This window comes from Pedobacter insulae, assembly GCF_900113525.1.
Lineage (GTDB): Bacteria > Bacteroidota > Bacteroidia > Sphingobacteriales > Sphingobacteriaceae > Pedobacter > Pedobacter insulae.
In genome coordinates this window covers 1-57,671 of record NZ_FOPP01000015.1, presented here as the reverse complement: position 1 = coordinate 57,671, position 57,671 = coordinate 1, and the positions used below count along the sequence as shown (strand labels likewise).

The following is a 57,671-nucleotide window of genomic DNA, read 5'->3' as shown; positions in this document are numbered from 1 at the left end:
TTGATTTTGTTCGTAATATAAAAGCGTGACCTGCTCAAAATAATTCAAATTTGCTTTAATAATGTCTACCATAGCCTCTTTCAATTTCTCATGCTCCCAGTTTGGGAATAGAGAATAACTAGCCATTAGTGCGATACCTGAGCCAATTAAGGTGTCGTAAATCCGCTCTCGGGCAATAGATAGCCCCCCCATACCTAGAAAGTCGAATAACACTAAAATATACGGGGTCATAAATAATACGCTTACGACATAATTTTTACGTTGGAAACTGTAACTGCCGATCATACATATTAACAAAATTACAAATAGCGCATTTTTATCTTTAACATACACCAAAATCCCCATTCCGATAAAGGCACCAATTATGGTTCCAATCAATCTTTGATAATTTCGCTGTTTTGTTAACGTATATCCGGGCTTCGAAATCACCAATATGGTAAGCAATATCCAATAGCTATGCGCGAAATCTAGACTCTTGGCTACCAGGAAGCCAATTAACATTACAATTGCAACGCGTAATGAATGCCTGAAGGTAGAAGAACCGAAACTTAAATTTTCACGAAATAACTTAACATCGAAGCTCTGTTTGGTTACAAATTTATTGACATCTATATCGTTCTTTTTAAGATTCTTCTTTTCTTTCTCATTAAAATAGCGCTGAATTGTTTTAACCCTACCTAATATATTCTCAATATTAACTTCAATGTTTTTTAGCGCAATTAATCCTTGAGTATTGTAATCGTTGTGTTGTTTATTATTTTCTAAGGCTAAGATCTCTTCTTTTAATTTCTCTATATCTTCAGCTAAACCGCTCGACAAATTGGGTTTACCCCCAGTTTTTAAAGCAAAAGCAATGTCTTCAAGGGAGTCGGCGATCTTATTAATTACTTCTTCATAATGGAACAAAATCCCAACTTCATCAAATTGCTGATGAAGTTTCTGGTAATTATAATAAGTCGACATGATTTGCTCAAACAGATCTACCATATCCACAAAAACCAAAAGTAAAAATCGTCCCTGAGGTGTAGAATCACGGACTATTTCTCTGGTCTTGAATAAAACTTCTCTAACCTCATCTTGCTTTTCATGAACCACGACCTGCAATTGGAGCAATGCGGCATAGTTTTTCTCGTAATCAATGCCTTCTTGATAAAACTTTGCCTTTGCTCTTAGAAAATTACTTACTTCATGAATAGAATCACTTAATATCTGCTGTACCAATCGGTAAGGTCTTATCCTATAAATAAAATAGCTAAGTAAAGTATACCACACGCTTCCACACAATATTAAGATGGCGTACCAAATCACTTCTTTCCATGGCCTAACATCATCGATACTAAGCACCATAATGAGTAACACCGAGGTACCGATAGCTGCAGCTCTTGCTCCATATAAAAAAAGCATAGAAAAAATAAAACTACAAACTACCAATAATAAGCCTGTTACGTAAACATTTTTGTTGGTAATGCCTACTAATACAGAAATGATTACGATGAGTACGGTCGTGATTAACATGGCATTTCGCCGATGAACTATCGGGCCAGGGGAATCTACAATACTAATACATAATGCACCAAGAGACAAAGTCATGCCAAACTGTAACATACCAAATTGCGCCATAATTAATGATGGACACAATACACCAAACGTAATTCTTAAGCCATCGGCAAAATATGTGCTTAATAAAAAATCCTGGATATTTCTAATTGGCCTGTTCAGCATATACAAATCTACAATATTGCAGCTCAATTTTTTAGGTAGATTGACAATTGTAACAACCCTAAAGTTAAAATCTAGATGAATTCAATTCTATTTAGTTAGAAAATAAACTGTTTTATGTGTATAAACTACTAAGTGTACAATGTTAACAATAATGATGAATACTGTGTTTTTACTTTGTCTGATTAAGATAAAGAGTAAATTTTATGTGGATAACAATAGTTTTATAGTTTATAACTTGTTAATAAATTAAAGTGAATTTTCTTGCAAAGAATTTATTTTAATGCTATATTAGCTTATATCAATTACGAAGTACTTTGACAGTTTGATAGAGCAATCCAAAACAGAAATGAAGCTGCAAGGCTACAAATTTTTGGGATCGTTCAAGAGTTGTTCAAATCCAAATGTATTGTAAGATGCATAATGGTATTACATTAAGAAGCCGCAAGGCGGATAGGATGTAATAAAAACAAGTAATATAAACTAGATCACTCGCAAGAGCAGAAAGGTTTATAAAGACTATAGGTTGTAAAACCAAAATTTTATTTGTTCACTCAATTAAACATGATTACTAATTGTGGAATTTTACGGAGTAAAGCAAAATAGTAATGATAAGTAAACGAATGTAGCAATCGAAAGAATACTACATGACGAACGGGTCAGGTAAATAGTATTGATGCCTTATTTTAACTACGGTTAAACAAAGGTTAAACGGAGAACCAAATCGAAAGAGGCGGCTCTCCGTTTTTGTTTTATGGCTTTTTTTATTCTCAATTAAACTATAATCTTTAGTTCGTAAATGGTAATTTTATCTTATCATGGTAAAAAAAGATTTTCCAAGTAAAATATTCGTTTTAGATACTTCAGTTGTTCTGTACGATCATGAGGCCATTCATAGTTTTCAGGAACATTATGTTGCCATTCCGGTATTAGTTTTAGAGGAACTTGACAATTTTAAAAGTGGTAATGATACCCGAAATTTTGAAGCACGAAGTTTCATAAGGTTGATTGATATCGCTGCAAAAGACAAATCGATCAATGATTGGTTTTCAATACATAAAAAGAGTTTAGGAAAGATTAAGCTTATATTGAGTGAAGATCCAAAGGGCCTCAATGCTGAGGAGCTTTTTGGAAAAGGAAAGTTTGATCATCGAATTTTGAATTCTGCACTGGTTTTAAAAGAGGAAAATCCTAAAAGCAAGGTTATATTGGTTTCTAAAGATATTTGCTTGCGTTTAAAAGCCAAATCACTAAATCTTCAGGCAGAAGATTACGAAACTGGAAAAATTAAAAATGTAGACGAATTATATACCGGAAATACAAATTTAATATGCAACAGTGAGCTTATTGATAGGTTAAGAAAGGAACTTTCAGTAGATTCTAATGAACTGACTTTAACATATACAGATCGGAACCATTTTTATAAATTTAAACAAAAGAACAAAAGTGAAATAGCCTTTTTTGATATCACTAATAAAAGGCTTAGAAAAGTAAATCAAGAATCAGTATTTAATATCAAGCCCAAAAATGCAGAACAAGCATTTGCGATCGATGCCTTGCTTAATCCTGCAATTAAACTAGTTACCATACAGGGAAATGCAGGCACGGGAAAAACATTACTTGCACTTGCAAGTGCGCTGGAACAACGCAAATATTTTAGACAGATTTATATTACCCGTCCGATAGTTCCATTGAGCAATAAAGATATTGGCTTTTTACCAGGAGATGTAAAGGCAAAAGTAGATCCATACATGGCGCCAATTTGGGATAATCTGAAGTTCATCAAAGAGCAGTTTGCGCATGATGAAAAAATGTTATTCAAGATTGATGAACTAATTAGAACTGAAAAAATAGCCATTGCACCATTAGCATTTATTAGAGGAAGAACAATTACAAAAATATTTTTTATTGTAGATGAGGCCCAGAATTTGACTCCACACGAGATAAAAACGATCATTTCAAGAGCAGGAGAACATACTAAAATTGTTTTTACAGGCGATATTTATCAGATAGATACGCCATATCTGGACTCAGAGAGCAACGGTTTATCTTATTTAATTGAAAATGCTAAGCATCATCCATTGTATGCCCATATTACACTTAAGAAAGGGGAGAGGAGTGAATTGGCTAATCTGGCGACAGAATTACTATAATTAAGAATGATATTTTCTTAATGAACGATTGCAGATCAAGATCGCAAAAAACGTTAGCACTGCAGCCATCATAAAAGGAGCTCCTGCAAAATGGATGGGAGCATCCTTTGCCGTAAAATAAAAGAATAAGTTGGTCATCAGTAATGGTCCGAAAATACTAGCTAAACTCATTAATCCAGTCATAATTCCCTGTATTTCTCCTTGTTCATTAGCAGGAATTTGTTTGGAAATAATCCCCTGTATAGCTGGACCAGTAACTCCTGCCAATGCATATGGAACCATAAAGGCAAACATCATCCAACCTTCTGTGGCAAGTGAAAAAGCTGCAAAACCAATCATATAAAGAACTAAACCAAGTTGAATTGCTCGTTTATTTCCGAGTTTTGGTATAATAATCCGAATTAATCCACCTTGGACAATGGCAACGGTAACTCCAACAAAACCTAATGAATAGCCCACCCAGGCTGCATTCCAGTTAAATTTTTCTATCGTATAATAGGACCAAATAGACTGTGTAGCCTGGGCAGCAAGATAAAGAATTAATAAAGAGCCCAGCAAACCCAATAACGCTGGATACTTTCTAATTTGCTTAAGCGCACCAACGGGATTTGCTCGTCTCCAATCAAAACTACGTCTGTTCTCCTGTTTTAAAGATTCAGGGAGAATAAAGTAACCGTATAACCAATTTACAAGAGATAATCCAGCAGCAATCATAAAAGGTACATGTATGCCATATTGGGCAAATATACCTCCAATTACAGGTCCAACTATAAAACCTAGACCAAATGCAGCACCTATCAACCCGAAATTCTGGGCGCGTTTGTCTGGCTCGCTCACGTCGGCTATATACGCTGAGGCTGTTGTAATACTCGCTCCACAGATCCCTGCGAAAATTCTTCCAACAAAAAGCCAAATTATTGTGGGCGCAAAGGCAAGAAAAAGATAATCGACACCTAATCCAAATAAAGAAATTAACAAGATTGGGCGCCGGCCAAACTTATCGCTTAAAGAACCCAGAATTGGAGAAGACACAAATTGCATGATTGAATAAGCAACCAATAGTAAGCCACCATATCTGGAGGCTTCACTTATATCACCGCCAGTTAACTCTTTAATCAAATCCGGCATAATTGGAATTATTATTCCGAAACCAATGCAGTCTATCAAAATAGTAACAAGAATAAAAAGTACACCAGATTTCTTTTGGTTCGACATAATTGATTAAAGTTTTAAGCGCTGCAAAGCTAAATTAATTTTGGCTATATTAATAAGAATACTTAAATGTTACAACGGCACATAATTAATATTATGTTAAGTTTATACCATTAGAATACTCCTCTCTCTAATTTGGCTTTAAAATTCGTTAAGTTTTCTTTTTAGCTCTTGCACTTTGTCTAGTCTACTTTTTCTTGTGTAGATTTCGGTTAAAAGTTGAATGGTATTAAGATCGTTGATATTAATTTCATGCGCACGCAGTAACGTGAATTCTGCTCTATTAATAAAACTGGTGTATTTTTGTTTATTTTTTTGTTTTATTGCATCATTGGCATTGTTTATATAAACTAAGGCTAACTGATATAATGCGTCGAAATAGTTTTGATCTAATGTTAACGCTCGTTTATATGATTCCTCTGCAATACTGTAGTTCTTTACTTTAGACTGTTGTAGATACCCAAATAAAAAATAAAGTAATTTACTATTGCGACTTTCTGTGCCCAGTAAATTTTCAATAGCTTTATTTGCCTTATCGTATTTTTCGTTATCTAACAATATGTTAATATAATCATTCGTTAAAAACAAATGATAAGGATTGAGTTTCAAACCATCTTCTAATGATTTGATAGCAAGTTCTTGTTCAAACCTCGATGCATACAAACTTGCAATGGTTTGATGAACTACGGCATCTTTAACCCCATTCTCTTTAGCTCGCAAAAAATAAGTTAAAGCTTCATCATATGCCTGAATTTTTTGGGCGCAAAGTGCAACGTTTACAGCTAACGTTGTATCTTTTGGAAAATAATCACTTACGTCTTTTAAGATACTAAAGGCAGCTAAAAAATCACTTTGATTAAATGCTTTATTTCCCTCTGTTAGCTTCTTAACGTTGATATTATAGGTAGCGGCGTTAATTAACTCTGAATTAGCCTGAAATTTATCCAAAATTTTCGCAGTATCTAAAGATCTAATGGCAAAATCTAAGTATTTATTACTGTTTCCCTCGTTTTCATCAATAACTGCAACGTACGAGCTTAAATAAGATTTAATTGCCCATGTCTCTGGCCAATTTTTTGTTTTTTTATCCTTAAGCGCAGCATCTATTGCTTTAACACCCTCTCCTATAATACTCAGCTGTTTCTTAGTGTCTTCTTTCTTTGAAATACTTTCCTGAAGTTTACCAACGCTATTTTGGGCTAATACAACCTGAGTTTTTTGCGCATTAACATGTGCAGCAAATATGAAAAAAAGAATGAGTGTGGACAAAAATCGGTTCATTATTTCTATTAAAGTATAAGGGGAAAATAATAAAAAGAAAAACACTTTGATAATCTCGGTGGATTGTCAAAGTGTTCTTTCTTTCACGCTAATACATGAAGTAATAATTATTAGTTCTGCGGAAGTGCGTCTAATTTTTTCTTTACATCATTAAAATTCTCTGTATCATTTTTAAACCCATAAATTTGTTTTAAAGTTTCCAAAGCTGGAACGAATTTCGGATCAAGTTCGATTGACTTTTTATAATAAGGTAAAGCCTGATCAATTAAAGCAACCATTTTGGCGGTAATTGCATCGAATTCTTTGACTTTTTTCGAATCAATCTTATTTCGTTGCTCTTGCATCTGAAGAGCTTGTTTATAATACGTTTCACCCATTAAGTATTGATAAACTGGCTTACTTGAGTCTTTAGCGATCAATTTAGTTAACGAGGCTTGAGATTTAACCACATCTCCAGTAGCAATATAAAGATCAGTTTGTGTACCAATTAAATCTGAATCATCAGGGAATTTAGCAATTGCTTCATCTAATAAGGCTATAGCTGTAGTAGTATCTTTAAGTTTTTCTATCGTGATATTAATGATTTGACTATAAAGGTTCTTTGCGTCTGGACTATTTAAGCTGATCACTTTCTTGAAATTCTGAATCGCTTCAGGATACTTTCCAAGAAGATTAGCTGCTACTCCAGCATTTAAAAACCAAGAAGGATCAGTTGGGTTTTTAGCAGCGATTTGACTAAAATAATCTAATGCTGTTGCATAATCTTTTTTATTGTATGCCATAATTCCTCTTGCAGATAATGCAACTTGGATATTGGATTCAGCCTGCGCAACAAAGTCTTTTTGATCATTCTTTGTGTCAAGAGATTTAGTTTTAGCAATTGCTTCCTCGGCAGCCTTTTGATTTTTTATCGAATTTTCAATATTAAGAGTATCAACTGCTGCAAGGGTAGAATGAAATAATGCTTTATACACCCATGTTTCAGGTAAATCCTTTGTCTTGTCATGAGCAGTTGCTTTATCAATATGAGAAAGTCCCTCATTTAACTTTGCAATTTGTCTATCAACGAAAGTTCCAGCTTTAGCATCAGCCGCCGGAGCTTTTGCTCCCTCCTTTTTAGCAGGATCTACTGACATCGTTAATTCAAATATTCCCCATATTTTCTTTGCCTCAGCTAGTTCAGCCTTCTGTGCATTAGCGTAGGATGAGATTCCTACAAATAACATGCTAAAAAATATCTTTTTCATCTGTTTTACAATTCTTTTGTTCTAAATTAATTTATATATCTTCTTTTTTTTGCTCAGTATCGGTATTGGTATCTTCCTCAGATGCCTCAGGAACCTCTCCTTCTGTTGCCTCTTCTATTTCCTCATCTTCATGTTCAATTTTTGCAACTGAAGCAATCTCATCATTGCCTTTCAAAGTAATTAAACGAACACCTTGGGTTGCTCTACCCATTACCCTTAATTCACTAACCACAATCCTAATTACAATACCCGATTTATTGATAATCATCAAATCATCTGCATCCGTTACATTTTTTATAGCAACTAACGCGCCAGTTTTGTCGGTTACATTAATCGTCTTAACACCTTTTCCACCTCTATTTGTAACGCGATAATCATCAATATCAGTACGTTTGCCATAACCTTTTTCAGATACAACCAATACAGTCGCTGATGGATCATCAATTGCAATCATACCTACAACCTCGTCTTTATCATGGGCTAAAGTAACACCTCTAACGCCTGTTGCAGTTCTGCCCATAGGTCGAACTGTACTTTCATTGAAACGAATCGCCCTGCCAGAACGTAAGGCCATCACAATTTCACTGCTTCCGGTTGTTAAGCTTGCTTCCAACAGTTGATCGCCATCATTGATATTAATTGCATTAATACCATTCACACGCGGACGGGAATATGCCTCTAACGATGTCTTTTTAATGGTACCTTTTTTAGTACACATGATGATGAAGTTGTTCTCTAAGTAATCTTGATCTTTAAGATTTTTCACCTTAATATAAGCTTTTACTTTCTCCTCTTTTGGTATATTGATGATATTTTGTAAAGCTCTTCCTTTACTTAATCTACTGCCTTCAGGAATTTCATAAACCCTTAACCAGAAGCAACGTCCCGCTTCCGTAAAGAATAACATATAATTATGATTGGAAGCGATTAGCAAATGTTCAATAAAGTCCTCATTTCTAGAATCACTTCCTTTCGAGCCTTTTCCACCCCTTCCCTGTGTACGATATTCTGAAGCAGGAGTACGTTTGATATAACCTTCATGCGAAATAGTAATCACAACCTCTTCATCTTCGATAAAATCTTCCATGCTCATATCTTCTGCTGAATGGACAATGGTCGTTCTACGTTCATCACCATATTTATCAATCATTTCTGCTAGTTCGTCCTTGATAATTTGCATACGCAAAGATTCATCTGCTAAAATAGATTTTAAATATTCAATGGTTTTCATGAGTTCGGCATACTCATCTTTAATCTTATCACGTTCTAAACCTGTTAACCTGCGTAGTGTCATATCCAAGATAGCCCGAGCCTGGATATCACTTAACCCAAATGATTCCATTAAGCCAATTCTTGCTTCTTCAGGTGTATTTGAAGCGCGAATTAGCTTGATTACTTCTTCAATATGATCTAAGGCAATTAATAAACCTTCTAAGATATGCGCTCTCTTTTCAGCTTCAGCAAGTTCAAATTTAGTTCTGCGGACTATTACATCATGCCTATGATCAACAAAATGACGAATTAAGTCCTTTAAGTTTAACATTTCCGGGCGACCATGTACCAAAGCAATGTTATTAACACTGAAGGACGTTTGCAATGCCGTTTGCTTAAATAGATTATTCAGAACAATACTGGCATTCGCATCTCGTTTAATTTCATAAACAATGCGGATTCCATCCTTGTTTGATTCGTCTTTGATATTCGAAATACCTTCCAATTTCTTCTCACCAACCAATTCAGCCGTTCGTTCAATCATTTGGGCTTTATTAACTTGGTAAGGGATTTCCGTTACAATAATGACCTCACGATCCTTAGCAGTCTCAATTTCAGCTTTCGCACGCATCACAATACGCCCTCTACCAGTCTCAAAAGCATCCTGAACCCCTGCATAACCATATATAATAGCTCCTGTTGGAAAATCAGGACCCTTCACATATTTCATTAATTCAGGAATAGTAATCTCGTTATTTTCAATATAAGCAACAGTTGCATTAATAACCTCTGTGATGTTATGTGGCGCCATATTGGTTGCCATACCTACGGCAATACCCGATGATCCATTAATTAGGAGGTTAGGTACTTTAGCTGGCAATACAGTTGGCTCTTGCAATGAGTCATCAAAGTTTAATTGGAAATCTACCGTGTCTTTGTTGATATCAGCCAACATATCTTCGGCTATTTTCTGAAAACGAGCCTCAGTATAACGCATTGCTGCTGGTGAATCACCGTCAATAGAGCCGTAGTTACCTTGCCCCTCAACCATTAAATAACGTAAGCTCCATTCTTGCGCCATACGTACCATAGTCATATACACAGAAGAATCTCCGTGCGGGTGGTACTTTCCCAGCACCTCTCCCACAATACGGGCAGACTTTTTATAGGGTTTTCCGGCACCTAAACCTAAATCTAACATACCGTACAACACACGGCGATGAACTGGTTTTAAACCGTCTCTAACATCGGGTAAAGCTCTACTTACAATAACCGACATCGAATAGTCGATATAAGCAGATTTCATCTGCTCATCTATGTTTATTGAAATAATTTTGTCGTTCTCTTGATTTTCTAAATCTTCTGCCATAAATAATTTGTTCGTTAAAAAACGAATTTACAATTGGTTTACTATAACCTTGCGAATTTAATAAAATAACGGTCAATATGCACCTTTATGTGGAAAAGTTTTACCCTTAAGAAATCCGTAATAGTGAATAGGAAATGGATTCGACCCTTAGCGATATCTTTATTACCATTCCTCCTTTTTTATTTTGTTATTAACACAGGATTATCTATAATCGGTAATTTGGCAAACTTCATCACCTCAATGCTAGGTACCCCAAAATCTAGCACAACTGTACCTAAAATTAAATAACAGCCCTTGCCTCTAAACGGGTAAGCGGGACTTGAAGTTGGAAAGTGTGTGGTGTCAAAAAAATTGCCCTGACTATCGATAAACGTTCCAAACCACATCTTGGTATTTTTTACCGTATTTACAGTTTTATCACAAACAAAATTCCCAAGCATCTTTACAACTTTGCCTTGATATTGTTCTAAATCCTTAGCAAATACATCGCCCCGGTAACTTGTTTTAAGCAGATCGAACATCGTTAAAGTAATGGGAAACCCTAGTAATTCCAATTCTTGGTAAGCATCCTCAATCATGTTGTTTTCCAAATCTGGAAGTACATACTCTTTAGGAGGAAAATGGAATAACATTTTGTCGCTCACTACTTTTGTCTTATTACCCAAGTAATTATGAATCTCCCAAAGCAATTCCTTTTTATCCTTTCCAGTGAACCTTAATGCGCCTACGCGAATAAGAATAACAGCTTGTTCTAAAGCAAGTTGGGTGCGCCTAATTAAATCTTCCAAATCGCGATAGTTACCATTTTCTTTGCGTTCATTTGGAATGATTTCAATTAGGCTATTTTCCAAACCCTGAATACCGATCAGACCCAAATAGACTTCCGTTTTTTTAATATTTACCACACTATCGCTGCGATTTACACAAGGCAAGTGCACCTTCGCTCCAGTTTGCTGCAAAGCATGCACGTACACCCAACGTTGATAGAATCCCCCATAGTTATTCAAAACAGCAACCATAAATTCCATCGGGTAATACGTTTTTAGATATAAGCTCTGATAGCTTTCTACTGCAAAACTAGCCGAATGCGCTTTTGAAAAGCTATAACCTGCGAAACTGGATACTTGTCGCCACACTTCCTTGGTAATCTTTTCATCTCTGCCTTTCTCTTTGGCTTTATCAAAGAATCGAGCTACGAGTTTATCGAACTCAATCTTAGCTCGATATTTACCGCTCATACCCCTACGTAAAATATCGGCATCTGCCATGTCAAGCCCCGCATAATGGTGACAAATCTTAATCACATCTTCCTGATACACCATTACACCAAAAGTTTCTGCTAGCTGTTCCTTCATAACTGGGTGAAGATATTGCACCTTATCCGGGCTATGATAACTCTGGATATACATTTTCATCATCCCTGAACTGGCTACTCCAGGCCTGATGATAGAACTCGCCGCAACAAGGGTTAGGTAATCTTCACAAAGCAATTTCTTAAGTAGCTGACGCATCGCAGGTGATTCAATATAAAAGCATCCAATTGGCGTACCTGCCCTTAATTGAGAATTGAGTTTAGGGTCGGTCTTAAATGACTTAAAATCATGGATATCTACTTTCTCTTTCTTGTTTTTCAACACGAGTTGCACGGCCTCTTTAATATGTCCAATTCCTCGCTGACTAAGAATATCAAATTTATCCAAACCAATTAATTCTGCTTCATACATATCCCATTGTACAGTAGGCATTCCTTTTGGAGGTAAATCCAATGCGGTATAATAGCTTAAGGGCTCTTCACTTATCAATATTCCACCGGCGTGGATGGAACGCTGATTAGGCATTCCTTTCATCCTACTATTAATCTGCAGTAGTTTATTAAAAACATCATTATTCGCATGCAATTGATTTTTAGTAGGATCTGTAAAGCTATCAATCTCACTTTTTGGCAATCCCATTACCTTGCCAATTTCTCTAATAATGGCATTGTCTTTAAATGTACTCATTGTACCTAAAAGCGCAGTATTTGCTCCTTGATAACGTTTAAATATATAGTCCTGGACATCTTCTCGCTCGTCCCAACTAAAATCGAGATCAAAATCTGGAGGAGAGCTTCGCTTGTGATTTAAAAAACGTTCAAAATACAAGTCTAAGTCAATCGGGTCTACATCCGTTATTTTGAGACAGTATGCGACGATGCTATTGGCGCCAGAGCCCCTGCCAACATGATAATAACCTTTGCTCATGGCATAATTTACGATATCCCAGGTAATCAAAAAGTAGGCGCAGAAATTGAGTTCGGCAATTACTTTAAGTTCTTTTTTTATTCTTACAATGGCTTCCTTATTATTTATCCCATAACGATAAGTACTCCCCTCCATTGCTAATTTGGTTAAAAGCGATAAGTCGTCATGTGTACTGCCAGTGAAGGTCTTTTTATTCTTATGGCCAAATGTATAATCATCCATACAGCAGCAACTTAAAAGCCTTTTCGTATTTGCGATCATAAAATTGTATCGTTCAAACCGCTCCTGAATATTGCGCTCAGTAACGAAAACCTCATCGGGCTCGCAATAATCACCTGGCTCCAGCTTTCCTAAAACCGTACTTAAACCAATAGCTCTTAGATATTTATGTAACCTATGCTCAACTCTATTCTTAACTGTTATTGGTTGAAGGATCACCAACTTATCTTCCATCCCCATCAAAGATAAACCAGTGATCTTGTTAACCTCATTAGGCCTAATTCCCAGGTATTCATTGTCTTTTAAACCTGTTCTTTTGGAATAGGGATAAACTATAAAGGCATCGACAAATGGAGGTGCCTCATCAGGCAAAGACATTTGATTAAGATTATGAAAGGTCAAAAACTCATTTAACGCTCTCATGCCCTCTTTATTTTTTGCAATGCCGATGTACAAGAGCTGGTTATTTCTCCTAAACTCTATTCCGATAATTGGCTTAAGGTAATACGCAGGCTTGATGATGTTCCCTGCATCGTCTTGCTCATCCATGCCTTCCTTCCTGCAAAGCCGAATAAACTCCATACATCCTGTGGAATTATTGATATCTGTCAACACCATTTCGTGAATACCCTTCTCCCTTGCCTCTGCTATCAAAGTTTTGATATCCATAGTGCCATAACGCAAGCTGTATTGGGAGTGAATATTGAGAAACATGATTTGCTAGTGACGTAGTTTTGACGGTAGAACGGTGGCTAGTTTAATCGCATCAACGCCATATCTTGAACGCATTTTATCCATACTTTGATAAAGGTTATAAATCTTCTCAGACGGTCCATATAAGCCAACTTGCTCATATCCACAAACCAAATGAGAAAGCTTTACACCCACTAACCGTAAAAGCATCCTCTTTGAATACAATTTATCAAAGAGTTCTTTTGCCTTTAGAATTAAAACGGTATCGAGGGAGGTATATGGAATTTTTGCTTGCTGTGTCACGGTTTCAAAATTGGCATATCTAATAGTTACTGTAATGCAAGCAGTAAGCCTTTGTTTCTGGCGAAGTTCAAAAGCAAGTTTTGTAATCATGTCGGTCAAAATAATTTTCATGCCCGAAATATCCATGCTATCGCTATCGAATGTGGTTTGTTTGCCAATAGACTTTTGTTCGCGGTAAGGAATGACCGGCGAATTGTCTATCCCATTCGCTTTCTGCCAAAGACTTAAACCATTTTGACCTAGTATCTTAAACATTAAATCATGTGGAATTTGAGTTAAAGTATGGATTTTTCTAACACCCATTTCACTTAGCTTAATAAATGTGGCATTCCCTAATCCGGGTATTTTTTTAATAGATAATGGATTTAGAAAAGGCTGGACATTCAATTTAGCCACCTCCTTCTCTCCATTAGGCTTACACTCATTCGTAACCATTTTAGACACCGTTTTATTGATCGACAAACCAAATGAAATCGGTAATCCAATCTCGTTTAAAACGGACTTTCGTAGTTCTTGAGCGAATTTCATGCAGCCAAAAAACTTATCCATCCCGGTCATATCAATATAATGTTCGTCGATGCTCGCCTTTTCAATAACCGGTACCTTCTCTTGGAGTAGCTGTGTGATTTCGTTAGATTTCTTGCTGTAATCTTCCATACTACCCTTTACAAAAACAGCATGCGGACAAAGCTGCCGGGCCATTCTACTTGGCATGGCGGAGTGAATTCCAAATTTACGTGCTTCATAGCTACATGATGCTACCACTCCCCGATCAGACATCCCTCCAATAATTACGGGTTTACCCGCTAACGAAGAATCTTTTAGAATTTCAACGGATACAAAAAATGCATCCTGATCCATATGAATGATATGTTTGTCGACAAGCTCCATTATAAAAACAAATATAATACTAATATTATTAGTATTCTAATTTTCATTAAACTAATTTAATTAGTGAAGCTACTGAAGCGGGGTCTGAAAATACCTAAGCGCTACTTATCGTTCTTGAGCAAAGATCTCACTCAAACGCTCATATAGATCGGGATGTTTATCTTTTAATATCCCTGGTTGTTCGAAAAAATATTCAGAAACAACTGCAAAAAACTCTGCTTCATTGGTAATTGCGTAGGGATTAATATCAGATTTATCTTTTGCAATCATTTCCATCTCTTTATGCATCATCTTTACCCACGGAATTATATATTCATGGGTCAATAAATTCTCGGGAATACCATCTGTGGCGCCGTCAGATAAATCCAATAGGTGAACAAATTCATGAATACCGGTATTTTCTTTTCCTGCACTTTTTGAAAATCCATGCCTCAAAGCAGCTTGGGATAAGATCATTTGTCCGTTCATATATCCTGTGCCCACCATACCCATTATATTTCTTTTACCGCCTTCAAACTGAAAATCCTTATTAAAAGTGTTGGGATATAATAATACGCTGGTTAAATTTTTGTACTCCCAGCTATCAAAACCGAAAATAGGGATAACGGCGCTTGAGGCAATGAGCAATTTATCTAAGGCGGTAATTTCCAGTCCAATGCCTTCAATTTTAACTGCACCGAGAAATGCTATCACTTTTTCTTCAAAAAGCTTTCTTTTATCAGCATCCAGCCGGATGTAGAAATCAACCTGCGTGCCTAATAGTTGTAGCTCTAGCTTGCTTAGAGGACGCTTAACCAATTTCTTTTTCTTGAAAATGAAATATAAAGCGATAGCGAGCGTAGTTGCAAGGATAAGATAGGGCGAAAAATTCATAAACAGAAATCATAAAAAAGTCTCAATACAAACGCATTGAGACTCTTAATAACAATAAGCATGCTTATAAATTCTTCACAATTTCACTGGAAAGGGGCTTAGTTGCCGATCGATAGCGATGTACCAATTCACCTTTCTCGTTGATTAAAAATTTCTCAAAATTCCATTTTATATCTCCTTTAAAATCTGGATTCTCCTCATTTGTTAAATAAGCAAATAAGGGATTGATATCCTGCCCTTTAACACTAACTTTTTCGCTTAAAAGGAAGGTTACTCCAAAATTTTTCTTACAGAAATCCTGAATTTCTGTGTTCGTAGCAAGTTCCTGTCCACCGAAATTCCCAGCAGGAAAACCAATCAGCACTACGTCCTTTCCATATTGTTTGTGTAATTTTTCCAAGTCCTCATATTGCGGGGTGTAACCGCATTTTGAAGCCGTATTTACAATTAGTATCTTCTTGCCTTTAAATTTCGAAAGCTTTACTTCTTTGCCATCAATTGTTTTAATTGTGAAATCGTAAACAGACTTAGGAGGATTCGGAGTAATCCATAAGCTAAGTATTAATAATAGGTTGTTGATCATGTCTTTTGAATTAGTTGTTTTTCAATATACGAAGTTACTTACAAAATGGTTGCCTAAAATAATTATATCGTAAAGAAATTGATATTTTTTAAAAATATCTTAAACAGGTCATATTGAGTGTTTAAGTTATGTATTTGAGCTAATTACGCTGAATAAAGCCAGCTTTTTTAAAAAATAATTACCATATCTATTTTGATTTTAGCGTTATTTATAGTTTTATTTGCAGAAAAACGTTCTGAATGGCTAAAAATTTACTAATTGTCGAATCACCAGCAAAAGCTAAAACCATAGAAGGGTATTTAGGAAAAGATTTTTTGGTTAAATCTAGTTATGGTCACATTCGCGACTTGGTGAAGGGTGACATGGGAATTGACACATCTAATAACTTTAGCCAAACTTATGAAGTACCTGCAGATAAAAAGCAGGTCGTAGCAGAACTTAAGAAACTTGCTAAGGAAGCTGAAATGGTATGGTTAGCATCCGATGAAGACCGCGAAGGAGAAGCTATATCATGGCATTTATATGAAACATTAGGTCTGAAGGAACATAATACGAAAAGGATTGTTTTCCATGAAATAACTAAGCCAGCTATTCTAAAAGCTATTGAAGCCCCCCGAACAATAGATTACAATTTGGTGTATGCCCAACAAGCTCGCAGGGTTTTAGATCGTTTAGTAGGTTTTGAATTATCGCCGGTACTGTGGAAGAAAATTAAACCATCACTATCAGCAGGCCGGGTTCAATCGGTAGCTGTTAGGTTAATTGTAGACCGTGAACGAGAGGTTAATAGATTTAATGCTACTGCTGCATTTAAAGTCACGGCTCAATTTACAACTGATAAAGCAAGAGAAATTGTAAGAGCGGAATTGCCTCAGCGATTTGAAAAGGCAATTGATGCGGAGCAATTCTTACAAGATTGTATCAATGCAAATTTTGCAGTTAGCAGTTTAGAGGTTAAACCCGCAAAGCGGAATCCTGCTGCTCCGTTCACCACTTCTACCTTGCAACAAGAAGCTTCTCGAAAACTGGGGTTTTCAGTAGCAAGAACCATGCAAATTGCCCAGCGTTTATATGAAAGTGGTAAGATAACCTATATGCGTACCGATTCTGTAAATTTATCGGAAACTGCAGTTAGTGCTGCTGCTGCTGAGATTAAATCTGCATGGGGAGATCAATATCACCAACCGAGAGTTTATAAAACCAAGTCTGCAGGCGCTCAAGAAGCTCACGAGGCGATTAGACCTACTTATTTTAGTCAGCACAGCGTAGACGGCGACAATTCAGAAAAGCGTCTTTATGATTTGATCTGGAAACGTGCTATTGCTTCACAAATGAGCGAAGCAGTATTCGAAAAAACGACTGTAGGAATAAATATCAGTACCCGAAATGAAGAATTAATTGCAGAGGGAGAAGTACTTAAATTTGACGGCTTTTTAAAGGTATATCTGGAATCAACAGATGAGGAAGACGACGACAATGAAAACAATAATTTACTGCCGCCACTCACCAAGGGACAGGCATTGTATATAAAGGAATTGGCTGCAACAGAGCGCTTTTCCCGTCCTCCTGCCAGATATACCGAGGCTAGTTTAGTGAAAAAATTAGAGGAACTGGGCATTGGCCGACCTTCTACTTATGCACCCACTATCTCTACGGTTCAAAATCGTGGTTATGTGGTTAAGGAAGATAGAGATGGAAGAAAACGGGATTTTGTGTATATGGTATTAACGAATGGAAATATCGATAAAGTAACCAAATCTGAAATTACAGGCGCTGAGAAGGCAAAGCTATTCCCTACGGATATTGGTGAGGTTGTAAACGACTTTTTAGTTGAACATTTTAAAGGTATTGTTGATTTCAATTTCACAGCTAATGTTGAAAAACAATTTGATGAAATAGCCCAGGGATTAAAAGAGTGGACAAAAATGCTACATTCGTTTTATACACCTTTTCATGGTGAAGTTGAAAATACCCTTGAAAATGCAGACAGAGCAAATGGAGAACGTTTATTGGGTGTAGATCCAACAACCGGCAAAAACGTGTATGCAAAAGTGGGACGTTATGGGCCGCTAGTTCAGATTGGAGAGATAAGCGAAGACGAAACAGCTGAAAAACCTCGTTATGCTAGTTTATCTAAAACTCAATCTGTTGCAACAGTAACTCTTGAGGAGGCCTTAGATCAATTTAAACTTCCATTCCAGTTAGAAGATTATGAGGGCAAGGAAGTTTCTGTTGGTGTTGGCCGTTTTGGCCCTTATGTAAAATGGGGAGATGCGTTTATCTCTATTCCAAAAAATGAAGATCCCCTCACGGTAGATATTCAACGTGCGATCGAGATCATTAGTGAGAAGGTTAGCGCAGACGCTCCTGTAGCCTCTTATGATGGTTTACCAGTTACCAAGGGAACGGGTCGTTTTGGTCCTTTTATTAAATGGAATAACCTGTTTATCAATGTTCCAAAAGCCTTTAACTTCGAGCAGTTAACACACAAAGATATCAACGAGTTAATTGAGAAGAAAATTGAGAAAGAAAACAATCGGTTTATCCAACAGTGGGCTGATGAAAAAATAGCCATAGAAAATGGAAGATGGGGTCCATTTATCCGTTTTGGAAAGGAAATGTTAAAGTTAGGCACTAATGCAAAAACTAAGCAAAAATTTACTGCCGAAGAACTAACTTCCATGTCGCTGGAAGACGTTAAAAAGTTAATTGTGGCTCAAGTGCCTAATGCTTTCGAACCTAAAAAGAAAAAAGCACCCGCCAAGAAAAAAGTCATAGCAAAGAAAAAGTAATTACTTAGGATTATTGAAAGCGGATTTACCAAATAACGTAGTAGAAGATGTAGCTATTGCTATTGTCTTAATGAGTGAAACTCCAGAAGTTAAAAACTGGAGTGTTTACGTTGTTAATTTGAAGACTATCCCCATTAGCAATGTGATGATCACCTCTAAAGGTTATGGCGAAAAAGATGGAGCACAGGTTAAAACTTCTTTATTGCGACATTTTATAGGCGATTTGGCTGCAAGTTCTTTTGCAGGCGTTGAAGCTATTGACACACAGGTGTTTGGCTTAACAAATGAATATTGGCTGAGTTATTATATAGGAAAGGAAATTTTTGATAAGAAATTCATTTTTCTACCTGAAAGTATTGTGGAAGGAAATATGATTAAAATCCCCTTGCTCAATAAACCAGGTGTTATGATTAAATAGAAAACTAGGTTTCCTCTATCTTATTTTTTATCCTTCGTTCCATTGTTCCAAAGGTAATCAAATATTGAGCCGCCATATAGGTAGCCATGATTATCCAACCAGACAGCTTAAAACTGTAAGCAAATCTGTTGATAGCTAAAAATGCATCAGAAAGCACAAATAATATTGCTCCAACAGCTATAAGTTTGTAGCTCAAGGAATTTACCCTTCCAAATCTTTTGAACGCCATTATACCCATTGCCGATATGGCTATAGCATAAATGATCACCGGAATTTTCATTTCCCCTAAATAAGGCCACAATCCACCACAAAACAGAATTATAAAAAATCCAAAACCCAAGACAGCATTTTTTGCATGGTCTTTATTGATACTGGTGTTTATTTTATAATCTAGAAAAAATGCTGAAATATACATGATATGGCCAAGTAAAAAAGACAAAAGACCATACATAAAGCAATCTTCAAACATTAGGAAAATATCTCCAGCTAAGCCAAAAAGTAAACCAGCGGCAATACGCTTCGAAAACCGACCTTTTAAATTTGTATGGTAAACTAACAAAGCAAATAAAGAAAATGCTATGAGCGGTTTTGTAAAGTAATGTATCTGAGGAAATAAGAATAAATCTGTTAAAGTATCGGACTCTGTAAATAATTGGACAATAAATAATAGGGCAAAGTAAAAGTTAAACCCGAGGTGGTTTTTGAGCATATAGAGCGTTTTGTAAATAATAGAACCAAAATACAGAGATCAGTTGAATAAACATAAAACCAATTACTAATAAATCATTATTAATTCTCTCTCTAAATAAAAAAACAAATACAATGCTGCCAATTAAACGAATAAGTTCGAAAGATCTTAACCATTTTTTCTGCTCAAGTAATGCGCCACAGGTAAGTAAGGTAAATATGGTAAAGATCGATGCATGGGTTAAATCACTTAAGTTCATTTTAGCATTTAAAAATAATAAAGCCGAACCACTCGCCAAAGCCACAAGAAATTGGAATAACACATATAGTATTATGTGAGAATGATAGTTGTCATCATATTTTCTATAATTGGCTACATCAATATCAGGTGCACTTTTGAAGCCTCCAAGGCTCTCTGGATACCATCCTGGCGGCTTAATAAATACACTTATTTTATCAATCAGCCGGGTGGATTTTCTTGCAGTATGCCAAAGTTCTACCCAATAGTGAAAATTTGCCCATACTGGATTCCAACTTGCCAATGGGGTTGTAATGCCATAATAAACTTCTTCCTCTTCCTTTTGAAAAGTACCAAACAGTTTATCCCAGATAATTAAGGAACCTGCATGGTTTTTATCTATATATTTTGGATTAGAACCATGATGCACGCGGTGATGAGAAGGTGTATTCAAGATGTACTCTAAAAAACCCATACTTTTAATGGTCCGGGTATGGATCCAGAACTGATACAAGGTGTTAAAGGCACTTAATGTAACAAACATAATTGGATCGAAGCCAATAAGGGCTAAAGGTAAATAGAACACCCATGCAAACCAGCTTTGAAACCATGATTGTCGCAAGGCAACTGTTAAATTATACTCTTCGGATTGATGGTGCACAATATGTGCCGCCCATAAGGCATTTACCTGGTGGCTCATTCTATGAAACCAATAATAGAAAAAATCTACGCCAATAAACAGTATTATCCATACCCATATCGTTGTGGGTAAATCGAACAGCCGCCAATTTTCAAAAATGTATTTATAACCAAAAAACAGAGCTGTTTTCATAAACAGGCCTGTAATCTGCGACCCTATTCCCTGGCTTAAATTGGAGATTGAATCATTAAAGCGATAGTATTTTAACTTTTTCCAAAATGCATAAGCCAGTTCTATTCCGATTAGTATAAAAAATACCGGTACAGATAAAGCAATATAGTCAACTTTCATTGCACTAATCTAGCAAAAAAAAAGCGGACCTAAATCCGCAATATTTTATAAATAAGCAATCTTGTTCCACACTAAATTGCCTTTAAGAAATATTATTTGTTCTAAAATCGCCCGCCTTAATAGCTACGCTCTCTGCTGTTGTTACGTTTAAAACCGCCACCAGCATTTCCACCTGTGTTTGGTTTTTCCTGCGCCTCAGCAACTTTAATTCGATTGCCATTGTAGTCTCCGCCATTCATTCTTTTGATGGCTTCTTTAGCTTCATCATCATTTGGCATCTCTACAAACCCAAAGCCACGGCTTTGATTGGTTTCACGATCTTTAATAATTCTTAGGGATTTTACTTGACCGAAATCACCAAATACGGCTGTTAATTCATCTTCCCCTACTTCTAAAGGAAGGCCTGTAATAAATATCTTCATTAATGTTTAAAAATTTGCACAAAGATACACAAAATAATGGTCTTTTTGCTATCTGAATGTCAGTTAATGTTAATTATAAGTTATTGTTTCTCATTATATTTAAGTTATTCTGGGTATATTCATTGCCTTTACCCATTTAGTCCGTTCACATATCTTACATGTATGTTCTGCAACAGCAGGAATAAGCTGTGTGTAACCACAAAAGGCACATGAAAAATGATCTTTTCTCTTAATCTCAGTAAATTGTTGCTTAAATAACTCCGGTAAAATAGGTAACCCATATTTTACTTCCTCTTTCGGGTAATAGAACAAACTAATGCTACCAGATGTTTCGATAATTGCCAAATGAATTTGTCCGAGATGAGAAACACTATTTAAGCGGAGCTCGGAGAAGAACTCGTCTCGTGCTAATGATTCCTTTTTGAAGTTCTCTATTGAGAATTTACCGTTTTCAATTAAACAGGTGCAGCTCCCTTCTAGCAGCTCTTCGACTTTACTGCTTTTGTTGACCAAAAAAGCGGTAATCTTGTAGGCAATTATGACAATGATAAACACCGAGATGGCTGAAATTAGTCCGACTTCTTTATAAAACATTGGATCGCCTGCCGCGGAACCTAAGCCTATGATCACCACCAATTCGAAGACTGAGAGTTGCTTCACTCCTCTCTTCCCTAAAATCCTCAAGCTAAACAGTACAATCAGGTACATAATTAGCGTACGGAACATAATCTCGGGAATAAACACCCATTCCTGATCGCCAATCAACAATTTTTCTAAATCTTGAAATATTTTAACTGCTAACAATATCGTCATAACTTATCCGCTATTAGGCATAACAGTCAAACGAACTATTTGTGTTAGAATTTTTATTTTAACCTCGACTGGCCATTTTTATCATTCTTTGAGCCAAATCTCTTCCTAGGTAACTATCGATTATCGAATGAACTAAATATAAAATGGGTGTCATTAAGATGGCAATGACAAATTTATAAGTATAACCAACAATACCGATTGCTGCCACCATCTCCCAGCTCCAATTATAAGCTGGATTAAGATAAAAAGCGATAAAAATAACAACAAAACTATCTACAAATTGAGATATAACAGTTGAACCGGTTGCCCTTAACCATAAGCCCTTTTCTCCCGTAAACTTTTTAATTCTATGAAAAATTAACACATCGACCATTTGACCGATTAAGAAGGCGATGATAGATCCGACAATAATCCACATGCCTTGACCAAAAATTGCATCGAACGCTATCGGCATGCTAATATTTTGTCCTTGAACGCTTTGTATTACCCAAAAATCAGCAGGCTGAAGTTTCATTGCCAAACCCACAACCAGAAAGGCAAATCCAATTAATATACATGTTAAAATAGATAGAAAACGAACCTGTCTTACGCCAAAGTACTCGTTAATTATATCTGTCATGATAAATATTATCGGCCAAGTTAGCACGCCAGCCGACATATTAAAAGAAAGATTTGGCACTCCAAACAAATTCACATCGAACTTTCTGATTCCCAAGGTACCTTCTACCGTAAAGATTTTCACCCCTATAAATTCAGATAAAATGGCGTTGGCAACAAAAAAAGCACCTAAGATGAGGAGCAGTCTACTTTCTTTCGTTTTAAAAGTCATGTAGCTAAAATATCAAATATTTAACAGAAAAGAAAATTACCTAAATAAAGAATTAAAGTCACAATGATCGGAGACTTTCCACTGATTACCTTCTTTACCATATTATTACTATTTTCGTGCTTTATGATTATCTTAAATTCTAAACTACCCACGGTTGGCACTACTATTTTTACAGTAATGTCTAAACTAGCGCAAGAATATAAAGCTATTAATCTATCCCAGGGATTTCCTGATTACGATGTGTCGCCAAAACTGACAGAATATGTAACAGAAGCTATGAAAAATGGACATAATCAATATGCGCCCATGCATGGTTTAGCCGCCCTAAGAGAACTGGTGTCTGAAAAAATCAAGCTTCTTTATCAGGCCGATTATGATACAGAAACGGAAATTACCATCACAGCCGGTGGAACTCAAGCAATATTCACAGCCTTGGCTGCCACAATCAATGCAGGTGATGAGGTTATTATTTTTGAACCTGCGTACGATTGTTATGCGCCTGTGGTAAAGCTATTTGGTGGCTTGGTTAAACCTTTTGAATTACATGGCCCTGATTATGAGATAGATTGGGAAATGGTCAAAAAGCTTTTCACAAGCAATACAAAGATGATCATCATTAACAGTCCACATAATCCTACCGGTAGCATTTTGCAGCAGCAGGATATTGAGGCGTTGATTAAATTAACCAAAAATACTGATATCCTTATTTTAAGTGACGAAGTTTATGAACATATCATTTTTGATGAAGCTAAACATTTGAGTATTGCGCTTTACCCGGAATTACGGGAACGAAGCTTTATCATTGCTTCCTTCGGAAAATTACTACACGCAACTGGCTGGAAAGTAGGCTACTGTTTAGCTCCTGCCAAATTAATGCTTGAGTTTAGGAAGGTTCATCAATTTAACGTATTCAGCGTAAATACGCCTATGCAAACTGGTATTGCAAATTACTTAAAGAATGAAGATATCTACCAGGAAGTAGGTTCTTTTTTTCAGCAAAAAAGGGATTTGTTTAGGTCTATGATATCGCAAACAAATTTTAAATTACTACCTTGTAAAGGTTCTTATTTTCAAAGCGTAAGCTATTCCCATATAAGCAATGAAGCTGATGCAGATTTTGCAAAAAGATTAGTTATTGATTATGGGGTTGCTGGTATTCCTATATCGGCATTTTACACGAAGAATAACGAAGAGAAGATCATTAGATTTTGTTTTGCAAAAAAACAAGAAACACTGGAGAAAGCCGTTGAAAGATTAATGAAAATATAAATTGGTTAATTTTTGATCCTTTAAATTAGAAAAAATGGAAAGCCCCAAATATTTGGATATACAAAACCTAAAGATTACAGTCTTCCAAGCTTATTTATTCTGGGAGAATGTGGATAAAAATCTTCAAAATATTACACTCAGGCTTTCGGGTGGCGTAAGAGAGAAAACCGACCTCATTGTTTTACCTGAAATGTTTAATACAGGCTTCACCATGAAAGCCGAGGAGCTCGCTGAAGAAATGGATGGTAAAACTATGCAGTGGTTGAAAAAAACGGCTGTTCAGTACAACTGTGTAATTACCGGAAGCCTAATTATCAAAGACAAGGGTAAATATTTTAACAGGATGATTTGGATGTTACCGAGCGGGGAATATCAATTTTACGATAAACATCACTTGTTTAAAATGGGCGATGAAGATAAACATTATACCGTAGGCAATGAGCAGTTGATTGTGGAATTAAAAGGCTGGAAAATTAGATTAGCTATTTGCTATGACCTTCGGTTTCCTGTATGGTTGCGTAACAAAACGCCCGCATATGATATTTTACTACTCGTAGCAAGCTGGCCAGATAAAAGATCGGCTCATTGGCGAACATTGATACATGCACGAGCCATCGAAAACCAAAGCTATGTTATTGCCGTTAACCGTGTAGGACATGATGGCAATCAGGTTTATCACAGTGGTCATTCTATGTGCATCGACCCCCATGGCAATACGGTTTATTACAAACCAGAAGACGAAGATTTATACACATTTAGCATTAATTATCCTGAATTAGAAAAAATACGTCGACAATTTCCTTTTCTTAATGATGCAGACGATTTTAAATTGAATTTAAACTAAATCGATTTATACTTCCTCTCAATTTCAATCAAAATAATGATCAATAGAAGAAAATTTATCAGGGCCTCAGCCCTATCAGCTGGGTTGATTGCATTAGACCAAAAAAGCATTGCCATGGATTTGCCAAGTGCTGGCAAGATCATCAATAAACCCATTGTCATATCTACATGGGATTTCGGCGTTGCGGCAAATGCAGATGCATGGAAAGTATTAAGTAAAAAAGGTAGCGCCTTAGATGCAGTAGAACAAGGTGTGTGGGTGCCAGAAGCTGATGAAACCAATCAATCTGTTGGATATGGCGGGTTACCAGATCGTGATGGAAAGGTTACGTTGGACGCCTGCATTATGGACGAAAATGGCAATATTGGCGCAGTCTTAGCCTTAGAACACATTAAACACCCTATTTCTGTGGCGCGTAAAGTAATGGAAAAAACGCCTCACGTAATGTTAGCCGGTGAAGGAGCATTGCAGTTTGCATTAGAACAAGGCTTCAAAAAAGAGAACTTATTAACCCCATCAAGCGAAAAAGCCTGGAAAGAATGGTTAAAAACCGCTAGATATGAACCGGTTATAAATATAGAAAATAAGTTGTATAATAAGGCCGCTCCACAAAAACTGCCGGGCAATCAATATAATCACGATACAATAGGAATGATTGCGATGGATTCTAAGGGAAATTTATCAGGTGCATGCACTACAAGTGGCATGGCGTATAAATTACATGGCAGAATTGGAGATAGCCCTATTATAGGTGCAGGGTTATTTATCGATAACGAGGTTGGTGGAGCGACTTCAACAGGAGTTGGTGAAGAAGTAGTGCGAAATGTAGGGTCTTTTTTAGTTGTAGAACTAATGCGCCAGGGATATACGCCAGAAGAAGCTTGCAGAGAAGCAGTGATGCGGATTATCAAAAAGAAACCAGCGACAGCAAAAAATATTCAAGTTGGCTTTTTAGCTATGAATAAAAATGGAGACCATGGTGCCTATGCTATTCAGCAGGGTTTTAGTTATGCGGTTTGCGATAGTAAGAAACAAGATTTAGTCATCAAGGGAAAAAGTTATTATTAAGGCTATCCCATCCTCGAAAAGAAAATATAAGATGACAGGTTTAGAAGTATGCGCCAATTCTTTCTCATCGGCCTTAGCTGCACAAACGGGAGGCGCCATTAGAGTAGAACTCTGTGAGAACATGGCCGAAGGAGGCACAACCCCTAGTTTCGGGCAAATAAAATTATGTAAGGAGAAGCTCAGTATTAAGATTTGGCCGATTATCCGTCCACGGGGGGGCGACTTTTTATATAGTGCTGATGAGTTTGACCTGATGAAGGAAGACGTTAAAATTTGCAAAGAATTAGGATGTAGTGGTATAGTGACCGGGGTTTTATTAGCCAATGGCGAAATAGATAAAGGCCGTTGTAAAGTGCTAATTGATTTAGCGTATCCCATGCCTGTTGCTTTTCATCGCGCGTTTGACATGAGTAAAGACCTACCTCGTGCCCTGGAAGATTTAATTGAGCTTGGCTTTTTACGCGTACTCACCTCAGGCGGAGCGGAAAGTGCCTACAAAGGTATTGAAACCCTAGAAAAGCTAGTTAAGCAAGCCAATGGTAGAATTGAGATTATGCCTGGCGCAGGAATAAATGAACACAATATCCTGGAGATTAAAGATCAAACAGGTGCTCATACCTTTCATTCCTCTGCCCGGATAAAAATTAAAAGTAAAATGAAATATAAGAACCCCACAAGCAAAATGGGGAGTGTTGAAGATGAATATCAATATGACCAAACCTCGGCAACATTGGTTAAGCATATGGTAAACCTATTAAATTCTAACCTATAAAATTAAATAGATGCAATTAAGGCTAACACTGCTTTTCCTTTTCCCAATATTTGTATTTGCCCAAAATAAAAAAAACCTTGTTCCGGAATTTGCTTTAGGGAGTTTTGTGGATGACTACGGCATTTCCTATACCATTAATGATTCCCTTTGGATACAAAATCCCGGCATGAAATTCCATATCATTAGATGGAATAGGGAGCAACAATATCTTGTTGCGAAAAATGATTCCGCCAATAAAACCGACGCTAATAAATATACGAGGATTGATTATATGACTTTTAACGGCATGGATCCATGGCGCTGGGGTTTTTGCTTAACCGTTTATAATGCAGAAAGTGATGAAATAGCTGAAAGGACCGCCTACGTAGATCGACAAAACCCCAAAAAGGGATGCAATGGATATCCGTTTTCGAGAATGAAAAAACTAGAAAACAAAAAGAACTATAGTGCATTTGTAAATCCATTTATCGGTACCGGTGGTCACGGCCACACTTACCCGGGGCCGGCATTACCTTTTGGAATGATCCAACCTGGACCAGATACCCGATTAGATGGCTGGGATGGTTGTTCTGGCTATCATTACACCGATTCATTGCTGTATGGTTTCTCACAAACCCATTTAAGTGGCACCGGAATTGAAGATTATTGTGACTTTTTGATTATGCCAACTACCGGAAAACCACAGTTTTCAAATAAACAATATGCATCACCCTTCCAAAAGAAAAACGAAAAAGCAAGTCCTGGATATTACAGTACTTATTTAGACAAATATAAGATCAGAGCGGAAATTACAACTACTAAACGAGCTGGTTTATATAAGTTTACCTATCCCAGTTCTAAAGAAGCGAATGTGATAATAGACTTAAAACATCGCGACAAGGTGTTAGATAGCTGGGTGGAAATTGTAAACGACCGGGAAATTAGAGGCTATCGAAAATCAAGCTCCTGGGCAAAGGGACAAGAACTATATTTCCATCTTCGTTATAACAAGCCTTTCAAAGCATTTGGTATTGCCATTAACGATGAGTTGCAACCCGGATTAAAACGAGCTAAGGGAACTAATATTAAATTATATATTCAATTTGAAACCGATGCTCAAGAAAGTGTTTATGCTCAAGTGGCAATTTCGGCAGTGGATGCAGCGGGTGCGCTTAAAAACTTAAATAGCGAGCAGGATGGATTTGATTTTGGTAAAACTGTTGCCAACGCAAAGCTGGCCTGGAATAAAGAACTCGCAAAGATTGAAGTAGAAGAAACAGATAAATCTAAATTAACCACCTTTTATACTGCATTATATCATGCTTTGCTTAACCCAAATCTTTATATGGATGTTGACGGTAAATACAGGGGTTTAGACAACAAAATTCATACGGCTAAGGGTTTTGACTATTATAGTGTATTTAGTTTATGGGACACGCACAGAACAGAACACCCCTTATTAACACTCATAGACCGGAAAAGAACCTTAGATTTTATTAAAACATTTCTTGCCATGTACGAGCAAGGTGGATTATTACCCATATGGCCTGTAGGAAATGAAGAAACTTTTTGCATGATCGGCAACCATGCAATTCCGGTTATTACCGACGCCTATGCGAAAGGGATTAGAGATTTCGATACCAAATTAGCGCTGAAAGCAATGAAGCATGCCGTTAACCGCAAGCAATTTGGCATAGACCATTATGCCGAACAAGGCGCAGTGATGGCAGATCTGGAGCATGAAAGCGCCTCTAAAACAGTAGAATATGCTTATGACGACTGGTGTATTGCCCAGTTTGCAAAAATGATTGGATCGGATGCCGATTATCAGACCTACATGACCAGGGCGCAGAATTGGAAAAACATCTATGACCCTTCCACGGGCCATATCAGAGCGCGTAACAATGGCGGTTGGTGGAAGCCTTTTAACCCTACAGAAGTCAACAACAACTATACCGAAGGTAACTCCTGGCATTATAGTTTTAGCACGCAGCAAGATGTAAACGGTCATATCGAATTAATGGGCGGTGAAAAAATATATCAGCAAAAGCTGGATGAGTTATTTACCACGAAACTAGGTTTAACTGGAAGAGATCAAAGTGATATTACGGGTTTAATCGGACAATACGCTCACGGAAACGAGCCAAGTCATCACATGGCCTATCTATTCAACTACACCAACCACCCCGAGAAAACGCAGTACTACATTAACAAGATCATGACCGAGCAATACCATGATCAGCCCGATGGCCTGTCGGGTAATGAAGATTGCGGGCAAATGAGTGCTTGGCTAGTGATGAGTGCGATGGGAATCTATCCGGTATCGCCTGGAAACAATGTTTATAATATTGGAACGCCCTGGTTTAAAAAGATGACTATTAGTTTAGAGAATGGGAAAAAGATCATCATCAATGCGCCTGCAAAAAGTGCTGAGAACTATTATATCAAGGGCATTACTTTAAATGGAAAGGCTCATCGTAAATTAACCCTCAACTTCGACGACCTATCGAATGGTGTAAGCTTAAATTTTACCTTATCAGCTAATCCTGACCTAAATTATTTAAATGGCCTGGTAAAGCCTGTCATGAAGATTACAGAAAATTTAATAGTCCCAAACCCTATTATCGAAGGGCCGCAAGAGACCTTTAAGGATAAAGCAGAGGTTAGCTTAACATCCGCACTTGCTGGTACCGAAATTTATTATACGCTTAACGGGACTATCCCAAATCAACAATCTGCCAAATATACCGCCCCCTTTACTATTAATCAGGATGCGACTATCAATGCTATCGCTTATAAAAAAGGTTTCAAAACAAGTTATGTGAGTAAAGCGACCTATAAAAAAATGACTACCAATTACCACATAAAAATTAACAGCGAGATTAACCGGAGCTTCACGGGCGGAGGGAATGAAGCATTAATTGACGGCGTGAGAGGTATAATTAATTGGCGTGTAGGCAATCGCTGGCAAGGCTTTTGGGATCGAGACTTTGAAGCGGTATTAGATTTGGGGAAAATACAAATGGTTAATACGGTGAGTATAGGAGCTTTGCAAGATACACAGGCCTGGATTATCTTTCCGCCAGAAGCCGAGTTTTTTATTGCTGGCGAGGATATGAATTTTAAATTAGTTGCAACTGTTAAGTCACCTACTGAAGCAAAGGATTATACTATTCAAATTAAAGATTTAATGGCTAAGGTTGGCGCTCAATGTCGATATATTAAGATCAAAGCTAAAAACTATGGCACCCTCCCTTCATGGCATGAAGGTGCAGGAGGAAAAGCACATATCTTTTTTGATGAGATAACAGTTAATTAACTAATTTACTATCTTTGCAGCAAAGATGAAGCACATACGTAATTTTTGCATAATTGCACATATAGACCACGGCAAAAGTACCTTAGCCGATAGGTTATTAGAATATACAGCCACAATTTCTAAACGCGAAGCCCAGGCACAATTGCTAGACAATATGGACTTGGAGCGTGAGCGAGGAATCACTATTAAAAGTCACGCCATTCAGATGAATTTTGAGATCGATGGTCAGGAGTACAATTTTAATTTAATTGACACCCCTGGGCACGTTGATTTTTCGTACGAAGTTTCGCGTTCTATTGCTGCATGTGAAGGTGCATTACTCATTGTTGATGCCTCACAAGGAATTCAGGCACAGACAATTTCTAATCTTTATTTAGCCTTGGAACATGATTTAGAGATCATTCCAATCTTAAATAAGATGGATTTGCCAGGCGCAATGCCAGAAGAGGTTAAAGACCAGATTATTGATCTGATTGGCTGTAAAAGAGATGAGATCATTCCAGCTTCTGGTAAAACAGGAATGGGAATTCCCGAGATTTTACAAGCTATTGTAGAACGAGTTCCTGCCCCGGTTGGAGATCCGGATGCGCCGTTGCAAGCCTTGATTTTTGATAGCGTGTTTAACTCATTTAGGGGAATTATTGCTTACTATAAAGTGGTAAACGGAGAGATTAAAAAGGGCGACAAAGTTAAATTTATCAATACAGGAAAGCAATACCTAGCCGATGAAGTTGGTATTTTGAAATTGGATATGTCGCCAAGGAACACCGTTAAAACCGGAGATGTAGGTTATATTATTTCCGGGATTAAAGAAGCCCGGGAAGTAAAAGTTGGGGATACCATTACTACGGTAGATAGACCTTCGTTAGCAGCAATCCAAGGTTTTGAGGAAGTTAAACCAATGGTATTTGCAGGGATATATCCTGTTGATACAGATGAGTTTGAAGAATTACGTGAAGCAATGCACAAGCTTCAGTTAAATGATGCTTCTATTGTTTTCGAACCAGAAAGTTCTGCGGCTTTAGGCTTCGGTTTCAGGTGTGGTTTCTTAGGGATGCTGCACATGGAGATTATCCAGGAACGCTTAGAACGAGAGTTCGACATGACAGTAATTACCACTGTTCCGAACGTATCTTACATCGCTTATACCACCAAAGGCGACGAAATTATCGTTAACAACCCGTCAGATTTGCCAGATCCAAGTAAATTAGATTCTGTTGAAGAACCATTCATCAAAGCGAATATCATTACCAAAGCAGATTTTGTTGGTCCGATAATGTCTCTTTGTATTCAAAAAAGAGGAACCATCATCAATCAATCTTATCTAACTTCTGATCGTGTTGAGCTTGTTTTTGAAATGCCTATGGGCGAGATTGTATTCGATTTCTATGATAAATTAAAAACACTCTCTAAAGGTTATGCATCATTTGATTATCATCAAATTGGTTACCGCAAGTCGGATTTGGTGCGCTTAGACCTTTTATTAAACGAAGAGCCTGTAGATGCCTTATCATCGCTGATCCACCGTAGCAATGCCTACGATTTTGGAAAAAAGATCTGCGAAAAACTAAGAGAATTAATCCCTCGTCAGCAATTTGAAATTAAGATCCAAGCATCTATAGGGGCTAAAGTTATTGCTAGAGAAACATTGAGTGCATTGCGTAAAGACGTAACCGCTAAATGTTATGGAGGTGATATTTCCCGTAAACGTAAGTTGCTAGAAAAACAGAAAAAAGGTAAAAAGCGGATGCGCCAGGTTGGAAATGTGGAAATTCCACAAACCGCATTTATGGCAGTATTAAAATTAGATTAGTTTACCTCAAATCTCTATATGAACTTATTAGACGGAAAATTCGCATCAGAAAAGATCAAAACAGAAATCGCTGAAGAAGCTGCTGCATTTTTAGCAGAAAGTGGGCGTAAGCCTCATTTAGTTGCCATTTTGGTAGGTAATGATGGAGGTAGTGAAACCTACGTGGCTAGTAAAATGAAAAACTGCGAGAAGGTTGGTTTTCAATCTTCCTTAATTAGGTATGATAATTCCGTTACAGAGGCCGAATTGTTAGCTAAAATTGGGGAAATTAACGATGATGCGGGTGTTGACGGACTAATTGTTCAATTACCCCTACCTAAACATATAGATCCAGAAAAGGTAACTGAAACCATAGATTACCGGAAAGATGTAGACGGATTTCACCCAGTGAATTTAGGCAGAATGATGCGTAATTTACCCTGCTTTATCCCAGCTACCCCCTACGGAATCCTTTTAATGCTGAAAGCTTACGATATTGATACAACCGGCAAACATTGTGTAGTTGTTGGTCGTAGCAACATTGTTGGAAGTCCGATGAGTATTTTAATGGCCCGCAATGCCAATCCAGGAAATTGCACGGTAACCTTAACCCACAGCAAAACGCACAACTTAAAAGAAATGGTTCTGCAAGGTGATATCGTCGTTGCAGCCATCGGTCGTAAAAACTTTGTAACTGCCGACATGGTTAAAACCGGCGCGATAATAATCGACGTAGGTATAAATAGAGAAACTTCTACCGAAACCAAATCTGGATTTAAATTATTCGGAGATGTAGACTTTGACAATGTAGCTCCAAAATCTTCTTGGATTACCCCTGTTCCCGGTGGTGTGGGCTTAATGACGATTGTTGGATTGTTGAAAAACACCTTAGCTTCTGCCAAGAAAGAAATTTATTCGTAAGGAGAAATTACGTCGTAACAGCCTGTTCTATTAATTTACGTTATAATTTATTACGTAATAAATTATACTTTAATACGTAATAAATCAATACCTTTGAGTATTAAATCAAAACGGGAAATTATGGACACAAAATTAACATTAAGCTTTAATGAAGAGGTTGTTAAGAAAGCAAAGATATATGCTGCAAATAACAATATTAGCCTTTCTAGGCTCATAGAGCACCTCCTCATTCAGGTAACAGAAAAACCTTACCAATCCCTCGAAGAATTTCCAATAGCCGATTGGGTAAGCATGGTTGCCGAAGGTGAAGTTGAATATAAAACAACCTCAAAAAAAGAACGTAAAGCTAATAAAGATGAATTCTTTGCCGCTAAAAAATAATGCTTAAAATATTTTTAGACGCAAACGTTCTGGTCTCTGTTCTTAATAAAGAGTATCCCTTATTTACTCTTTCTGCCAGAATTGTAAGTTTAGCTGAACATCCTAAGTTTGAAGTTTATACTTCCCCCCTTTGCCTAGCTATTGCATTTTACTTTGCCGAGAAAAAAAGCAATGCGCTAATTGCTAAAGAGAAGATAAATCTACTTTGTAGGCATCTTAAAGTAGCTGAAAATTCAATGCACGGTGTTCAACATACCCTGCAAAACAAAAAAATAAATGATTTTGAAGACGGCTTAGAATTTTATGCAGCTAAAGAAACCGGCTGCCATTTCATTGTTACAGAAGATAAACAGGATTTTTATTTTTCTACTATTGAAGTATTGGACTGCAAGCAATTCGTTCGTCAGGTGCTGTTAAAAAGCGCGCATAAGTGAATTTTCAACTAAAGAACCGCTTCCATAAGCTTTCTTTAAAACCTACATACAACCCATCTTCTCTTAGCTCTACCGGATAAATATGGATATAATCTCCTTGTCCCTCCGCTCCCATCCCTGTTTTTAGGTTATATTCCCAGCGGTGAATTGGGCATACTATATTTCCATTTTTACACCAGCCCCCACTCAGAATTCCTCCAGCATGCGGACAACTATTTTGAATAACGTAAACCTCCTGCTCGTTTTTAACGAGGCAAAGTTTCTTTCCATTCACCAAAATCTGACCAATAAAATCGTGGTCTGGAACGGGCATATCAATTTTAAACCATTTCATCGATTAAAAGAACTTTAACGATATCTAAGGCATTTTTACATGGCGCAATAAGCGGAACTGGATAACCGGCTACCATGCTGTAAAACGAAATGCCAAAAGCAATAAGCAGAACCTCACTTTCAGTTTCAGCTAATTCCAGGTTTAAGGATTGTGCTATAAAAGCGGTATTTATATCGAATAAGGCCGATTGCGTACTTGTATTCGTCATTTCCCCATCAGCTACTGCTATCACGCAGCAATGAAAACAAAACCTAGAAGCCTCTTTCGGAAAATCTATCGCCGCACCGGGATTGAAATCGGGAATTTGTACCTGAACCAATCCCTCCTGCTTTAACCACTCTGGGTTTACCGGTATAAATAAAGCATCTTTTAAAGACATACCACTATTCATGCTAAAGCCCGTGAACAAGCTGAGATTACTTGCGGAGATTGTTCTTTTCCCCCTAGCGTTTACAGAATCGGCTTTTATGATACTTGCCATTCTTTTCACTAACCTATTGGTCAGACTGGGATCATTAAAAAGCTCTATCGTATTACCTAACGCAAGTTTTAGATTGAGCTTTAGCTGTTTTGCAAATAAACTAGCCGAGCCAAACTCACTAGCATTTTCCCGGGTACGTGCAAAACCAGGATCATTGGCGATCCGCTCCTTACTATGTCCGGTTAAATGTTTGGCATAATATTCATCATCTACCTTATAAAAACTAAGGTCACCAACTTTACCCTCTAACTTTACTGAACTCCTTTGAAAGGCCATAAGCAACTATTCTTGTTACTTAAAGATATAGAAAATAATTTAACTAAACGACTATCTAAAGGTGTATCTGATGTAGGTATCAAGTAGCCTTCAAGTAGGCATCAAGTAGGTATTAAGTACCCTATAGACTACTTAATACCTACTTGATGCCTACTTGATGATCGCTTCATCTATACTTTAACAACATATTCACATTATCCCATTACATTTTATTACCTTTGCACCTCAATTTATGGCACATATCATTCCAGAAAACGGCTCCATGCTTCCATTAATGGAAGAGTTCTACACTATTCAAGGCGAGGGATTTAATACCGGCAAAGCTGCCTATTTTATTCGGTTGGGCGGTTGTGATGTAGGTTGTCACTGGTGTGATGTTAAAGAAAGCTGGGACGCAGAGCTACATGCCCTTACCGCTGTTGAGGAAATAGTGGAAAAAGCTAGCAGTTTTCCGGGAAAGGCAGTGGTAGTAACTGGCGGTGAGCCCTTAATTTACAACTTGGATTACCTTACCAATAAGCTCCAAGAGCAAAATATGCTTACTTTTATCGAAACTTCTGGTGCTTATCCCCTTTCTGGATCTTGGGATTGGATTTGTTTATCGCCTAAGAAATTTAAAGCTCCGCGACCAGATATCACGGCCTTTGCTAATGAACTTAAAGTAATTGTTTTCAATAAAAGTGATTTTGAATGGGCAGAAAAATATGCAGAGACGGTTTCTCCCACCTGTAAATTATATCTTCAGCCAGAGTGGTCTAAAGCAAAGGAGATGACCCCATTAATTGTTGATTATGTAATGGCTAATCCGAAGTGGGAAATATCGTTGCAAACGCATAAATTCCTAAATATTCCATAACTTAAGGAATTAAATGCCTTAAGATTGCTTCGTACCTCGCAATGACGACCTTTGTAGGCTTGTAGTTTAAGTTAACTGGGCGCATGAATAAACTTTTAACACTTCTTTTCCTTTGTTTAGCCTTCCAAGCTAATGCGCAAATTTCTACGGTAAAAAAAGCGCAACAGCATTATGACGATGCACAACAATATTTGGATCAAAAGGCATATGATGAGGGAATAAAATATCTAGAACAAGCCGTAAAGGCGGATCCAAAATTTCAAGCGGCTTATATCCAGCTAGCAGATATATATAGAAGGATTAAGCAATTATCTAAAGCGGTAGTGCATTATAGAAATGCAATCACCTCTGCGCCAACCATTGAGCCTCGTATTTATTTTTTGCTAGGAGAAAGTGAACTTTTAACGGGAAATTATGAGCAAGCAAAATCAAGTTTGCTCCAATTTCTGACAGCTTACAAGGGCAATGATGTTGAATCCGTTCAAAAAGCAAAAAAATACTTATTAGATTGTGAATTTGCTGCTACTGCTTTAAAAAATCCTATAAGATATGAACCCACAAATATGGGCTCTCATATAAACAGTGCGGATAGAGATTATTTCCCTGCCTTAACTGCAGATGGCGAAACTATTATTTTTTCAAGAGTTGTTAAGGGGAATGAAGATTTTTATACCGCTTATAAAAAAGAGGGGAAATGGCAATTGGCAAAGCCGTTGAGCGCAAACATTAATACGCCAGTGTATAATGAGGGCGCCCAATCTATTTCCCCTGATGGCAAGTACCTGTTTTTTACAGGTTGTAATCGTCCGGATGGTTTAGGCAGGTGCGACATTTACCTATCCAGAAAAGAAGGCAATCAATGGGGCAAAGCTATTAATTTAGGGCCGGTCATTAACACAGCGTATTGGGAATCCCAACCGGCAATTAGCCCGGATGGCAACACCTTGTTCTTTTTAAGCAATCGCCCCGGTGGCATTGGAGGATATGACATATGGAAAAGCACCTTAGATGAAGATTCAAAATGGACTACCCCTACAAACTTAGGTCCAGAGATTAATACTCCATTTGATGAGAGCACCCCATTTATCCATCCTGATGGTAAAACATTGTATTTTTCTTCAGATGGATGGCCAGGAATGGGAAATAAGGATATTTTTTTTAGTAGAATTGATAAATCCCAAAAATGGAGCAAGCCTAAGAACCTGGGATATCCAATTAACACCTTTAACGAGGAAATAGGGTTAATTGTTAGTGCAGATGGTACCGAAGGGCTTTTTTCTTCCAATTTAGCAGGCGGATTTGGGGAGCTGGATATTTATTCCTTTAAAATTCCAGAGCCAGCTAAGCCACTTCCCGTTACTTATGTGAAAGGAATAGTAAGAGATAAGGAAACTAAAGAATTCTTACAAGCGAGTATTCTGGTAGTAGATTTGCAGAATGATGCGGCGATGTTTAATGATTATACCTCGTCCGAGACCGGAGATTTTTTAACTGTTCTGCCCATCGGAAGCAATTATTCTTTTGATGTAGATGCACCAGGTTACCTATTTTATTCTCAACACTTTAACTTAAATATTGTGGCGAGCGAGAAACCCTTTGAAGTAGAAATATTATTGGAAAAGATAAAGGTTGGCGCTAAGGCGATACTGAATAACATTTTTTTTGAAACCAATCAATTTCAATTATTGCCCTCTTCTATCGCTGAGTTAAATTTGCTGGTTGACTTTTTAAATACCAACAAACAAATTACCATAGAAATTCAAGGCCATACCGATAATATCGGTGAAAGCGGTTTGAATGAAAACCTATCCGAAAATAGAGCAAAAGAGGTTTTCAATTACCTGATAAAAAATGGTATAGCGGCAAAAAGATTAACTTATAAGGGTTTTGGCGCTTCAAGACCAGCGGCCGACAATGCCACCTCAGCAGGAAGGCAACGTAATAGAAGAACGGAATTCATCATCACGAAAGTTTGACTTACACCACCGCTTGTCTTACTCGGATTAATTTAACCAACAAATCTTCCAGTAAGGCTAGATTGAGCATATTTGCACCGTCAGATTTAGCATTAGCTGGATCGGGATGGGTTTCAATAAACAAGCCATCAGCGCCTACGGCAATAGCTGCTTTGGCAATGGTAGCGATCAGTTCGGGTTTACCACCCGTTACACCACTAGTTTGATTAGGCTGTTGAAGTGAGTGGGTGCAATCCATCACCACAGGAACACCAAAACGCTGCATCTCTGGTAATCCCCGGTAATCTACAATTAAGTCTTGATAACCAAAGGTGTTACCTCGATCTGTTAAAATAACCTTATTGTTTCCCGAATCAATGATCTTATCTACGGCAAATTTCATTGAAGCCGCCGATAAAAACTGGCCTTTCTTTACGTTTACTACCTTGCCGGTTTGTGCCGCGGCAATAAGCAAATCGGTTTGGCGACATAAAAATGCAGGAATTTGTAATACATCAACATAAGCGGCAGCCATGGCAGCCTCGCCGCTTTCGTGAATGTCAGTTACGGTTGGCACATCGAAAGTATGACCAATCTTCTCTAAAATCTTTAATGCTTTTTCATCACCAATCCCCGTAAACGAACTTCCTTTGCTTCTATTCGCCTTACGGTAAGAACCTTTAAAAATAAAAGGTATTTTTAACTTATCCGTAATACCCATAATTTTCTCGGCTATACGTAAAGCAATGTCTTCACCTTCTATGGCACAAGGACCAGCCATTAAAAAGAAGTTGTTAGAATCTTGGTGTTTGAGTTTATCTAATTGTAGCATTTTTTAATTTTGTGTGTCGACTTAAGTTTGAAATAGCAAAGTGCTCAATAACTTCGTAAGTCGTAATTTGATCTTAGTTTCCGAACTCGGACATGAATTTAATTCTCATTAACTGTATTTCTTCACGCGTATAATCGCTTTCTCCAAGCTCTGCTAAAGCAACATCAATAGAATCACTATCAGCAGTTTTAAAATAATCAAAAACTTCGTCCTGCCGATCTTCATCTATCACCTCATCAACGAAATAAGAAAGATTGAGTTTTGTTCCTGAATTAACGATTGCTTCCACCTCTTTTAATATATCAAAATAAGTGATGCCTTTAGACCTTGCAATGTCTTCCAACCCAATTTGTCTGTCTATATTTTGGATGATCGATACTTTTATCGCCGATTTATTGGCTTGAGTTTTAATGACGAGGTCAATCGGTCTTTCAATATCGTTATCTTCCACATACTTTTTGATCAACTCAATAAACGGTCCGCCAAACTTGAGTGCTTTACCGTTCCCAACTCCCGAAATCTGTTTCAGTTCATCCATCGCAATCGGATAGTGCGTACACATTTCTTCAAGTGAGGGATCTTGGAATACCACGAAAGGAGGAACGTTCTTTTGTTTGGCTATTTTTTTTCTTAAATCTCTTAACAGCCCTAATAACTGGGTATCCAAGGCTCCGGTACCCTGCTTTGTTTCCTCATCATCATCTTCAGAAACTCCTTCGATGAGCTCATTTAAAATGAACTTTAAGCTATATGGATTTTCAATAAAGTCTTTCCCTATACTCGTAAGCCTTAATAACCCATAGTTATCAATATCCTTTGAAACAAAGTTGTTTAATACAGCTTGTCGCACTAAAGATTTCCATAAGATTTCTCCATCCTGCTTACCAAGCCCAAACTCCGGAAGCTTATTTTGTTCATAAGCAATGGTTTGAGCTGTTTCGTTGCCCATAAATATGTTTAGTAAATGGGTATCATCGAATTTTTCTCCTGTAGAAAGAATTAACTTTAGCAATGTTAATAGATTCTCTTCTGCGTTGAAATGTTGTTTTGGTTTTTTGCAGTTATCGCACATGCAATTGCAACCCGTTTCATTGAAGTTCTCTCCAAAATAATGCAGTATCTGTTTTCTTCGGCATACCCCCGATTCGGCATAGTCGATAACTTCTTTTAAGATTTGGGTCCCGATTTCTCGTTCAGCAACTGGCTTGTCTTTCATGAACTTGGCTAATTTATCTACATCTTTCTGTGCATAAAATGCCAAGCAAACGCCTTCACCACCATCACGTCCCGCTCTACCGGTCTCTTGATAATAGCCTTCCATACTTTTAGGGATGTCATGATGGATGACAAAACGAACATCAGGCTTATCGATTCCCATGCCAAAAGCAATGGTTGCTACAATTACCTCGACATCTTCCATTAAGAATTTATCTTGTGTTTCTGCTCTTACCTTAGGCTCTAGCCCTGCATGATAGGGTAATGCTTTGATACCGTTTAGGTTCAGACTTTCGGCAACTTCCTCTACTTTCTTCCTGCTTAAGCAATAGATAATACCAGATTTGCCTGTATTATATTTGATATATCTGATAATCTCTTTGATTACATCTCTTTTTGGCCTGATTTCGTAAAATAGATTTGGTCTGTTAAATGACGATTTGAATAAAGTCGCATCTGTCATCTGTAGATTTTTAATAATATCTTGTTGCACTTTTGGGGTAGCTGTTGCAGTTAACGCAATGATGGGAATGCCCTCTCCTAAACCCGTTATAACTTGTCTTATCTTTCTATATTCCGGTCTAAAATCATGCCCCCATTCTGAAATACAATGTGCTTCATCTACTGCAACGAATGAAATTTTCAACAATCTTAAGAACTCTATGTTCTCTAATTTTGCCAGCGACTCAGGAGCCACATACAAAAGCTTGGTATGTCCTTCTAATAAATCTCCTTTAACTTGCGCTATTTCAGTTTTATTTAGTGATGAATTTAAAAAATGGGCTATACTATCACTCCCACCAAAGGCTCTTAACTGATCTACCTGATTTTTCATTAATGCAATTAATGGCGAAATTACAATAGCTGTCCCTTCACTCATTAAAGCAGGTAGTTGATAGCAAATAGACTTCCCACCACCTGTTGGCATAATTACAAATGTGTTTTTACCTGCTAATATGTTTGTAATTATTGGCTCCTGATCTCCCTTAAAGTTATCAAAACCGAAGAAAGTTTGTAAATTATCAAACAACGACTTTTTCACGTCCATTTTTTGTGTCAAATATTCTGTGCTATTATTGTTCAAAATAACATAATTTTGCAGTAATTAATGCATTAATATACTAAAAAAATTCTGGTTGAAAAGTAAAAAATCAATTATCGAAACAGCAATTGCCACATTTAGGTTAGAATCTGAAGCAATATTAAATTTAATACCACATATTAACGATGATTTTGTAGCTGTTATCGAGGCTATTTTAGCGAGTAAAGGTCGTGTTATTATTACTGGAATAGGGAAAAGTGCAATTATAGCACAGAAAATTGTTGCCACCTTTAACTCCACGGGTACCCCCGCAATATTTATGCATGCGGCTGATGCTGTTCATGGCGATCTGGGAATGATTCAGCAAAATGATGTAGTAATTTGTTTATCCAAAAGTGGAAATACCCCAGAAATTAAGCTGCTTGCCCCCCTGCTAAAGCAATCAGGAAACTTATTGATAGGTATGCTTGGTAAGATCGATTCTGATTTAGCAAGGAATGCAGATCTAATTTTAAATACCAGCGTTGAAAAAGAAGCTTGTCCCCATAATTTAGCTCCCACAACCAGTACAACTGCACAGTTGGCCATGGGCGATGCTTTAGCAATTTGCCTATTGGAAGCACGGGAATTTAATACGGAGGATTTTGCACGTTATCACCCAGGGGGATCATTAGGTAAACGTTTATACCTGAAAGCTGGAGATATCGCTTTAAAAAACGAAAAGCCCTCCATTTCTCCTAATGCTTCCGTTAAGGATGTCATTATTGAGATTAGCAAAAATAGATTGGGTGCAGTGGTAGTTATTGACCAAAATAAAGTGGCGGGTATTATTACGGATGGCGACATACGGAGGATGCTTGAAAAATATACCGATTTAGCTAATATCAAGGCGGTTGATCTTATGAATGTCAATCCGAAGAAAATAGGCAAAGAAGAGTTAGCCTTATTAGCGCTTGAGATGATTAAACAAAACAATATTACTCAGCTATTAGTTATGGATGGAGAAATGTATTGTGGAATGATACACTTGCATGACCTTTTGGATGAGGGGATTATTTAAATAAAATTATCTTTGCAGTAGATGAATAAGAATAATTATGCATTAATAATGGCTGGTGGCATAGGAAGTCGCTTTTGGCCAGTGAGCAGAGCGGAATTCCCAAAACAATTTATAGATTTTTTTGGGGTTGGTAAAACGCTAATTCAAAGCACGTATGACCGCTTCCTCCAAATCTGTCCACCAGAAAACATTTTCATTATAACCAATGAAATATATGTTGATATCATCAAAAAACAGCTGCCAAACCTAGGCCATCACCAGATCTTGGCTGAACCAGTTATGCGAAATACAGCACCGTGTATCGCCTACGGATCGATGAAAATTGCCAAACTTAATCCCAATGCTGTCATTGTAGTTGCCCCTTCAGATCATACTATTGGAAATCAAGAAGGTTTTGTAGAGGCAATTAACCAGTCTATTGAAGCTGCATCTCATAACAAATGCCTGGTTACCTTAGGTATTAAACCCAATCGCCCAGATACGGGTTATGGCTATATTCAGTATGCAGACGATGTACTTAACACAGACCCAAGTATCCATAAGGTTAAAACCTTTACGGAAAAACCGAATTTAGAGTTAGCGAAGTCGTTTCTGCAAAGCGGAGATTTTCTGTGGAATGCAGGAATTTTTATATGGTCGGCCAAAGCCATTAATAAGGCATTTGAAAAGCATTTGCCAGAGATGCATGAAATTTTCCAGCAAGGAAACTCTTTTTATAACACCACCAACGAAGTTGCGTTTATTGCGAATGCTTATTTACAATGCACAAATATTTCTATAGATTTTGCCATTATGGAAAAAGCAGATAATGTATATGTATTGCCATCCGATTTTGGATGGTCTGATCTTGGTACATGGGCTTCCATTTACGAAATGGCAGAAAAAGATTACGTAGGCAATGCGGTTATTCCTTCAGAACAAGTTATGATGTACGACTCATCTAACTGTATGGTGAATGTTCCTAAAAACAAATTAGTCATCCTTCAAGGCTTACATAATTACATTGTTGCAGAATCTAATAATATATTATTGATTTGCCCGCGATCTGAAGAACAGAATGTAAAGAATATTACTGCTGATGTAAAAGCTAACTTTGGAAATAAATACACCTAGCCTCGTTGCCGGATTGCTTCGTACAGGATAACACCAGCGGCTACAGATACATTAAGTGACTCGATTTTACCTTTCATGGGTATTTTAGCTAGGTAATTAGCCACTCTTATCAATTCGTTTGAAATACCTTCATCTTCAGAGCCCATTACAATGGCAGTGGGTAAGGTATAGTCTGGCGCGTAAATTAAATCATTTGTCTTTTCGCTACAAGCGACAATCTGTAAACCACTGTCCTGCAAAAACAAACAGGTTTTATGTAAATTGGAATGTCTACAAATCGGGATGTTAAATAATGCACCAGCCGAGGTTTTAATTGCATCGGCATTAATTTGAGCGGCGTTTTTTAACGGAACAACTATTGCATGAACTCCAGCGCAAGCAGCAGTTCTGGCAATGGCACCCATGTTTCGAACGTCAGTAATGCTATCTAGCATCAAAATTAAAGGAACCTCCCCCTTCTCGAACACCGCAGGGATGATATCTTCTATGTTTTGATAGGTAATGGGTGAAATAACCGCAATTACACCCTGATGATTTTTTTGAGACATCCTGTTAAGTTTTTCAACCGGAACTGAGCTCAAAGGAATTAAAGTACCGCTCAACAGCGCTTTTAGCTCAGTGAATAAATCACCTGTTAAGCCACGTTGTAAATAAATGGTTTCGATATCTCTACCTGCTTTGATCGCCTCTATAACTGCTCGGATACCAAAAACAAATTCATTATTTTCTTTTACGCGTTGTGGTCTTCTAAAATTATCCATACTTTTTAATCTGTTACAAAAGTACATAAGAAACTCTTATTAACATTTAATTGTTCAGAAATAAATAATAGTTGTTAAAACAATATGAAAATGCAATAGCTTAACTAACAGCTTGTTTAAAAAGATTTAAAAATCCAATCTTTCTTTTGTCTAATTTTGGAAGATGATTACTGATAACGAACCTCAGGGACAAGGAAAATTTTCACCTTCTGCACGTAAAAACAGACTAACTACTTCTATCAATACCATGGGGAAAGTGCCTCCTCAGGCAATTGATCTCGAGGAAGCTGTATTGGGTGCATTGATGCTTGAAAAAGATGCCTTATCAACGGTTATTGATATTTTAAAACCTGAAGTTTTTTATCATGAAGCTCATAAAAAGATATTCGAAGCTATTCAGCAGTTATTTCAAAAATCAAAGCCGGTTGATATCCTGACTGTGACTTCAGAAATGCGTCAGCAAGGCACTTTAGAAATGGTTGGTGGTGCATATTATATTACCAACTTAACTAATCGTGTGGCATCGGCTGCAAATATTGAATACCATGCGAGGATAATTTCGCAAAAATATATTCAACGGGAATTGATTAGGATTTCTACAGAGATTATTACCAACGCCTATGAAGATACGACCGATATTTTTGATCTATTAGATCATGCGGAGAAAAACTTATTTGATATTGCCCAGAATAACCTGCGTAGAGATACGCAAAAAATGGACGAGATCATTAAACAATCTTTAGCCACGCTGGAAGAATTAAGAACGAAGACAGATGGTCTAACGGGCGTTCCTTCTGGTTTCACAGATTTAGACCGAATTACGGGGGGATGGCAAAAATCAGATCTTGTGATTATTGCTGCTAGGCCGGCGATGGGTAAAACCGCATTCGTACTTACCTGTGCGCGAAATGCCGCGGTTGATTTTAAGAAACCTGTGGTAGTTTTCTCCTTAGAGATGTCCTCTGTACAATTGGTGAATCGTTTAATTTCTGGTGAAACGGAGATTGAACAGGAGAAAATAAGAAAAGGGAACTTAGCTGAATGGGAATGGCAACAGCTACATAGTAAAATTGGAACTTTAACGGAGGCTCCGTTGTTGATTGATGATACCCCTGCGTTAAATATATTTGAGTTCCGCGCTAAATGTCGTCGTTTAAAATCTCAATACGATATCCAAATGGTTATTGTGGATTACCTTCAGTTAATGCATGGTAAGGGTGAAGGCCAAAGTGGCGGTGGAAACAGGGAACAAGAAATTGGCAGTATCTCCAGGGCACTTAAATCTGTTGCAAAAGAATTGGAAGTTCCAGTACTGGCTCTTTCACAGTTAAGTCGTGCGGTTGAAAACAGACCAGGGCAAAACGGCAAGAGACCGCTCTTATCCGATTTGCGTGAATCTGGTTCAATTGAGCAAGATGCCGATATGGTGTTGTTTTTATACAGGCCTGAGTATTATGGTATAACGGAAGATGAAAATGGTCGTTCGCAAGCGGGTATCGGAGAAGTAATTATTGCAAAGCATAGAAATGGTGAAACTGGAATTGTTCCACTCCGCTTTATTGGTAAATATGTTAAATTTGCTGATTTGGAAGAAAGTTTCATGCCGCAAAATAGTTTCTCTTCCGAAAATTCGGCAATGTTACCTTCTGCTAATTTCGATCATCCCCCCGGTAATGTCATTATCAGACCATCCAAAATGGATGATTTTACGGATGAGGAAGCTCCTTTTTAAGAGGATTAGGCCATTTAAATTAAATGAAGTAACCTAAAACAACACCTGCTAATACAATAATTGGTGGACTCACCTTTGTATAGACCAACAATAAGAAAGTTATTATCAATAGCAAAATAGCTATCCAATCAAACCCTATTGGCTGAACTAGCAAAATAAAGGCTGCGATAATAAAGCCTACACTTACCGCATTAACGCCAGATAGGGAATGTTTAATGCGGGTAATTTTCTTAAGATCATCCCAAAATGGAACAATAAACAAAACTAGGATTAGGCCTGGCAAGTTAATGCCTAAAACCGCAATAAAGCCTCCAAAAATCTGACCAGATGTATGATATCCCCCATGCTTCATACTGAGTGCACCTAAATAACCAGTAAAGGAAAACGTTGGGCCAGGTAGAATCTGTTGCAAGGCAAAACCTGAGATAAAATCAGTTTGCGTTAGATAATGTTTCATTTGAACGAACTCGGTAAACATTAAGGGTACTAAAACTTGTCCACCACCAAAAACAAAAATCCCATTACGGTAAAAATTTTCAAATAATCTTATGGGTAAACTAAATGGTGAAGTCCTATTGATAATAGCGCCCAACATAGCCATAAAAAGCATCACCCCAATAAAATAACTTAGTTTGCGGGGATTAATATTAGCAAATAGCCTCACCCTTATTTGTGCTTCGTCTGTGGGTGTGCCGATTGCCGAAGTTACCATACCTCCAATTAAAATAGCTAATGGAAAAACGTAAGCATTTTTTAGCACCAAGGTCGCCACAACAGCCCCAAATGCCAGCAAGATGGTAATTTCATTTTTCAAAACCTTTCTAGATAAATGAAAAGCGCCATAAGCAACAATTCCTAATGCAATTGGATTAATAAATTTAAGCATTTCAATAAATTTCTGCTTCTGATCTAAGAGTGCATAACTTGCCGCTGCCAGTGTCATGATGATCGCAGAAGGCAAAATCCAAATTAAAAAGGTAATGATAGCAAGCTTTAGTCCACCCACCTTATAGCCAATACCTACTAAAGTTTGCGTAGAGGCCGGTCCGGGCAGTATCTGTGCAAGCGCATTTAACTCAAGCAGCTCTTCTTCGGAAATAAAATGATTGTTTTTTACAAAATATCTTAGTAAAAGTGAGATATGCGCCTGTGCACCACCAAAGGCGGTAAAAGTAAAAAACAATACATTTCTGATAAACAAGAGCTGTTTTTTTGCCATCCTATAATTCTAAAATCCTACCTTCCTAGTCATCCTCGTAATCTAATCCGGCTGCGCTGTTATAAGCTCCTTGCAGTTCTGAGAAGGCATGCATATCTCTTTTCTCTCTAGCTTTTTGCATGCCTGTTTGATAAATTTCGATTGCTTTATCCTTTTCATTTTCTTTTTCGTACAACTTTCCCAAATGATAGTAGGTACCAACATAACTAGGATGTTGTTCGACTAATTTCAGATAGTAATGAAATGCATTTTCTGTGTCATTTATGGCATTGTATTCTGTTGCGATCGCATAGAGTACAAAGGGATCATTGGAATCGCTTGCTAAAAATTCGAATAACTTCGATAATCGGTCGTTTTGCATTTTAAATCACTGCTTTTTTAATTAGATTTGCATAAAGAATAGCGTTAGAAAATCTTTTTAAATCAAATATTAAATCTATGAAAATATTAGTTTGTATTAGTAACGTTCCTGACACCACAACAAAAATAACTTTTACTAATGATAATACCCAATTCAATGCTTCGGGAGTTCAATTTATTGTTAATCCTTACGATGAAATTGCCTTATCGAGAGCTATTGAACTTTGTGAAGGTGGAAAAGGCACAGTTACCGTGATCAATGTTGGAGAGAGTAACACGGATCCCACCATTCGAAAAGCATTAGCCATTGGTGCTGATGATGCAGTTAGAGTTGATGCATTTCCCAGAGACGCTTACTTTACAGCTTTTCAAATAGCACAGTATGCCAAATCAAATGATTTTGATATGATTTTATGTGGTCGGGAGTCGATTGATTATAATGGCTCGCAAGTTGCTGCTATGATTGGTGAGTTTATGGAAATTCCATCCATTTCAATTATTAAGAAATTAGATTTTGACGGAACTACTGCCACCATAGAGCGGGAAATAGAGGGTGGAAAGGAAATTGTTTCTGTAACGGGCAAATTTGTTGCAAGTTGCGCGGAAGGAACCGCTGAGGCTAAAATTCCTAATATGAGAGGAATTATGTCGGCAAGAACAAAGCCATTAGAAGTAGTAGCTGCTCAAGAAATTGAGGCGTTAGCTAAAATAACCAAGTTTGAAACTCCTGCTCCTCGCGGCGCGGTTAAATTAATTCCGGCCGAAAATTCGGAAGAATTAATTAACCTGCTCCATACAGAAGCTAAAGTTATATAGAAGCGGAATACACAAAACAAATAAATGATATGTCAGTATTAGTATATGTAGAGCAGGTAGATGGTAAATTTAAGAAGTCTGTTTTCGAAGCAGTTTCTTATGCTAAAGCCATAGCCGACAAACAGAATACCAACCTAACAGCTATTTCTATAGGAAATGTTGCTGATGGGGAATTGAAGGAATTGGGAAAATATGGTGCAGCTAAAGTGCTGAATGTTGCTAATGAGCAACTGAATAATTTTGTAAACCAGGCTTACGCCGCTGTAATTGCGGAAGCAGCAAAAAAGGAAAGTGCTGATTTAATTGTACTTTCTAATTCGTTTTCGGGTAAGGGCTTAGCACCAAGAATTGCTGTTAAGCTTAAAGCAGGTTTGGTTGACGGAGCAGTAGAATTACCTAATTTTGAGAATGGATTTGCTGTTAAAAAGACGGCCTTTTCTGGAAAGGCATTTGCCATAACAACTTTAACCTCAGCAAATAAAGTTATTGCCTTAAATCCAAATGCTTTTGGGGTTAAAGAATCGGCGGTTGAAACAGTTATAGAAACTTTCAGCCCTGAAGTAAAATCTACTGATCTCGTTGCGATCGTTAAGGAAATTGTAAGAGCAACAAATAAGATATCTCTTCCGGATGCAGAATTAGTTGTTTCGGCTGGAAGAGGATTAAAAGGCCCAGAAAACTGGGGAATGGTTGAAGAATTAGCGGAGTTATTAGGTGCGGCAACTGCCTGCTCAAAACCCGTATCAGATGCAGACTGGAGGCCTCATGCTGAGCATGTTGGGCAGACGGGGATTGCCATCAGTCCAAATTTGTATATTGCGATTGGAATTTCGGGCGCTATTCAGCATTTAGCTGGGGTTAGCTCCTCGAAAGTAATTGTAGTGATCAATAAAGATCCTGAGGCTCCCTTCTTTAAAGTTGCAGATTACGGAATAGTTGGAGATGCTTTTGAAGTAGTTCCAAAGATTATTGCTGCATTAAAAGCACATAAGGGTTAAATCTACGTAAACCTCGCAGGTACTTTTGGTATCTGCGAGGTTTGAATACAATATATGAAAAAAGTAAAACTCGACATTGTAGGCTTATCATATAGCCAAACACAATCTGGTGCCTATGCCTTAGTATTGGGAGAGGTTAACGGTCGCCGTAGATTACCAATCATTATTGGGGCATTTGAAGCTCAGGCTATTGCCATTGAGATCGAAAAAATGACCCCTACCCGTCCACTTACGCACGATTTATTTAAAAGTTTTGCCCAACTTTATCACATACAAATTCTTGAAGTACTTATATACAATTTAGTTGACGGCGTTTTCTTTGCTAAACTAATTTGTAGTGATGGAGAAAATACGCAGGAAATCGATGCAAGAACATCGGATGCTATCGCATTAGCGGTTCGTTTCAACGCAGTAATTTATACCTATGAGTTTATTTTATCTTCGGCTGGAATAGTGATTGAGGGAAATGATTTCTTATTCCTAGAAAACATGGATTCAATTGCAAAAGAACATAGCACCGAAGAGATCCATACCTCCATTCAAGGTTCCGGTTACCAAGCGTTTAGTGATGAAGAATTACAGCAAAAGCTCGAAGAAGCTTTAGCAGAGGAAGCCTACGAGCGTGCCGCCAGGATTAGAGATGAAATTACCAAGCGCAATACTTTGTAATTAGCTAATTAATCAAAATAGTTATATCTTACGGCTACTTAAACTAACGAAAACAAACATTTTATGAATATTAAGTTACGTTTAACTATAGTTAGCTTTATGCAATTTTTTGTATGGGGTGCTTGGTTAATTACCATTGCCAATTACTGGTTTGGCACTAAACAATGGGATGGTGCACAATTTGGTTTAATATTCGCAACCATGGGCTTTGCATCTCTTTTTATGCCCACCCTTACCGGTATCATTGCGGATAAGTGGATAAACGCTGAAAAATTATATGCGATACTACATATCCTGTATGCAGGGACGCTATTTTATATTCCTCAGGTAGACACTCCGAATGAATTCTTCTGGATTATATTTTTAGCGATGTGTTTTTATATGCCCACTATCTCCTTAAGTAATTCCATATCCTACACTACTTTAAAGTCTGCAAAATTAGACGTAGTTAAGGATTTTCCACCTATCAGGGTTTGGGGAACAATAGGTTTTATTGCGGCAATGTGGATTACCAACTTAACCGGCAGTAAAGCAAACGCCAATCAGTTTTATATTGCAGGGATATCTGCTTTAGCGCTTGGCTTATACGCTTTTACCCTGCCGAAATGCATCCCATCTAAGTTATTGGAAGAAAAAGCTACGTTTGCCCAGAAAATAGGATTAGACGCCTTTAAGCTATTTGCAAACTTTAAAATGGCTTTATTTTTTATCTTTTCTATGTTTTTAGGAGGGGCTTTACAACTTACAAATGCCTATGGAGATGTATTTCTAGATGAGTTTAAGCTCTTTCCAATTTATGCCGAATCTTTCGTTATCAAATATTCAACGATTATCATGTCTATTTCTCAGGTTTCTGAAACCTTATTTATTTTAGCTATCCCTTTTTTCTTAAAGCGATTTGGTATTAAAAAAGTAATGGTAATTGCTATGTTGGCATGGGTGTTTCGGTTTGGCTTATTTGCCTATGGTGATCCGGCAGGCAATCTGTGGATGATTGTATTATCTTGCATTGTTTATGGAATGGCGTTCGACTTTTTTAATATTTCGGGTTCGTTGTTTGTAGAAACCTCAACAACAGCAAAGACCCGATCATCAGCACAAGGATTATTTATGATGATGACTAATGGTTTTGGTGCAGTGTTAGGGAGCATTGTTTCTGGCTGGATGATACAAAAGTACTTCACCCAAGCCTATACAAATATCCAGTCTCTGGCAGAGCATGTGGGTTCGGCGACCAATGATCAGCATTTGCTTAAATTTTTAGGCGACAAAGGTATTAGTGTTTTAGCAAATGGAGAACTAAGCAGAGGGCTTGAAGTTAAAGACTGGCATAATATCTGGCTATCATTCACAATCTATGCTTTGATGATCACTGTGCTATTTATGATTTTCTTTAAACATAAACATTCTCGCGCCGAGGTTGCAGCCATTGAAGAAGCAATTGCCCACTAAAATTTATTTTAAAAAATGTCAGCTTTCAAGCTAAGGAAAGAAAAAGACTGTCTTAATTGCGGTCACATAGTCGAAGAGAATTTCTGCCCCCATTGTGGCCAGGAAAATATTGTGGTTAAAGAAGATGCTTTCCATATGGTTAGTCACGCGATAGCTGATTATTTTCATTTTGAACATCGATTTTTTGGCACAATTAAACCCTTATTATTCCAACCCGGGCAACTCACCAAAGCCTATGTTGAAGGTAAGCGAGTTTCTTTCATCCACCCTATCCGGCTTTATATCTTTATAAGCATTGTTTTCTTCTTAGTTGTTTTGAGTGAGAAAAGATTTAAAGAATCAAATGATTATAAGAAAACTCAAGACACGGCACAAACAGCTAAGCAAAGTGATAGCTTAACACTTGAAGAAAAAGAAGTGATCTCGACGTTTAAATATGTGCCTAACAAAAATTTGCGGGATAGTTTGATAAAAAACGCCAAGGAAGAGTTTAAAGCAAATAGGGTAAAAGAAGATAAAGGTAAAAATAACACTAATACGAATTGGAATATTAAAAACAACAGAAAATGGGGCGGCAACTGGGCTTCAGATTATAAAAGCGTGATGGATTATGAAAAAAAGCAAGCTGCGCTAACAAAGGATAAAAGAGATGGTTTCATAAAACATTATATCGTTAGAAGAAGTATTGAACTTAATCAATATCCTGATCCTGGTAAAAAGTTTTTAGAAGATTTTCTGCATAACATTCCTAAGATGATGTTTTTGCTTTTGCCGATGTTTGCCCTGATCTTGAAATTAGTTTACATCAACAAGAAAAAGTATTATTATGAACATTTAATTTATTCATTCCATGTTCATTCGGCAATTTTCCTGAGTATACTGATAACGATGTTGCTGCAATGGATGTTTAAATTTGTTTATGATATAAGCGGTTGGCTATCATTCATTTGTATAATCTATATGATCTGGTATATCTACAGATCTCTAAGAACTTTTTACGGTAGTACTCGTTGGGTCACGGTATTAAAATTGTTCTTTTTAACTTTCTGTTACAATATGGTATTAACGCTTTGTTTTTTATTGGTTATTGCCATGAGTTTTATAATGATTTAGTATGTCGGCTGGTAAATATAGAAAAGAAGATAATTGCTTAAATTGTGGATTTAGGGTTGAAAAACACTATTGCAGTAGCTGTGGGCAACCTAATTTAGAATTAAATGAAACCTTTTGGCAATTTATAACGCATAGTATAGCTCATTACTTCCACTTTGATAATAAGTTTTTTCAAACACTAAAACCTCTCATTTCAAAACCAGGCGAGGTTACCTTAGCGTATTTAGCGGGAAAAAGGGCAAGATATATTAACCCTGTTAGTATGTATATTTTTGTTTCCATCCTATATTTTTTGGTGGTTTATACCCCGAACGGTCACAAGGAAACAGAAAAGACCACGACGGGCAAAGAAACCATGGTTAAGCCAAACTTGGATAGTATCGCTACCCCATTGTCGGGATCAGGATTAGTTGGAAAGGATATCATCGCCAAAACTCAACAGGCCATTGATGAAGGGTTCGACAAAAATGCATTCCGTAAACTAAGTTTCCAACAACAGGAAGTGGCATTACGAGATCTAAATGCAAAATACGAAAACCAAAAATCCGAATCTTTGAGGAAGTTTATCAAAAAATTACAGTTGATCCATATTGAGGCAAACGACAGTACTTACACCGCTTATTTAGCCCGACAAAAAACACTTCCAAGTTTAGAAAGAGATAACGTGTTCGAAAGATATTATAAAAAGAGAAGCATAGAAATCGGCCAAAACTCCGAGCTGATTCAGGAACAATTGTCACACAATAGACCAAAAGTATATTTCCTATTTATGCCATTAATGGCATTCTTTATCATGCTTAATTTTAGAAAAAACCATATTCGATATCTTGATCATCTGATCTTTACCATTCATGGCATGACTGCTTTCTTCCTGGTATCTATTATTGTTCAACCAACTAAACGGTTTTTGTTTCCCGATAGCTTTATGAGTGGAATCTTGGAAGCAGCACTCATTATATGGATTTTTTGGTATTTGTACAAAGGTCTAAAAATATTCTATCAACGTAAAACGTCGACTACCATTTGGAGAATGATCTGGATTATTGCGCTTTATGGTGTCTCTCTTAAAGTTGCAGAAATGATAGTGATAAACATTATATATTACGTAGCGACTTAAAACAGTTTAGTTTGTGTTTCCTGTTTAGCTGGTATTACTAAATTCAGGCCTAATGCTGTATTTAATTTTTCAGTAAAATAAGCAGATAACAACGGCGAGGCAAGCTCTATATTTTGGTGTACAAAAAAGTATAAATGCGTTAATCCTTGTTTTTTCCATTCCACAATTCGCTCTACCCATTCATCAAGTCTATGATAATCACTTTCAGCATTTGCACCCACATAGCGTATAAAAGCGGTAGGGGTAGTTAATCGCATATGCAGCATATCTCTTCGTCCAGCAGTATCAACCAAGATGTTGGTTATGTTGTATTGTTCACAAAGCGAGGTAAACTCATTAAATACTTGCGGATTGGCAAACCATTCCTCATTCCTTAATTCAATTGCCAAAGGTATTTGTTCCGGAAATTCGCTCATTACAATTTTTAAGCGTTCAAAATCTTTTGGCTTAAAGTTATCATGCAATTGTAAGAAGGCCATCCCTAACTTCTGATCAAAATTACTGATAGCTTCGCAAAATTGGAGCACTGGTTCCTTTACATTAATCAACCTTTTAAAATGGCTAATAGAATTTGTAAGCTTGGGGAAAAATTTAAAATCGGCTGGTGTTTTATCCTTCCAGGTAACTATTTGAGCTTTATCTGGCATTCCATAAAAAGTTGCATTAAGTTCTATAGCATTAAATTGGGTAGCATAGTATGTTAGTTCATCTTTAGTACCTTTCGGATAAAAACCTTTTAAATCCGTTTTATTCCACTTTGCACAACCTATATAAACTTCCAATTCTTTTCCACCTAGCGTTGTTAAAACTTCCTTTGTTGCCGGATGATCTTCTGGAAGGGTAAAATCAATTATAGATGGATCTGCTACTTGTCCGAATTTCATGTCATTAATATTTAGAATGTTTCTCAAATATATTGAAAATGCATTGATGTCTTTACAAAAAAACCGTCCTATTACTAGAACGGCTTAAAATCCATTGGAATGATTTTTATCTTTTTTCGATGTCAACAAATTCCATATCTACATTCCCTACGTAAACCTGACGAGGTCTGCCAATTGGCTCTTTATTTTCATGCATCTCTTTCCATTGAGCGATCCACCCTGGTAAACGTCCCAATGCAAAAAGTACAGTGAACATATCTGTTGGAAAGCCCAAGGCTCTGTAAATGATGCCGGAATAAAAATCTACATTTGGATACAACTTACGATCTATAAAATATGGATCACTTAAGGCCGCTTCTTCTAATTTCTTAGCAATTTCCAAGACAGGGTCGTTAATACCTAATTTTTCTAAAATATCATCACATGCCTTCTTAATAATCTTAGCTCTTGGGTCAAAATTCTTATACACACGGTGACCAAAACCCATCATTCTGAATGGATCATTTTTATCTTTTGCTTTGTTAATCCACTTTTCCGTGTCCCCCCCGTCTGCTTTAATCAATTCAAGCATTTCTATAACAGCTTGGTTTGCGCCACCATGTAACGGGCCCCAAAGTGCAGATATACCAGCAGAAACAGATGCATACAAATTACAATCAGATGAACCTACGATCCTCACGGTAGAAGAAGAACAGTTTTGTTCGTGATCGGCATGTAAAATCAACAAGGTGTTCATTGCACTAACTACCACCGGATCGATTTCGATTTCTTCTGTACGCTGACCAAAAATCATGTTCATGAAATTGGTTACATAATCGTACTTATTTTTAGGATAAATAAGTGGATGACCTAAAGATTTTTTGTAGATGAAAGATACAATAGTCGGAAATTTAGCCAATAACTTAATCATTGTTAAATTCATTTCCTCTTTAGAAGAATTTGCATTTAACGACTCAGGATAAAATGTTGATAAAGAACAAACTAAAGATGCCAATTGTGCCATTGGATGAGATTTAGACGGATATCCATCTAAAAATTTCTTCATATCTTCATGAATTAAAGTATGGCGACTAATTACAGCTTGCAAATCATTTAATTCTGTAGCAGTTGGTAATACGCCATAAATTAATAAATAAGCAACCTCTAAAAAGGTAGATTTTTCGGCTAACTGTTCAATTGGATAACCACGATATTTAAGTACCCCCAATTCTCCATCTAAAAATGTGATTGCGCTTTTTGTAGAACCTGTATTCTTGAAACCTGAATCTAAAGTAATGTGACCTGTTAAATCTCTTAATTTTGAAATATCAATAGCCTTCTCTCCTTCTGTTCCAGTAATAACTGGAAATTCATAAGTCTTCCCGTCTATCTTAATTTCTGCAATATCTGACATATAATTATAGTTTTATTAATAACAAAAATAGTTATTACGTTTTAAATTCGTGTTATTTCGCCTTTATTTCTTCCACAACGGCACCGCACTCCATCATCTCACTTCCATAGTATGGATTTTGTATTTTTTTCTCAGAAGCTAGCCAATCTCCACCATCTCCCTTATTAGCCATCGGGCAATGTTGTACATAAATGGCTCCATTGCTAATGGATGTATGCTTGAATAAGGCAATAACATCAGCACTTAAAGCAGTAAACTCTTTCCGCTGTTCAGCAATATCTTTCGCATTTTCGATTTTCCCTGCAATAATAGCCGTATTCTCACAGCCTGCGTGTCCGTTAAGCGATACCACAAGTGCTTTAGCGGCTGATTTTGCCTCTTCAAATTTTGTAGCAACCAGTGCATCTTTTAAACGGATATAATCTCCGTAAATAGCATCGATCTCTTGATCCTTAAAGGTTACCGCTGCTGTAGAAACCTCAGTATTGTTTATCGCTGAACTGTCTTTTTTATCAGTTGATTTATTTTCGGGATTGTTACAGGCAACAACTACCAGTAAAAAAGCCATTCCTAAATATTGTTTCATTTTATAGGGGATTAACTTGCTGAATATTTCGTTTAATTTATAAAGGCTTAAAATAGCATTTAAAACGCTAAATTAACAAAAAACACCAACTAAAATTGGTGTTTTAATGTAAAAATTAGGAAATATTGACAGGCTAAATTAAAATTGCCCGATAAAAGCGATTGCTATCTATCTGATGTTTTTGCTGTAATACACATCGCCTGGGATTTTGTGTCCGGGGTATACTTGCTCAAACAAGGTATAAAGTGCCGGGTCATAAGCTTTTAAGTCGTCTGGCGACTGCACCCTGGTCTCTCCATCTTTGAATTCAAAATTTGACCAAAACCACCACTGACTACCTTCAGCCCAATATTCGGCAACAGTATTAATTGCATATTGATTTTTGTAGAGCCCTTTTGCCTTTGCCGCTTCATACGCAGCATAAATCTGTTTTACAAAGTCTTTGTCTATTCGCTGTAAAACAGCCATTACATTATGACTAAATTCGTGAACCATTATATTTTCTCCATAATATCGAGTTCCTGGAATGCCTAACAAATTCTCCTCGGCACAAGAAGTTTGAATGCCTCCCATTCCCCGAGCTCTCTGATCCCAATAACCTCTATCGGTCATACTTGCTATACCCCCCGGCTTATAATAATTAGCTCGTTCACCTGGTGTGAGGCGTCCGTCATTTATTGTCGGCTTTTTCCAATCCCGGCATTCCGGTAAGTCAGTCTGCATTTCGTCCTTCCCGATAATGGACAACCTAGCTCCTAATTTGATCATTCCCTCTCGGATGTCTGGCCTTTTTAGCAACATATAATTGATAATATCCCGCGCAATTAACAGGGCGTCATCTGAAACGTTTTCTGATGAAATAACAGGAACTCCATATGCATCTGCATATTTTTTATAGTAAGGGTCGAAATTATAGCTTTTAGGCGGTGCTATTATCATCGTTTTACTAAAGCTGCTAACGAGTTGAGCTTGTCCCAAAAAAGGGACTGTTAATAACAAAACAACAAATATGCTAAGTTTAGCTTTTTTGATGAATGAATATCTTTTCATAAAATAAAACTACCCCTATTCTTAAACATTGTTACTACCGATATTCACTGGTATGAATAATATTTTAACCAAAATCGAGTAGGAAGATAGCCATTAGTTGGCTACCTGTCCTCTCACACCACCGTACGTACCGTTCGGTATACGGCGGTTTGTTAGAATAATGTTGTCTGTGCTCTCTTCTTCTTCCAATAGTAGGTATCCATGAAGCCTCGGTAGCCGCGGCGTTTAAGTTCTTCCAACGTGAGTGTTGTTGAAAGAATCCATCCCTGTGCCGCCCTGATATAACCCTTGCTGCTATGCGCCCACCTGTAGGCGTCCCGTTTAGAAGCCCCTAATTTAAGGAGCCCCTTTATTCTCGCAGACGCACGTTTCCATGCTTTCCACTGGTGCATT

The 57,671-nt window shown here is 37.2% G+C and carries 48 protein-coding genes and 1 pseudogene (1 of these 49 running past the window's edge); 23 read left to right on the top strand and 26 right to left on the bottom strand.

From position 1 onward, the window contains the following. Positions 1–1,749: the 5' portion of an FUSC family protein gene (locus BM207_RS18625; RefSeq protein WP_245768169.1), read on the bottom strand. Its footprint begins 426 nt before the window's first position; 1,749 of the gene's 2,175 nt are visible here — the first part of the coding sequence; it begins with the start codon at positions 1,747–1,749; its stop codon lies off the left edge, out of view. 788 nt (positions 1,750–2,537) lie between these two features. Between BM207_RS18625 and BM207_RS18620 the strand changes: the two genes are divergently transcribed. Then, on the top strand, positions 2,538–3,872 hold the full coding sequence (locus BM207_RS18620; RefSeq protein ID WP_090998124.1) for a PhoH family protein: 1,335 nt from the start codon (positions 2,538–2,540) through the stop codon (positions 3,870–3,872). Here BM207_RS18620 and BM207_RS18615 read toward each other — a convergent pair whose 3' ends face one another. The 8 genes from BM207_RS18615 to BM207_RS18580 form a co-directional block, all read right to left on the bottom strand. Further along, positions 3,873–5,087, bottom strand: coding sequence for a TCR/Tet family MFS transporter (locus BM207_RS18615; protein WP_090998122.1), 1,215 nt, complete (start codon positions 5,085–5,087; stop codon positions 3,873–3,875). A gap of 138 nt (positions 5,088–5,225) precedes the next feature. Then, positions 5,226–6,365, bottom strand: a complete 1,140-nt coding sequence (locus BM207_RS18610) for a tetratricopeptide repeat protein (protein WP_090998119.1) — start codon at positions 6,363–6,365, stop codon at positions 5,226–5,228. Between the two features lie 110 nt (positions 6,366–6,475). Beyond that, positions 6,476–7,612 carry a tetratricopeptide repeat protein gene (locus tag BM207_RS18605; RefSeq protein WP_090998116.1) on the bottom strand — a complete coding sequence of 379 codons (1,137 nt, stop codon included), beginning with the start codon at positions 7,610–7,612 and terminating at the stop codon, positions 6,476–6,478. 31 nt (positions 7,613–7,643) lie between these two features. Then, a complete protein-coding gene (gene gyrA, locus BM207_RS18600; RefSeq protein ID WP_090998113.1) occupies positions 7,644–10,193 on the bottom strand; it encodes a DNA gyrase subunit A in 2,550 nt (849 codons plus the stop codon). A gap of 179 nt (positions 10,194–10,372) precedes the next feature. Next, the gene (dnaE, locus tag BM207_RS18595) at positions 10,373–13,366 is read right to left on the bottom strand and encodes a DNA polymerase III subunit alpha (RefSeq protein ID WP_090998110.1); all 2,994 of its coding nucleotides are present in this window, start codon (positions 13,364–13,366) and stop codon (positions 10,373–10,375) included. A 6-nt stretch (positions 13,367–13,372) separates the two neighbouring features. After that, the gene (gene dinB, locus BM207_RS18590) at positions 13,373–14,539 is read right to left on the bottom strand and encodes a DNA polymerase IV (protein WP_090998107.1); all 1,167 of its coding nucleotides are present in this window, start codon (positions 14,537–14,539) and stop codon (positions 13,373–13,375) included. Between the two features lie 105 nt (positions 14,540–14,644). Further along, the gene (locus tag BM207_RS18585) at positions 14,645–15,412 is read right to left on the bottom strand and encodes a M90 family metallopeptidase (RefSeq protein WP_090998105.1); all 768 of its coding nucleotides are present in this window, start codon (positions 15,410–15,412) and stop codon (positions 14,645–14,647) included. 64 nt (positions 15,413–15,476) lie between these two features. Beyond that, positions 15,477–15,995, bottom strand: coding sequence for a glutathione peroxidase (locus BM207_RS18580; protein ID WP_090998103.1), 519 nt, complete (start codon positions 15,993–15,995; stop codon positions 15,477–15,479). Positions 15,996–16,234: 239 nt separating this feature from the next. On the opposite strand from BM207_RS18580, the gene topA reads away from it, so the two are divergent. Then, positions 16,235–18,787, top strand: a complete 2,553-nt coding sequence (topA, locus tag BM207_RS18575; protein ID WP_090998101.1) for a type I DNA topoisomerase — start codon at positions 16,235–16,237, stop codon at positions 18,785–18,787. 13 nt (positions 18,788–18,800) lie between these two features. Further along, a complete protein-coding gene (locus BM207_RS18570; RefSeq protein ID WP_090998099.1) occupies positions 18,801–19,205 on the top strand; it encodes a hypothetical protein in 405 nt (134 codons plus the stop codon). A gap of 4 nt (positions 19,206–19,209) precedes the next feature. Here the strand turns inward: BM207_RS18570 and BM207_RS18565 are convergent, their stop codons facing one another. The 5 genes from BM207_RS18565 to BM207_RS18545 form a co-directional block, all read right to left on the bottom strand. Further along, on the bottom strand, positions 19,210–19,914 hold the full coding sequence (locus BM207_RS18565; protein ID WP_090998098.1) for a lysoplasmalogenase: 705 nt from the start codon (positions 19,912–19,914) through the stop codon (positions 19,210–19,212). Beyond that, a complete protein-coding gene (locus BM207_RS18560) occupies positions 19,889–21,121 on the bottom strand; it encodes a sterol desaturase family protein (protein WP_090998095.1) in 1,233 nt (410 codons plus the stop codon). Before BM207_RS18560 ends, BM207_RS18565 begins: the two co-directional genes overlap by 26 nt. Before the next feature lie 116 nt (positions 21,122–21,237). Beyond that, the gene (locus tag BM207_RS18555; protein ID WP_055131597.1) at positions 21,238–21,543 is read right to left on the bottom strand and encodes an RNA recognition motif domain-containing protein; all 306 of its coding nucleotides are present in this window, start codon (positions 21,541–21,543) and stop codon (positions 21,238–21,240) included. Between the two features lie 99 nt (positions 21,544–21,642). Beyond that, positions 21,643–22,356: a DUF421 domain-containing protein gene (locus BM207_RS18550; protein WP_090998093.1), complete on the bottom strand. Its 714-nt coding sequence runs from the start codon at positions 22,354–22,356 to the stop codon at positions 21,643–21,645. 58 nt (positions 22,357–22,414) lie between these two features. Next, positions 22,415–23,185 (bottom strand): queuosine precursor transporter, encoded by a 771-nt coding sequence (locus BM207_RS18545; RefSeq protein ID WP_090998091.1) that lies wholly within the window; start codon positions 23,183–23,185, stop codon positions 22,415–22,417. 123 nt (positions 23,186–23,308) lie between these two features. Between BM207_RS18545 and BM207_RS18540 the strand changes: the two genes are divergently transcribed. The 9 genes from BM207_RS18540 to BM207_RS18500 all read left to right on the top strand — a co-directional run bounded on the left by BM207_RS18540 (position 23,309) and on the right by BM207_RS18500 (position 33,964). Beyond that, entirely contained in the window at positions 23,309–24,454 is a 1,146-nt protein-coding gene (locus tag BM207_RS18540) for a methionine aminotransferase (protein ID WP_090998089.1), read from the top strand. Positions 24,455–24,488: 34 nt separating this feature from the next. Then, positions 24,489–25,298 (top strand): nitrilase family protein, encoded by an 810-nt coding sequence (locus tag BM207_RS18535; RefSeq protein WP_177217174.1) that lies wholly within the window; start codon positions 24,489–24,491, stop codon positions 25,296–25,298. A gap of 36 nt (positions 25,299–25,334) precedes the next feature. Then, positions 25,335–26,366: a glycosylasparaginase gene (locus BM207_RS18530; RefSeq protein ID WP_090998087.1), complete on the top strand. Its 1,032-nt coding sequence runs from the start codon at positions 25,335–25,337 to the stop codon at positions 26,364–26,366. A gap of 31 nt (positions 26,367–26,397) precedes the next feature. Next, positions 26,398–27,138, top strand: coding sequence for a copper homeostasis protein CutC (locus BM207_RS18525; RefSeq protein WP_090998084.1), 741 nt, complete (start codon positions 26,398–26,400; stop codon positions 27,136–27,138). Between the two features lie 10 nt (positions 27,139–27,148). Then, positions 27,149–30,436 carry a GH92 family glycosyl hydrolase gene (locus BM207_RS18520; protein ID WP_090998081.1) on the top strand — a complete coding sequence of 1,096 codons (3,288 nt, stop codon included), beginning with the start codon at positions 27,149–27,151 and terminating at the stop codon, positions 30,434–30,436. A gap of 25 nt (positions 30,437–30,461) precedes the next feature. Next, positions 30,462–32,249, top strand: a complete 1,788-nt coding sequence (gene lepA / locus BM207_RS18515) for a translation elongation factor 4 (RefSeq protein ID WP_090998078.1) — start codon at positions 30,462–30,464, stop codon at positions 32,247–32,249. Positions 32,250–32,267: 18 nt separating this feature from the next. Beyond that, complete coding sequence (locus tag BM207_RS18510) at positions 32,268–33,149, top strand: bifunctional 5,10-methylenetetrahydrofolate dehydrogenase/5,10-methenyltetrahydrofolate cyclohydrolase (RefSeq protein WP_090998075.1); 882 nt, start codon at positions 32,268–32,270, stop codon at positions 33,147–33,149. 120 nt (positions 33,150–33,269) lie between these two features. After that, positions 33,270–33,530, top strand: a complete 261-nt coding sequence (locus tag BM207_RS18505) for a DUF6364 family protein (protein ID WP_090998072.1) — start codon at positions 33,270–33,272, stop codon at positions 33,528–33,530. Next, entirely contained in the window at positions 33,530–33,964 is a 435-nt protein-coding gene (locus BM207_RS18500) for a type II toxin-antitoxin system VapC family toxin (RefSeq protein ID WP_090998069.1), read from the top strand. Before BM207_RS18505 ends, BM207_RS18500 begins: the two co-directional genes overlap by 1 nt. A gap of 4 nt (positions 33,965–33,968) precedes the next feature. Here BM207_RS18500 and BM207_RS18495 read toward each other — a convergent pair whose 3' ends face one another. Both BM207_RS18495 and BM207_RS18490 read right to left on the bottom strand, forming a co-directional pair. Then, positions 33,969–34,298 (bottom strand): Rieske (2Fe-2S) protein, encoded by a 330-nt coding sequence (locus BM207_RS18495; RefSeq protein WP_090998065.1) that lies wholly within the window; start codon positions 34,296–34,298, stop codon positions 33,969–33,971. Next, on the bottom strand, positions 34,285–35,055 hold the full coding sequence (locus BM207_RS18490; protein ID WP_090998063.1) for a hypothetical protein: 771 nt from the start codon (positions 35,053–35,055) through the stop codon (positions 34,285–34,287). Before BM207_RS18490 ends, BM207_RS18495 begins: the two co-directional genes overlap by 14 nt. A 232-nt stretch (positions 35,056–35,287) precedes the next feature. On the opposite strand from BM207_RS18490, the gene BM207_RS18485 reads away from it, so the two are divergent. After that, positions 35,288–35,911 (top strand): 7-carboxy-7-deazaguanine synthase QueE, encoded by a 624-nt coding sequence (locus BM207_RS18485; RefSeq protein WP_090998061.1) that lies wholly within the window; start codon positions 35,288–35,290, stop codon positions 35,909–35,911. Between the two features lie 83 nt (positions 35,912–35,994). Further along, entirely contained in the window at positions 35,995–37,887 is a 1,893-nt protein-coding gene (locus BM207_RS18480) for an OmpA family protein (RefSeq protein ID WP_090998058.1), read from the top strand. Between the two features lies 1 nt (position 37,888). Here BM207_RS18480 and kdsA read toward each other — a convergent pair whose 3' ends face one another. Further along, entirely contained in the window at positions 37,889–38,698 is an 810-nt protein-coding gene (kdsA, locus tag BM207_RS18475) for a 3-deoxy-8-phosphooctulonate synthase (RefSeq protein ID WP_090998055.1), read from the bottom strand. A gap of 73 nt (positions 38,699–38,771) precedes the next feature. Further along, positions 38,772–40,961 carry a DNA helicase RecQ gene (gene recQ / locus BM207_RS18470; protein WP_090998052.1) on the bottom strand — a complete coding sequence of 730 codons (2,190 nt, stop codon included), beginning with the start codon at positions 40,959–40,961 and terminating at the stop codon, positions 38,772–38,774. A gap of 88 nt (positions 40,962–41,049) precedes the next feature. Here recQ and BM207_RS18465 point away from each other — a divergent pair, with 88 nt between their 5' ends. Next, positions 41,050–42,015, top strand: a complete 966-nt coding sequence (locus BM207_RS18465) for a KpsF/GutQ family sugar-phosphate isomerase (protein WP_090998049.1) — start codon at positions 41,050–41,052, stop codon at positions 42,013–42,015. 21 nt (positions 42,016–42,036) lie between these two features. Beyond that, positions 42,037–43,128, top strand: coding sequence for a mannose-1-phosphate guanylyltransferase (locus BM207_RS18460; RefSeq protein WP_090998046.1), 1,092 nt, complete (start codon positions 42,037–42,039; stop codon positions 43,126–43,128). Here BM207_RS18460 and rlmB read toward each other — a convergent pair. Continuing rightward, the gene (gene rlmB, locus BM207_RS18455; RefSeq protein WP_090998043.1) at positions 43,125–43,889 is read right to left on the bottom strand and encodes a 23S rRNA (guanosine(2251)-2'-O)-methyltransferase RlmB; all 765 of its coding nucleotides are present in this window, start codon (positions 43,887–43,889) and stop codon (positions 43,125–43,127) included. The two genes, BM207_RS18460 and rlmB, sit on opposite strands and share 4 nt — an antisense overlap. Positions 43,890–44,052: 163 nt before the next feature. Here rlmB and dnaB point away from each other — a divergent pair, with 163 nt between their 5' ends. After that, positions 44,053–45,621, top strand: a complete 1,569-nt coding sequence (dnaB, locus tag BM207_RS18450) for a replicative DNA helicase (protein ID WP_090998040.1) — start codon at positions 44,053–44,055, stop codon at positions 45,619–45,621. A 19-nt stretch (positions 45,622–45,640) separates the two neighbouring features. On the opposite strand, the gene chrA is transcribed toward dnaB, so the two are convergent. Both chrA and BM207_RS18440 read right to left on the bottom strand, forming a co-directional pair. Next, positions 45,641–46,840, bottom strand: a complete 1,200-nt coding sequence (chrA, locus tag BM207_RS18445) for a chromate efflux transporter (RefSeq protein WP_090998037.1) — start codon at positions 46,838–46,840, stop codon at positions 45,641–45,643. A gap of 25 nt (positions 46,841–46,865) precedes the next feature. Beyond that, positions 46,866–47,201, bottom strand: a complete 336-nt coding sequence (locus BM207_RS18440) for a tetratricopeptide repeat protein (RefSeq protein WP_090998034.1) — start codon at positions 47,199–47,201, stop codon at positions 46,866–46,868. 77 nt (positions 47,202–47,278) lie between these two features. Here BM207_RS18440 and BM207_RS18435 point away from each other — a divergent pair, with 77 nt between their 5' ends. The 6 genes from BM207_RS18435 to BM207_RS18410 all read left to right on the top strand — a co-directional run bounded on the left by BM207_RS18435 (position 47,279) and on the right by BM207_RS18410 (position 53,365). Further along, positions 47,279–48,016, top strand: coding sequence for an electron transfer flavoprotein subunit beta/FixA family protein (locus tag BM207_RS18435; RefSeq protein ID WP_090998031.1), 738 nt, complete (start codon positions 47,279–47,281; stop codon positions 48,014–48,016). A 29-nt stretch (positions 48,017–48,045) separates the two neighbouring features. Further along, positions 48,046–49,014: an electron transfer flavoprotein subunit alpha/FixB family protein gene (locus BM207_RS18430; protein WP_090998028.1), complete on the top strand. Its 969-nt coding sequence runs from the start codon at positions 48,046–48,048 to the stop codon at positions 49,012–49,014. Positions 49,015–49,068: 54 nt separating this feature from the next. Next, complete coding sequence (locus tag BM207_RS18425) at positions 49,069–49,683, top strand: bifunctional nuclease family protein (protein ID WP_090998025.1); 615 nt, start codon at positions 49,069–49,071, stop codon at positions 49,681–49,683. A gap of 63 nt (positions 49,684–49,746) precedes the next feature. Then, complete coding sequence (locus tag BM207_RS18420) at positions 49,747–51,135, top strand: nucleoside permease (RefSeq protein WP_090998023.1); 1,389 nt, start codon at positions 49,747–49,749, stop codon at positions 51,133–51,135. 15 nt (positions 51,136–51,150) lie between these two features. Continuing rightward, a complete protein-coding gene (locus BM207_RS18415; RefSeq protein ID WP_090998020.1) occupies positions 51,151–52,248 on the top strand; it encodes a DUF3667 domain-containing protein in 1,098 nt (365 codons plus the stop codon). Between the two features lies 1 nt (position 52,249). Further along, complete coding sequence (locus tag BM207_RS18410) at positions 52,250–53,365, top strand: DUF3667 domain-containing protein (RefSeq protein ID WP_090998017.1); 1,116 nt, start codon at positions 52,250–52,252, stop codon at positions 53,363–53,365. Here BM207_RS18410 and BM207_RS18405 read toward each other — a convergent pair. From BM207_RS18405 to BM207_RS19225, 5 genes and pseudogenes are all read right to left on the bottom strand, one after another. Next, positions 53,362–54,249, bottom strand: coding sequence for a DUF72 domain-containing protein (locus tag BM207_RS18405; protein ID WP_090998015.1), 888 nt, complete (start codon positions 54,247–54,249; stop codon positions 53,362–53,364). The genes BM207_RS18410 and BM207_RS18405 overlap by 4 nt on opposite strands. Positions 54,250–54,355: 106 nt before the next feature. Next, entirely contained in the window at positions 54,356–55,642 is a 1,287-nt protein-coding gene (locus tag BM207_RS18400) for a citrate synthase (RefSeq protein WP_090998012.1), read from the bottom strand. A gap of 52 nt (positions 55,643–55,694) precedes the next feature. Further along, positions 55,695–56,228, bottom strand: a complete 534-nt coding sequence (locus BM207_RS18395; protein ID WP_090998009.1) for a DUF3347 domain-containing protein — start codon at positions 56,226–56,228, stop codon at positions 55,695–55,697. Between the two features lie 168 nt (positions 56,229–56,396). Beyond that, complete coding sequence (locus BM207_RS18390) at positions 56,397–57,278, bottom strand: glycoside hydrolase (RefSeq protein WP_090998006.1); 882 nt, start codon at positions 57,276–57,278, stop codon at positions 56,397–56,399. A gap of 152 nt (positions 57,279–57,430) precedes the next feature. Then, positions 57,431–57,671, bottom strand: a pseudogene (locus BM207_RS19225) (hypothetical protein); the annotation flags it as partial.

Bases quoted from the DNA above. Each gene is read 5' to 3' on its own strand.
- BM207_RS18395 (WP_090998009.1), bottom strand. From the start codon at position 56,228: ATGAAACAATATTTAGGAATGGCTTTTTTACTGGTAGTTGTTGCCTGT.
- gyrA (WP_090998113.1), bottom strand. From the start codon at position 10,193: ATGGCAGAAGATTTAGAAAATCAAGAGAACGACAAAATTATTTCAATA.
- BM207_RS18610 (WP_090998119.1), bottom strand. From the start codon at position 6,365: ATGAACCGATTTTTGTCCACACTCATTCTTTTTTTCATATTTGCTGCA.
- BM207_RS18490 (WP_090998063.1), bottom strand. From the start codon at position 35,055: ATGGCCTTTCAAAGGAGTTCAGTAAAGTTAGAGGGTAAAGTTGGTGAC.
- BM207_RS18535 (WP_177217174.1), top strand. From the start codon at position 24,489: ATGGAAAGCCCCAAATATTTGGATATACAAAACCTAAAGATTACAGTC.
- BM207_RS18480 (WP_090998058.1), top strand. From the start codon at position 35,995: ATGAATAAACTTTTAACACTTCTTTTCCTTTGTTTAGCCTTCCAAGCT.
- BM207_RS18560 (WP_090998095.1), bottom strand. From the start codon at position 21,121: ATGAAAGTTGACTATATTGCTTTATCTGTACCGGTATTTTTTATACTA.
- BM207_RS18540 (WP_090998089.1), top strand. From the start codon at position 23,309: ATGATTATCTTAAATTCTAAACTACCCACGGTTGGCACTACTATTTTT.
- BM207_RS18415 (WP_090998020.1), top strand. From the start codon at position 51,151: ATGTCAGCTTTCAAGCTAAGGAAAGAAAAAGACTGTCTTAATTGCGGT.
- lepA (WP_090998078.1), top strand. From the start codon at position 30,462: ATGAAGCACATACGTAATTTTTGCATAATTGCACATATAGACCACGGC.
- BM207_RS18620 (WP_090998124.1), top strand. From the start codon at position 2,538: ATGGTAAAAAAAGATTTTCCAAGTAAAATATTCGTTTTAGATACTTCA.
- BM207_RS18520 (WP_090998081.1), top strand. From the start codon at position 27,149: ATGCAATTAAGGCTAACACTGCTTTTCCTTTTCCCAATATTTGTATTT.
- topA (WP_090998101.1), top strand. From the start codon at position 16,235: ATGGCTAAAAATTTACTAATTGTCGAATCACCAGCAAAAGCTAAAACC.
- BM207_RS18510 (WP_090998075.1), top strand. From the start codon at position 32,268: ATGAACTTATTAGACGGAAAATTCGCATCAGAAAAGATCAAAACAGAA.
- recQ (WP_090998052.1), bottom strand. From the start codon at position 40,961: ATGGACGTGAAAAAGTCGTTGTTTGATAATTTACAAACTTTCTTCGGT.
- chrA (WP_090998037.1), bottom strand. From the start codon at position 46,840: ATGGCAAAAAAACAGCTCTTGTTTATCAGAAATGTATTGTTTTTTACT.
- BM207_RS18425 (WP_090998025.1), top strand. From the start codon at position 49,069: ATGAAAAAAGTAAAACTCGACATTGTAGGCTTATCATATAGCCAAACA.
- kdsA (WP_090998055.1), bottom strand. From the start codon at position 38,698: ATGCTACAATTAGATAAACTCAAACACCAAGATTCTAACAACTTCTTT.
- dinB (WP_090998107.1), bottom strand. From the start codon at position 14,539: ATGGAGCTTGTCGACAAACATATCATTCATATGGATCAGGATGCATTT.
- rlmB (WP_090998043.1), bottom strand. From the start codon at position 43,889: ATGGATAATTTTAGAAGACCACAACGCGTAAAAGAAAATAATGAATTT.
- BM207_RS18530 (WP_090998087.1), top strand. From the start codon at position 25,335: ATGATCAATAGAAGAAAATTTATCAGGGCCTCAGCCCTATCAGCTGGG.
- BM207_RS18550 (WP_090998093.1), bottom strand. From the start codon at position 22,356: ATGACGATATTGTTAGCAGTTAAAATATTTCAAGATTTAGAAAAATTG.
- BM207_RS18545 (WP_090998091.1), bottom strand. From the start codon at position 23,185: ATGACTTTTAAAACGAAAGAAAGTAGACTGCTCCTCATCTTAGGTGCT.
- BM207_RS18615 (WP_090998122.1), bottom strand. From the start codon at position 5,087: ATGTCGAACCAAAAGAAATCTGGTGTACTTTTTATTCTTGTTACTATT.
- BM207_RS18500 (WP_090998069.1), top strand. From the start codon at position 33,530: ATGCTTAAAATATTTTTAGACGCAAACGTTCTGGTCTCTGTTCTTAAT.
- dnaE (WP_090998110.1), bottom strand. From the start codon at position 13,366: ATGTTTCTCAATATTCACTCCCAATACAGCTTGCGTTATGGCACTATG.
- BM207_RS18555 (WP_055131597.1), bottom strand. From the start codon at position 21,543: ATGAAGATATTTATTACAGGCCTTCCTTTAGAAGTAGGGGAAGATGAA.
- BM207_RS18435 (WP_090998031.1), top strand. From the start codon at position 47,279: ATGAAAATATTAGTTTGTATTAGTAACGTTCCTGACACCACAACAAAA.
- BM207_RS18585 (WP_090998105.1), bottom strand. From the start codon at position 15,412: ATGAATTTTTCGCCCTATCTTATCCTTGCAACTACGCTCGCTATCGCT.
- BM207_RS18605 (WP_090998116.1), bottom strand. From the start codon at position 7,612: ATGAAAAAGATATTTTTTAGCATGTTATTTGTAGGAATCTCATCCTAC.
- BM207_RS18495 (WP_090998065.1), bottom strand. From the start codon at position 34,298: ATGAAATGGTTTAAAATTGATATGCCCGTTCCAGACCACGATTTTATT.
- BM207_RS18525 (WP_090998084.1), top strand. From the start codon at position 26,398: ATGACAGGTTTAGAAGTATGCGCCAATTCTTTCTCATCGGCCTTAGCT.
- BM207_RS18440 (WP_090998034.1), bottom strand. From the start codon at position 47,201: ATGCAAAACGACCGATTATCGAAGTTATTCGAATTTTTAGCAAGCGAT.
- BM207_RS18430 (WP_090998028.1), top strand. From the start codon at position 48,046: ATGTCAGTATTAGTATATGTAGAGCAGGTAGATGGTAAATTTAAGAAG.
- BM207_RS18580 (WP_090998103.1), bottom strand. From the start codon at position 15,995: ATGATCAACAACCTATTATTAATACTTAGCTTATGGATTACTCCGAAT.
- BM207_RS18420 (WP_090998023.1), top strand. From the start codon at position 49,747: ATGAATATTAAGTTACGTTTAACTATAGTTAGCTTTATGCAATTTTTT.
- BM207_RS18565 (WP_090998098.1), bottom strand. From the start codon at position 19,914: ATGCTCAAAAACCACCTCGGGTTTAACTTTTACTTTGCCCTATTATTT.
- BM207_RS18400 (WP_090998012.1), bottom strand. From the start codon at position 55,642: ATGTCAGATATTGCAGAAATTAAGATAGACGGGAAGACTTATGAATTT.
- BM207_RS18405 (WP_090998015.1), bottom strand. From the start codon at position 54,249: ATGAAATTCGGACAAGTAGCAGATCCATCTATAATTGATTTTACCCTT.
- BM207_RS18390 (WP_090998006.1), bottom strand. From the start codon at position 57,278: ATGAAAAGATATTCATTCATCAAAAAAGCTAAACTTAGCATATTTGTT.
- BM207_RS18485 (WP_090998061.1), top strand. From the start codon at position 35,288: ATGGCACATATCATTCCAGAAAACGGCTCCATGCTTCCATTAATGGAA.
- BM207_RS18505 (WP_090998072.1), top strand. From the start codon at position 33,270: ATGGACACAAAATTAACATTAAGCTTTAATGAAGAGGTTGTTAAGAAA.
- dnaB (WP_090998040.1), top strand. From the start codon at position 44,053: ATGATTACTGATAACGAACCTCAGGGACAAGGAAAATTTTCACCTTCT.
- BM207_RS18460 (WP_090998046.1), top strand. From the start codon at position 42,037: ATGAATAAGAATAATTATGCATTAATAATGGCTGGTGGCATAGGAAGT.
- BM207_RS18410 (WP_090998017.1), top strand. From the start codon at position 52,250: ATGTCGGCTGGTAAATATAGAAAAGAAGATAATTGCTTAAATTGTGGA.